This window comes from Actinomadura sp. NPDC023710 (genome assembly GCF_040639875.1).
GTDB classification, from domain to species: domain Bacteria; phylum Actinomycetota; class Actinomycetes; order Streptosporangiales; family Streptosporangiaceae; genus Spirillospora; species Spirillospora citrea.
In genome coordinates, this window is the sequence record NZ_JBFAGB010000003.1 from 222,324 (window position 1) to 279,994 (window position 57,671).

A 57,671-nucleotide genomic window follows, 5' to 3' on the forward strand; every position below is an offset into this window, starting at 1 on the left:
ACGCACGGAGCCTGGAGGTCGCGCCGGGCCTGTGGGCCGGCGTCGGGCTGGTACGCGAGGGCGCCGGGACGGCCCTCGTCGGATCGTACGACGAGGTGGCGGAACGGATCCGGGAGTATGCCGACCTGGGGATCGAGGAGTTCATCCTCTCCGGCTGGCCCCACCTCGAGGAGGCATACCGCGTCGGCGAGTACGTCATTCCCCGGCTGGCGCCCGGCCCGGCCGGGCTCGTGTCGGGGCAGGTCACCGGGTGAGCGACGCGCGGCGGTGCGGTTCGGCCTCGGCCGCCGCCGCGCCGAGCCGCGGGGTCAGCGGGGCTTGACCTCGCGCAGGCGGCCCGTCTCGACCTCGTACACGAATCCGCGCACCGCGCCGGTGTGCGGGATGAACGGGTCGGCCTTGATCCTGCCGATGGACTGCCGGACGTCCTGGTCCAGGTCCGTGAAAGCCTCGGCCGACCAGTCCGGCTTCAGGCCGACCTCGTCCTGGACGGCGGCCTTGAAGCCGTCGTCGGTGAAGGTGAGCATGCCGCAGTCGGTGTGGTGGACCAGGACGATCTCGCGGGTGCCGAGCAGCCGCTGGCTGATGGCCAGGCTGCGGCGCACGTCCGCGGTGACCACTCCGCCGGCGTTCCGGATGACGTGCGCGTCCCCCTCCGACAGGCCGAGCAGCCCGTAGGGGTTGAGGCGGGCGTCCATGCACGCGACCACCGCCGCCCCCTTGGCGGGCGGCAGGGGCAGGTCGCCCTTGCCGAAGCCCGCCGCGTAGCGCTCGGCGTTGGCGAGGAATCCGTCCGTCGTGCTCATGAGTCCTCCTTCATCCTGCGCGAAGTCCGATGTCCGGCCGCTCCGGCGGTCGCCCCCGGATGGACAGGAGGATATACCAAGTAAACAAGTAGGAATAGTTGCTAATAGGCGAGGGGCGTGTTGCCTTCGACTGCACTGGCGCTGAGCCGCTCGGCGCGCGCTCCATTGGACGGCGCTCCGCGACGCGGGTCGCGCTGCCTGCCGGACGCCGTCCCCTCCTGGACGCGGGGACCGCCCGATCCGGCCGGGACCCGGGCGCCAGGTGACAGGTCAGGGAACGTCCTCGCGCCGCCGAGGCGAGGCGGGTCACAACCGCGCGCACGACAGGCGCCCAACAACCGCCTGCTCGGAGTCGTCCGTGGCGATCAACGGGAGGGACGCCCGCCCAGAGGAAGGTCGTGGCGCTCTCCCCGCCATGACGGATCACGGCGACACAACCCGCCGGCATCGCCCGAAGGAGCGCGTACTCAAGACGCGCCGCGGCGGAATCACCAGCGGACCGGCAGGCTCTTGGGTCCTTTGACGAGTGCGTTCTTGCGCCATTCCACCTGGGATGCGGGGATCGCAAGCTCCAGAGCGGGAACTCGGCGAGCAGGACGCTCAGCGCTGTGGTGACTTCGAGGCCCGCGAGTCGGGCGCCCAGGCAGAAGTGCGCAGTGCTGGCGGGGGGGGACGCTTCGGGTCGAAGGCGGCCGGTTCGGGGAAGACCTCGGGGTCCCGGTTGGCCCGCGCCAGGAGCGGAAGGACCGTCTCTCCCTTGCGAACCGTCCCCGAGGGAAGGTCCACGTCCTCGGTCGCCACACGCGGCAGGCCGTAGGCGGCGGGCGTGTCATGCCGCAGGAGTTCCTCCACCAGCCCCTCAGCCATCGGCGCGGCGCCCTTGGCCAGTTCGGAGTAGACGCCGTCCGTCAGGAGCGTGAAGCCCCCGGTGGCTGTCAGGTTGGCGGTCGACTCGTGACTGGCCGCGATGAGGTTGGTGGTCAGGCTGACCAGTTCCGGTTCGCCGAGCGACGGGAAGACGGTGCTGCGTGCCTATTCGTCCGGGATGAGGTCGAGGGCGACCTCCAGTGCGGCGTCCTGCAGTTCGTTCTCGTCGATGTCCGTGTCGCGCATGGCGAAGTGGGTCATGTGCAGTGTGAGGATGGACAGGCGGGCGCGGATCTGGTCCGGGAGGCTCGTCTCCTTGTCGACCAGGAATTCGGCGAACGACTGCATGCGCGCGCGCATGTCGGCGCCGCCCTTCAGGTCCCGGACCGCCGGTTCGTTCTGCTGCATGAAGCGGAGCATCTCCTTGCCGGGACCCTGGATGATCTCGGCATAGCGGCGCACGAACTCCCGTCGCGACGCCGGGGTGGGCTGCTGCCCGCGCGCCCATTCCAGGAGCTCCTCGGCCTCGGCGTGGAAGTCCGCGAAGAGGCTGGCGACGATGTCCTCTTTGGTCTTGAAGTGGTAGTACAGCGCCGCCTTGGTCACGTCGAGCCGTTCGGCGATCTCGCGGAGCGAGGTCTTCTCGTAGCCCTGCTCGGCGAACAGCTCCAGGGCGACCCTGCGGATCTGCTCGCGGGTGTCGCTTCGTCGGCGGGTCATCACGTCCTCCCCAAACAATCTTACTTGACGACCGGCTAGTTTCCAGCTTACCGTACGACAAGTAAGCAAACTAGCCGGGCGGCAGGTAAGTACGATGGAGGGACGACCGGGATGAGTACGACACAGACGGAGAGCGGGGCGGGGGCCGCTCCCCAGAGCAAGCGCCAGATCTACATCGTGATGAGCGGGCTGATGATCGGGATGCTGCTCGCCATGCTGGACAACATGGTGGTCGGCACCGCGATGCCCACGATCGTCGGCGAGTTGGGCGGGTTGGCGCACCTGTCCTGGGTGGTCACCGCCTACACGCTCGCCACCGCCGCGGCGACGCCGATCTGGGGCAAGCTCGGTGACATCTACGGCCGCAAGGGCATGTTCATGGCCGCCATCGTGCTGTTCCTGGCCGGGTCGGCACTGGCCGGCATGGCGCACAGCATGATGCAGCTGATCGCCTTCCGCGGCCTCCAGGGACTGGGCGCCGGTGGCCTGATGGTCGGGGCGATGGCCATCATCGGCGACCTGGTGCCGCCCCGCGAGCGCGGGCGCTACCAGGGGCTGATGGCCGCGGTCATGCCGCTGGCGTTCATCGGGGGCCCGCTGCTGGGCGGCCTGGTCACCGACCACCTCAGCTGGCGGTGGGCCTTCTACGTCAACCTTCCGCTGGGCGCCCTCGCCCTGGTGGTCACCGCGCTGACCATGCACCTTCCCAAGCGTCCCCGCGGCACCTCCCGCATCGACTATGCCGGCGCGGCCCTGCTGACCGGCGGCATCGTCTGCCTGTCGCTGATGACCAGCTGGGGCGGTCTGGAGTACGCCTGGACCTCCGCCACGATCATCGGCCTGGGCGCCGGCGCGGCCGTCCTGCTGACGCTGTTCGTGCTGTGGGAGCTGCGTGTCGAGTCCCCGATCCTGCCGATGAGCCTGTTCCGCAGCCGTAACTTCACTCTGGCCTCGGTGCTGGGCTTCCTGGTCGGCTTCGCGATGTTCGGTGCGGTGACCTTCCTGCCGCAGTTCCAGCAGCTGGTACAGGGAGCCTCGGCCACCAACAGCGGCCTGCTCCTGCTGCCGTTGATGATGGGCATGCTCGTCACCACCATGGCGGTCGGACAGCTGGTGACCCGCACCGGGCGCTACCGCGTCTACCCCATCGTGGGCGGCGTGTTCATGACCGCGGGCATGCTGCTGCTGGCCCAGCTCACCGTGGGCTCCACCCGGCTGACCACCGGGCTGTTCATGCTCGTGCTGGGCGCCGGTATGGGGTTCCTGATGCAGAACACGATGCTCATCGCGCAGAACAGCGTGGAGATGAAGGACATGGGCGCGGCCAGCGGCGCGGCCACCCTGTTCCGGACGATCGGCGGCTCGCTCGGCGTGTCGATCCTCGGCGCGATCTACAGCAGCCACCTGACCGGTGCGCTGACCGACCGGCTCGGCGAGCAGGCAGGCGAGTCGATCTCCGGCAGCGGCGGCCAGCTCACTCCGGCGCTGCTCAAGCGGATGCCGGTCAACGTGCGCGACGCCGTGGAGCACGCGGTCACCTCAGGTGTCCACAACGTCTTCCTCTGGGCGTCCGCGTTCACGCTGCTGGCCATCGTCGCCGCCTGGTTCATCCGCGAAACCCCGCTGCGCGGCGGCGCCGCCGACCAGTCCGCCCCCGAGGACCGCGCACTCACCGAACCCGTCACGGTCTGACCCGTCGCAGCACCACCAGGGGCCGTCCTCCCCAAGAGGACGGCCCCCGTCTCGTTCAGGCCGGGCGCCAACTTCGCAACACCAAAGCCCAGCCCAGCGAGGGTTCGCCGTCCCGCTACTCGCCCTAGTCAGGATGGCCGCGATCGTCTCCGCCTTCTCGTCCACAAGAAGGTGAGCATGCCTTCTCTGCCAGCACCGAAGAAGGCGTGCCGGACGGCTGTCTCATCACCTGCGCGGCGAATCCAAAGGGCGATCCGTGCGAGTCATCGCCTCGACGCCTCCGGCAACCGGACGGCGCGGCCCGGTGCGCCGTCTCGTCGGTAGTCTGGCTCGGTGCGGGCGTTGAGGATGACGGCGGCGTCTTCGGCGGATCAGGGACCAGGTCGAAAAGCAGATCATGCCCGGCCCGCAACAATAGAGTCGTGGCCCATGGCGCAGGTCGTCCAGCCGGATGGGTGGGACCTCTAGCCCCCATAGTCAGCAGCAGGAACTAATCAGAAACGACCACTGGCGCCAGCGGATCCGATGCAAGGTCTCGCGACGGCGCACCAGGCGGTCAGCACTGACCGCTCCGCGGGCACAGCACTAACCCCGGCTTGGGCTCGGCATTCCCAGCCCGCCAACCGACAAAGGGTTATTTAACCAAATCACCTCGCCCTATTTCTCAATCTCAAGACGAAATCCGCGAGAATCCTCGGTCAAGGCTCCACAGTATGTATCGAAATTGAGATGCCTTCCATCTGGGACGCCGTTTTGCGCGAGAGTGAGAAGATGCCGAGCCAGAGAAATCAGACCTGCCGAATTTCCGGATATCACTACAGTCGGTTCAGGCGAGGACTCGACCTCAGCCCGCAGATAGGCACCCTCTTCCCACCAGGTTGAGACACCTGCCTCAGACCTATACTCGGCAATTCGAATCGATTCCACCCTGACGTGGGGGTCACCACTGTCAACGCCTACGGAAGATGCCACCCGGGCTCCTCTGGAAGGTAGATATGGAGATTACTCACCGGCCTGCGCAAGATCCGCATCCGTCATACGAACCTGGCGAAGGCCATCTCGACTGAGAAATCTACCACCGCCCATATCCTGATAACCCTTTCCTAAAAAACTCCAGGATCCCGCGATGCGGTCGGTTCCCCAGGCTGAACGGCGATGGTGTCGAATCCACTTGTGTGCCGCACACGGCAGCTCTCCGCCGACCCAAGAGCAAGGCCTGAAGTTATGCGCGGAAGGATCTTGTGTGCCGGGGTGTGCACACAGGCGAGCCGAGGCGCAGAGCCGTCGGAGATCTTCGGATTCCAAATCCTACAGTCGCGGATCGGAATCCTTCCGGGCGCGGCCCCGCCCTGTGGTTTGTGCCAGCAGACTACCTGAGCAGCATCCCATGGGCATGCCGCAGTACCGCATGCAATCACTAGCCCCTGACAACGACAAGGCTTACACGCGCCTTTTCGCCGCAGCAGATTTACGAATCACATACGACTCCGCTATCCGCGAGTAGCTCCAGCCGCAATCAGCCTAACGGCTTCGCGAACTCTCTCCTCGTCGGGCATCTCGCTGTAGCACCTCGCCAGGCCATCCCTCACGATCGCATTGAGTTGATCCATGGGGAGCTTACCCAAAGCACCATTAACGTGTGCCGCCAACACAAGGACCTCCCTTATCACGTCATCATACTCTCCAGGATTTCCTGGATATACGATCTCCAACGGGTCAGCACGCTCCAAGGCTTTCGTAAGCAGGGAGTATGCATCGGGAAAGCGGCGGCGAAGCACTTCACGGACGAGTGAAAATTCTGACGATGTTTGAAGCATCCAGAACGGTTCTTTAAAACTCAAGCCTTCACTTCCTATTCAGCACCGCCTTGAGAACGGCATTGCCGTTTTTCTTGATCCGATACACAACGTAACCATCGTCGCCAAACAGAACGAGCACACGATCAGGTTTGGTATCTGCGGTAGTCCCCTCAGGGACGCCATCTCTTTGAATTGATTTACCAAGGCCCTGCAGGGCACTTCTCGCCGATGCGGTATCGTCAAATTCGTCCAGACGCCGCACAGCTCGTTCTGCTGCGTGGGTCATATTGCTGTTAGCAACCTTCGATGGCACATCGCCGACACCAGGCACACACGGCAGGTCGTCGTTGTGCACCAGGACCGGCGTGTCACCGGCTTCTACATAGTACGTGTGGAAGTTGGCGATAGTGAGGTTGTGGACGCGTTGATTGTGGGTGGTCCAGTGTTTGGTGGCGGTGACCCTGGACGTAGGTGCCGGCGCTGGTGCGGAGCCACATGCCCGGTTTGAGGTCGGCGGCTTTCACCCACTTGTTGAGGCTGCCGGCCACCCAGAAGCGGTGCGCGTCGGTGGAGATGACGACGCCGCTCTTGGGGCGCAGGGGGCTGGCGGGCTTCTTGACTCCGCGTCTGCCGGCCAGAAGGGACGGAGTCCGGTGGTGTCGATGGTGATCTGGACGAGGTTCTTGGTGCCCTTGCTCGTGATCGTGGCTAGGACTGGCTCGGCCTCGGTCTTTCCTGTTTGTGGGTCGGTTGCCAGGACCTCGTTCCCGACCTTGACGTCTTCGATGTTCCGGTAGCTACCGTCAGCGAGCAGAACCTGAGTTCCAGGCACGAAGCTGCTGGGCATTTTTTGGCCGCTTGTTCTAGGCCTGTCGGTGCGTAGTCTCCGCAGGAGCCGCCTCCGCAGGGTTGTTGTTGGCGTAGCTGTAGCCGTTCAACTGCTGGGGGTCGGCCGGATCAAGGAGGGGGTCGACGGAGATGAACCGGCCTGTTGCCGGTTCGTATACGCGGGCGCCCAGGTGGGTGAGGCCGGTGGTGTCGTTAGTGCCGCCGAAAAGCCCTTGTCCATGACGGTGGGCCAGATGCCGGTGGATCCGCCGCGGTCTTCTCCGAAGGGCGTGTAGCGGCGCTGGCTGAGGTTGGTCGGGTTGGCAGCGGGGACGGAGAGTTGGGCGGTGTTCTGATGGTCGGCCGCCAGGAGGGTGATGCCGGTGGCGGTGCGCATGGCGACGATCTGGCCGCATGGGAGTAGTAGCGCGTGGCGGTGACGCTTCCGTTGCTGAGGCGGAATTCCATGCCCGGCAGGTACAGGACGGTGCCGGACTTGTCGCGGCGGACGAGCCTCTTGCCGTCGGCGGCGTAGACGAAGGTGGTGTCGCCCTGGGCGGTGTCGGTGACCTTGGTGTCCTTTGTAGGTGGGGTCTACGCCGGTGTCTCCTGCGTAGCGGTAGTCATGGTCTCCTTGCCAGACACCGCCGGCGGTTCCGGTCCCCCAGCTCTCTTCCTTGGTCCGATTCCCGTCCGGGTTGTAGCTGTACTTCTTGCGGTACGGAGCCGGTCCTGCGACTTCGGCGGTGGAGGGGGTCGTGGCACAGGCAGTGGTGTTCTGCGTCCAGGCATCGGTGAGGCAGGCGTAGCCGTCGATCGTCGACGGCCTTGCCTCCGGCTGACAGCACGTAGCCGCGGAGCTGGCCGATGTTGGTGTAGCTGGTGCCGGTGACGTATTGGGAGTTCCCGGTCAGCGTGAGCGGGCGCTTCAGGTTCTCGTCGTTGCCGGCGGGGATCCTGCGCACCGACGCCCACGCTCACCGGCCGTTGCCCGGCCCGCGTCATCGCTGTGCTTGGGGCCTTCTCCCACACGTGGTCCCAAGGCCAAGTAGGTCTCTGTGATCGCGGTTCGGGTGGTGAGAAGTTCGGCTGGTCGGACGTGCGGTCGTGGGTCAAGGGGTGCGGGGTTGGACTCTCCCTCGGTGGGAGGGTTCACGATGATGGCGTGCGAGACGAACCACTCCTCGGACCGGCGGAGGCACAGCAGGAAGTGCTGATGACCCGGCTGGTCATCCCTTCGAAGAGAGCATTGGCATGACCACGGTAAGAGATATCGATGCCCGCGGTGCGCAGCACTGCGAGACGACGGCGCTGGGGGTGCTTCTGCGGCACCAAGGACTCGATCTGTCCGAGCCCATGCTCTTCGGCCTCGGCTCCGGCCTCTCCTTCATCTACTGGGACGGCAAGAACATGGGCTTTCCCTTCCTCGGAGGACGGGTCAAGCCGTTCGACCTCACCAGGAACCTGGCCGCCGGACTCGGGCTGGAACTCCTGGTCCAGGAGACCACCTCGCCCCGCAGGGGTTGGGAGAACGTGGTGGCCTCCATCGACGACGGCCACCCTGTCGGGCTGCAGCTCGACAGCTTCTACCTGGACTACTTCGGGTCGAAGGTGCACTTCGGCGGTCATGTCGTCGCCATGTACGGCTACGACGACCACGACGCCTACCTGGTGGACACCGACCAGCAGGGCGGCGCGGTGTCCACCAGTCTGACGAGCCTCGCCCAGGCCAGGGCCGCGCGCGGCCCGATGACCGCCAAGCACCGGTCCTTCACCCTCACCGCTGCGAGGGGCCTGCCCTCCCCGCAGAGCCAGATCATTCCCGCCATCACCGCCTGCGCCGACGCCTTCCTCAACCCGCCCATCGCCAACCTCGGTCACCGCGGCATCGAGAAGGCCGGCACGTTGGTGCGCACCTGGTTCCAGCGGACCGACGACCCGCAGCGGGACCTGCCGCAGGCGGCCCTGTTGATGGAGAGGGCGGGCACCGGCGGCGCCCTGTTCCGTAACATCTACCGCGACTTCCTCGCCGAATGCGCCCAACTGGTCGACAGCGGCCACCTGCGCACCGGCCACGAGCTGTACGGCGAGGCGGCCTGCCTGTGGACGGAAGTCGCAGCGCTGGTCACGAAAGCCGGTGAGTCGGGCGATGCGCAGTGCCTCGTCCAGGCAGGCACCGTCCTCCACGATCTTTCACGCATAGAGCGCGAGGCCATGCAGGTGCTGAGCCGCCTGGGGAACTGACGCGACCCCGTCCTGGCAGGTTGCAGAACCCTGGCCACGGCCGGACGCGGAACTCGGTCGGTCGGCCCGGGATGACCCGCGTATGCCGGGACGGCACCGGCTCAGGCCGGGGCGGGCAGACGGATCGAGGCGAGTTTGGCCGGGTCGACGACGATGTGGATACCGGTGATCCGGCCTCCGGTGACGGTGAAGGCGATGACGGAGAGAGGGGCTCCGTCGGGGCGCCAGGACATGTGGCCGGGGATGCCGTTGACCAGCACGGGCCGGTGGCGGGCCGCCTCGCCGGAGAACATCCGGGCGCGGGCGGCGACCGTGGTGGCGCCGAGGGTGACGACCACGCCGTCGGGGGTGTCGACGGTCAGCTTCACGTCCGGGTCCAGGACGCGCAGGAGCGCTTCGAAGTCGCCGCTGAGGGCGGCGGCGCGGAAGGCCTGGACGACCTCTCGGTGCTCGCGGCCGGGATCCGCCGGCCGGCCCGTGGCTTGGACCTTCCGGCGGGCGCGGCTGGCGATCATCTTGCCGGCGTCGGCGGACTTGCCCAGGATCTGACCGATTTCGTGGAAAGGGACCGCGAACATGTCGTGCAGGACGAACGCCAGGCGCTCGTTCGGGGTGAGCGAGTCGAGCACGACCAGCAGGGCGAGGCCGACCGAGTCGGCCAGGGCCGCCTGCTCGTCCGGCGCGGGGGCGTCGGCGGGCGTCACCACCAGGTCCGCGGACTCTTGCCCGTAGGCGGTCTCGGGGTGGGCGCGGCGAGATCTCAGGAGGTCCAGGCTGATCCGGCCGACCACGGTGGTCAGCCAGCCCGCCAGGTTGGCGATGGTCGCCTCGTCCTGGCGGACGAGGCGCATCCAGGCTTCCTGGACCACGTCCTCGGCGTCGGCGTGCGAGCCCAGCACGCGGTACGCGACGGCGACCAGCCGGTCCCGCTGGGCTTCGAACGCCTCGGTCACCAGGCCGGAGGGGCGGGCGGTCACGGCTTCCGCTGCTGCCGGAGCGAGATCCGGTTGCCGTCCGGGTCCACCGCCTCGATGCGGACCCCGAACGGGTAGTCCTCGGGTTCGGGCTCATCGAAGGTGACGCCGCGCCGGCGCATGGTCTCGAAGTCCTTTCGCAGATCGTCGGTTTCGAGGATCAGCGGACCGGGCGCGGTATGCCGGCCCCCGCCCCCCCGCCGTCCCGCGCCGGCGGCGTGCGACCACAGGATGATCTGTACCGGGCCGTCGGGCACGCCGACGGTGAGGAACCGTCCGTCGGGCCCCGGGAAGTCGATCCGCTTCTCCAGGCCGAGTCCCTCGGTGTAGAACCCCAGCGCTCGGTCCTGATCGGTGACGTAGACCGTCACGTACATGATGTTGGTCAGCATCCCGTTCTCGATTCACTCGTCGGTGCGGCGACCGTTTTCCGTCGTCACACCCATGACGAGTGCCGGCGGGAGAAGGTAACAGGACGCCGGCACTTCAACCGCAGCGGCTTCCGCAGGCAGCGCTTCGGCGCGCCCCCCCGGGTGAGCCGGGCCTGCGGCGCAGTCGAATGAACACGGTTGTCTGTTCGTCAGCGGGACGGCTAGGGTCGGCCCGTGAGTGATCTGGGCCAGGTCCTCGCCCACCGGTACCGGTTGACGGATCTCCTGGGGCAGGGCGGCATGGGAGCCGTCTGGCACGCGCGCGACGTTCAGCTGGACCGGGACGTGGCCGTCAAGGAGCTCCGGCTTCCCGAGCAGCTGGGCGCCGCCCAGCGCGCGAGGTTGGTCGCGCGGCTGGACCGGGAGGCACGCGCCGGCGCGAGGCTGAAGCATCCCGGCATCGTCACCGTCCATGACCTGGTCACCGGAGATGACGGGCGCCCCTGGATCGTCATGGAGCTGGTCCACGGCGGGTCGCTGGACGACCTGCTCAAGTCCCAAGGGCCCCTCGCACCGCGGCAGGCGGCGGGAATCGGCCTGCAGATGCTGGACGCCCTCCGTACGGCGCACCGAGCGGGCATCACCCACCGGGACGTCAAGCCCGCCAACGTGCTCCTGGAAGGCGACCGGGTCGTCCTGACGGACTTCGGCATCGCCGCCCTTGAGGACGAGACGACCCTCACCCGTTCTGGCGAGATCATGGGGACCCCCGCCTTCATGTCCCCCGAGCAGGTGCGGGGCCTCCCGACGAGCGCCGCCACCGACCTGTGGTCGCTGGGCGCGACCCTCTACACAGCCACGGAGGGCCGTCCCCCGTTCGGCGGCACGAGCACCGGAGCGGTCTTCGTCGCCGTGGCGACCGAAGACCCCGCGCCCGCCGTCCGCGCCGGTCCCCTGGAACCAGTGATCAGCGGCCTTCTCCGCAAGGACCCGGCCCAGCGGCTTACCGCCGATCAGGTGCGCGCGACACTGGCCCGTCTCAGTTCCGGTCCACCGGCAGATGCCGCAGCGCCCGGCCGCGCACCCGCGCAGGGGTCCGCCCACGAGCCGCCGCCGATCTCGCCCGCGGCGCAGCGCGGGAAACTCCTGTGGGTGGCGCTGGTCGCCGCGGCGGTGACCGTCGTGGCCGCTGTGGCGGTGTCCGCATTCGTGATCCTCACCGGCGGCGACTCCACCTACGAGAACAATGTGAGCATCGCCGAGAAGCTGGGAGCGCCCAGCGGCTACACCCGTACATCGGCGAGGAAGGTGGGCGGCAGCCGGGCGGAGGTGACGTTCACCGGCGCCCGCAGGTGCACGTCAGGGTGCTCCGGTCCTGCCACCACCGCGGATCGCGCGGAGTTCGCCGCCATCACGGAATGGCTCACGACCAGGCCCGGCATCGCGGCAGTGCACCCCCCGGCGCTGTCCCCGGACGGCAAGAGCTGCATCATCGGCGTTCAACCCGTCCGCGTACCAGGCGTCGTCAAGGCTCAGGTGGTACTCCGCGACGACAGGACCCTCCTGCAGATCGAGGTCACCTGAGCCCGGCGGGCCATCGATCTGGCTCGGGCAGCCTACGGCCCGCGACGTTTGGCGGCAGTTCCCCCTCAGCGACGTCGAAGTCTTTCGTACGTCCGATTGCTGCTATCCCGTGGTGACGCGTGCGCCGGTGTAGCCCTGGATGTAGGTGATTTCGACGTACCAGCTGCGATTCTCCTGGCCGATGTCCTGGAGGCATCGATCGTCGGTTGGGGACACCGGCGCGCTTGTGCTGGTTATTCCCTGAGCCTCGCCATCGGCCGTGTAGCGGGGACCGCCGGAGTCGCCGGGTCGAGTGCAGGTGGTGTCACGGGTCAGGTTGTAGACGGTCCGGTGCTGGTCGGTCTGGTAGACGGATTCGCCGCGGTTGCGGATGACGCCACAGGTGATGCCGGTCCGAAAGCCCGATTTGCAGATCGAGCTGCCGATGGGCCGCTGCTGGGTTCCATGGACGATCAGGACGCCGTCGAAAGGGGTGTGGAGGGAGATCCATGGACCCTGGCTCCAGTAGTCGGTCCTGATCGAACCGATGACGCCCCAGTCGTGATCGCGATTGACCAGCCACCAGCGGCCGAGAATCGTCGATGTCTTGGTCGGTTCCTCGTAGCGGGCGTTGCCGAAGCCGTAGGCCTCTGCGGCGCTCGCGCAGTGTCCCGCGCTGATGATGACCGGGTCGGAGACTCCGGGCAGGTCGGAGTAGGTCAGCCGAGCGTTGAATCCGAGGGAGCACGGGGTGTTTCCGGACTGGATGCCCTCGCCACCGTCCGCCCACTCGGTGGCGACGGCCGGTGCGGTGGTGGTCTCGAACCGTACAGCGCCGCCGTGGGCGAGCGCTCTTTTCGCGAGCTTGCCGCGCTCGCGCCCGGCGAGGGCGGTGACCACGACGCGGCCGGTGACCGGGTCGACGCCCCACGATCTCACTCCGGCGACCGCCGACGGCTCGGACTCGGCCAGTTCGTCGAGTTCGGTCTTGATGGCGTTGAGTTCGGTAAGGCCATGGCCGTTCGGCAGGATCCTGGGAAGGGCTCCGCCTCTGCGCACCGACGCTGCCATTGTCGCGTCGGTGAGGTTGACGACGAGCTTGCCACTGCCGGGGTCGAACCACGAACCGGCGTAGGTCCTGCCCAGGGTGGGCACGACCGCGGCCTCGGTCCTGGCCGCCTCGTTCTCGGCCGCCAGGCGGCGGCGGGCGGCGGCTTCGTCGATGTGCAGGTCACGTGCCATGGCCTTGAGGACGGCGTCCGATGCCTCCGGGCGTGGCGGGCGGGGCGAAGCGGCCATCGCGGCATCGGACAGGCAGGCCGACGTGACGATCGTGAGGGTCATGAGGGCGCAGGCGCGTCTGGATCTTCTTCGTGCCATCGGTGGTTTCCGTTTCCGATCGGGTGACCGCGCTCAACAAGGCCCGTGCTCTCGGCCTCCTTTCCCCCGTGCCCCCGCCGATCGACGACCCGATCAATTCCGGGTGACCTGTTCAAAGCGGGATGTGCGTCGAGCCGGTCTGGCTGATCTTCTGGACGGTGTAGGACTCCGCTCGCTCGGGGCGGGTCGAGTCGGTGAACTGGAACACCGCGCGTCGGCGCACTACCTCCGTGCGCAGGTCGGCTGGATTCACGAGCTCGACGCGCTGCGCCTCCGGGCCCCAGGCGAAACGCACACACTCGACGTACGTGTGGTCGCCGGCCGTCTGCCTGCGCAGCAGCGCGTACGCCGCCTCGGTCGTGGGGATCACCGGAGCCTCGACGACGGTGATGTCGAGCTGCGCCACGACCGGCTTCACCGGGCCCGAGTCGACGTGCAGGACGAGTCGCAGCCGCTCGCCTGGGTTGAGCGGCCCGTTCAGCTTCTGGATCGCGGCCAACGAGAGCTCGTACAGCTTTCCCGGGTCGAGCCTTTGCGGACCGCCGGGTGCGTTCGGGTCCACCAGGTCGCGTGGGGTCTGGTCCAGGTCGATCTTCTGGAGCGTCAGCGTGGCCTTCGGGCTGCCCGGGGGCGGTTCGTCCCAGTCGAAGCGCAGGGCCAGCGTGCCGTCCGGGTTGCACTCCCGCCGCTCCGCGGAAAGCGTGACGGCGCGCTGCGGGCTCGTGCTGCCGCCCGGTTGCTGCGGGAACTGCACCGGCACGGTGGCGTGGGCGGAAGGCGAGGCCAGCCGCCGGTTGTATTCCGGGTCCTCGAAATGGACGTAGCGCGGGACGAGGGGCAGGTGGGGCGCGCTCGGGTCGGCCACACGGAGCGGGAAACGCAGCACATGGCTGTAGCCGTCGTGATACGGCTCCGCGCCGGGCCGGTGAGGGGCGAACTGCGCTCTGACGCGCGCGTGGATCGTCGCGCCGGGCGGCATGCCGGCGATCAGCTCGCGGGCCCGGTCGGCGCGGGTCTTCGCGTCGCCGGGGAGCCCGAACCGGCAGATCGCGAGCTTCGCCGTGTCGACGGTGTCGACCTCCGGCCCCGGCAGGGGCACGCCGACCGCACCGAGCTGGGCCCGCAGGGTCGGTGTCAGCACCAGCGTCGGGGTGGTGATGTCCGCAAGCGTCGTGACCCGCCCGGCGCCCACGAGTTCCAGGGCCAGGACCCAGTCGCGGATGCCGGTCTCCGGCGTCTCCGGTTTCTGACCGCCGAGCAGGGTGATGCTGCCGTCGATCCGGTAGACGAAGGTCAGGACACCGTCCCAGCCCACGTCCAGCCTGGAGCGCTCGACCGCGGCCAACTGCAGCCGCAGGCGCTGGGCGGTCTGTCGGTAGGTCGGGTTCTCCCGGGGGTCGTCGAAGCCGGCGCGGAAGGCCTCGTCGGTCGGGGACGGCGTGACCAGGGCCGGCTTCTCGGGGTCGAAGTGGCTCGCCCAGGTGCGCAGCGCGACTCCTTGCCGGCCGTCGACGTTGGCCGGCAGCGGTACTGGACGCGGGGCACGGTGCTGTACCGGCAGCCCGCCGGAGAGCATGGCCAGACCGCGCGGGCGCGGGTGCTCGCCCGCCAGGGTGACGCCGCTCTGGCGCAGGAGATGGTTGCGCAGCGTCACGAACACGCCGGCACGTGTGCCGCTCACCAGGTAGCGCAACTCGCCGGGCAGGACCGGCTGCCAGCGTTCCAGGGCCGGCCCCTCGGGGGCGGCCCTGTCCGGCTCGGGGAGGGCGGGCTGATCGAACATCGACTCGGTCAGCGCGGGGAGTGGCGGGTCGGGCGGTGCCGGGAGCAGGCTGCGTACGGCCGGCGCGCGGAAGCGTCGTGGCAGGCCGCCGGTCGGCCGGTCGGTGTGCAGCGCCGAGCGGAACTGCACCGTGCTTTGGACCGTCTGCCACCAGAGCGTCTGGCCCGCCGTGCCGGGCGTGGCCACGCCGATGACGCCCTGCTGCCCCTTGGTGTAGTGCACACTGACGCGCAGCGCGCTGAGGCCCCAGGGCCACGCCGGCAGGTCCCCCCGCACCGGGCGCTGGGTGAGGTAGACCGGCTGCACCCCGACCGTCTGCGGCGGCGCGAGTTCGAAGTCGCGGGGGCTCGCGGGGATCGCCGCGATGGCGCACTGGCCCTCGCGGTAGCGCAGATCGGCGAGCTCCGGGCGGATGCTGAACAGCCGCTTCGCCAGTGGTTCCGCGCTCGTCACCCGGACCAGGGCGAAGGCGTAGCCGGTGGTCAGGGCGGCCTCCCCCAGGCCGTCCGGACGGGTGTTGTCGCTGATGATCCGGTAGCGCAGCACCGCGATCGGCGACTCCGGCGCCAGAAGACGCTGGGACTGGACGGCCCAGCCCTGGGCCTGGGCGCGCAGGTGGCTCTCATCGGCCAGCTCGGGGTGGTCGGGCTGCACACTCCACATGCGGCTCGCCACGGGCCGCAGCCGTGCGGTGCCGGGCGCGAGGCAGAGCAGCTCGGCGAGCAGCAACCGGGGTTGCAGGGGCGACGGACCGCTCGTCGGCACCGTCGGCGCCGGCCGCCACTGGAGCCCCAGGTACGGGCTGATCACGATGTTCAGCGGGCGCGGGTTGTCGGCCCCGTCGAACGCGAGCGGTGCGGGGACGAGGGTGGCCGCGGGATGGCGGCGGGGGCCCTGGCCGTCGGCGGGAGGCTGGCCGAGCAGCCCGCTGCTCGCGATGAGCGCGGCGGCCAGGGTCCAGCCGTAGGGCGGTTTGCTGGTCGGCGCCAGAGTGCTCACGGCCTGGGTCAGCAGGAGCCCGTCCTCGCGCCAGACGGGGTCGGCGTACGGCGAGGGTTCGGCCGGCGCCGTCCGGTCGTCCGGCTGGGGCGGGTAGAAGGGGCGGCGCGGGTCGAAGGCCTGGCGCAGGGCGACCGGACGGCTGAGCCGGGCCGGCGTCTCGGGGAGGGCGGCAAGGACGCTCTGCAGCAGTGCGTCCTGCGGCTCGGGGGACGGATTCTGAGCGCGGAACCAGCTCTCCTCCAGCGCCAACGGGTCGAGCCGAGCGAAGCTGCGGCCGACCACGGTGTCCAGGCTGGCGAAGGTGACGGCCAGGGGGGCGCTGTCGGCCCAGCCGCTGAGGGCGAGAGCCAGGCCGGGCAGTGCGGTGGTGGGGGCCGCGGCGCGCAGGCGGGCGATGAGCAGCAGCGGGTCGGTCTGCAGCGGGCTGGGCTGCTGCCCGGCGGGCGGCTGGGCCAGGTCGCGGGTCGTGTCCTGCAGCCGGCCCAGGAAGGGCATGGTCAGCAGCAGCCAGCGCGGGTCGGTCGGGTCGCTGGGCGCGTAGTCCGCCGGGCTGCTGAGCAGGGCGCCCTGGCTGCCGGTCGGGAGGAACTGCAGCGTGGTGGCCACGCTTTCCCCGGCGGGTGTGAGCCTGACCAGGTGGTGGGCGCTCGCCTCGACGAGCAGCGTGTCCGGAGGCAGCGCGTCGAGCGCCGCCCCCGAGTCGGCCAGCAGCGCCGACAGGCCGGCGCCCAGGTAGCCGCCGCTCACGCCGCCGAGCGGGCTGACGCCCTCGACGGGGTCGGTGGTCTTGAGCGCGGCCATGGCGCGCAGGAACTGCGCGGCGCGCTGCGGCGCGAGCAGGCGCACCTCCTGCACGGCCGTCCAGCGGGCCTCGCGGCCGAGGGTCCCGCCGCTCCCGCCGGCCGCAGGCGTCACCTCGACGAGCTGGTGCTCGACCAGGGCCAGGGTCTGCCAGCTCTGGCCCTGGGGGAAGGTGAACAGCAGCGGGCCCGCGGCTCCGGTCAGGATGGATCCGGGCAGCTCGTGCTGGTTCAGCAGCACCCTGATCGTGTGCCGCAGATGGGTCAGGGGCGTGGCCCCGGCGGTGCGGGCCGCAGGCAGGGTGATGCGCGCGGTGGCCGCGTCGTAGTTGAGCTGCTGCGGCCAGGAGACCAGGTTGGTCGCGGTCAGCATCCCGTTGAGCAGGAAGCTCTCCTGCCAGTCCGAACCCTGCAGGCGCGAGGTGTAGCCCACCACGAGATCGCCGGCCGAGGAGCCGTACAGCTCCGCGGCCTCGGCGCTTCGGCTGGGACCGCGGTCGTGCAGCGAGCGGCCCCAGTGGGCTACGAGCAGAGCCTCCACGAAGGCGCCGGTCAGGGTCAGCTTCGGCACGTCGTCCGGACGGGCGGTGGCGCGGAACGTCACCGTGGCGAAGCCGGGGGCGGCGCGTTCGCCCAGGCCGGGCGTCTGGGCATCGGCCAGGCGCATGCCCGGCAGGAACTGGAGGCCCCCGGGCTGCGGGGCACCGTAGCCGTTCCAGCCGAACTGCAGCGTCGTGTCGCCGGCCAGCGCCGCGGGCGAGCCGTCGGGCAGTGTGACGGCGAGGGTGAGGTCGCCGAAGAGGTTCGCGGTGTCGAGCGTGAAACGATCCGTCCCCTTCGCCATCAGGTCGAAGGTCAGCCCGGCCGCGACCGCCTCCCCTCTGGACGCGGTGGGCGCCGTCGCCGGCCCCGCGCCGAAGCGCGCGGACACCTCCTCGGCGGTGAGGGCGCGGCCGTAGACGGCGACCATGCGATAGGTGCCCAGCCAGGCCCGGCCGCCCGTGATCTCATCGCCGAGAGCCAGCTCGAACTGGTCGTTCCAGGCGGCCAGGCTCCCGCCCACGTTGTGCTCGGCCTTGAGCTGCCCGTTGACGTAGATCCGGGTTCGGCCGTCGGCGGAGCGGGTGTAGGCCAGGTGGGTCAGGGCGGCGCCGAGCGAACCGGCCGGGGTGGCCAGGTCGGGGGCGCCCTCATCGTTGGTGGCGTCGGTGTGCAGCCACACGTCCACGAAGGACGAATCGAGCAGGCCCTTGCGCTGCTGGAGGGTCACGTTCCGGTGCCCCGCGTCGGAGGAGACGGTGAGGATGTCGAACTGCCCGCCCGTCAGCAGGCCGGTGACGGGCTTCACCCATGCCTCGATACTGATCTCGTTGCTCGCCTTCACCGCGCCGTTCAGTTTCGCGGCGGGAGCGCCCGAGCGGATGAGCGTCGCCTTGGTGAGGGTCAGGCCGTTGGGGCTCCAGCTCATGCCCTGGGTCGCGGCCGCGCTCAGGTGCAGCGGCTCACCGATGCCCGAGGAGTCGTGGACCGTGGCGCCGCCGCCCTCGTCGAATCGGTAGAGAGCCTGCAGACCTGTCGGCGGCCTGCCGATCCGTACGGCGACGGCGAGGTTCAGGGTGTGCTCACCACCGGTCATGTCGAGGCCGAGGGCGACCCGCTGCGGCACGATCGGGGCGGTCCCGGTCGCGCCGGGCAGGGTGAAGGGCGGCGTCGCGGGGTCGGGGAAGCTGATCGGCGGCAGGCCGACCGCCCACTCCACCTGGAACAGGTGGAAGTACAGCCGCACCTGCTCGATGGTCAGGCCGGCGCCCCCGGACGCCAGCGCGACGCGGCCGACCCGCAGGCGCGGCGCGTCGCCGGCCTCACCGGCGGCGACGGCCAGGGGCCACTCCAGGGCGTCGCCGTCGAGGCCGATGGCGCTGAGGTTCAGCGCGGTGCCGCCGCCGGAGAAGGTCAGCCGCACGCAGTTGCTCAGATCGGTCTGCTCGTCGTCGGAACCGGCCACCGGGAGCTGCAACCGCCCGATCACGTCGACCGCGGCCACGCCGTCGCCGGCGAAGACCACGCGGTCGAGCACCATCGGGAAGAAGCGCAGGCCGAACAGGTCGAGGCCGGGCGGGGGCGCGTCAGGATCATCGTCGAGCGGGCGCAGGCGCCACTCGTACCCGGTCCGGTGCTCGTAGTCGCTGCTGCGCGCCTCGGGGTCGTTGCCGTCGAGATCGAGCTCGACGGCCTTGGGTGAGCGGGCGGAGGCCTTGCTGAAGGTGGAGCCCTGGGCCGGCAGGTCGCGGAACCAGAGCCGCCAGGTCGCCGCGGCGTGGCCGAGGGTGAGCGGCAGGCGGGTGGTGGTCAGCTGCACCTCGCCCGCCGTGGGATGGCTCAGCGGGGTCCTGATCAGGTTGGACGTGGGCAGGCTCGCACCGCGCACCAGGCCGCGCTGGTCGGCGAAGCCGGCGTCACCGACGGCGCGGGCGGCCATGCTCCCGGCCGTCAACCGGTAGTGGGCCGAGTCCGTGGGCGCGTCCGCGGGCAGGCGGCGCAAGCCCCCGGACCCGTCGGTGAAATCGCCGTCTATCCCCGACAGGGCCGCCTCGCGCGTCAGCGTCAAGGGAGCGCTCGGGGCGGGGTCGGCGTTGTCCAGGCGGAGCTCGCCGGGATAGCCGTCAAGGGCGAGCGTGGCGCGGACCCGCCAGGCGTGGATCGAGGCCAGGTGGCGGAGCACGGTCTGGCCGTCCTGCCGCGCGAAGGCGGCCACGCTGTCGGCGGCGGCGAGGCCGGCGCGCTCGGCGAGGCGCCGCCAGTGGGCGGCGTAGTCCGCGCGGGTGAGCGGACGCGGCGGCTCGGGCCGCGCCGTGTCGGGCAGCGGCGCGCTCTCGCGAGGGTCTTTGGGGATCTTGGGAAGCTGGGCCAGAGCCTGGATCTCGTCCGTATAGGGCAGGTCGTAGCGGTACTGGATGGGCAGGCCGAGCCCGGGGTCGCTCCGCGGCGGCTCGCCGTCGGGCCGCGGGTCGAGCACCAGGCCGGGCAGTGAGAGCGCCACCAGGGGCAGGTCGTACAGCTTCTCCTCATCCGCGCCGAGCCATTCGCGGGCGGGCGAGAGGCCGCCGCCGTGGCGCGGCCAGCCCGAGGCGCCCTCCGCCGTGAAGCGCCAGCCGTCCGGCAGGTCCATGCCGTCCTGGCGGGTCACCGGCAGCTCGAACGGGACGAGCTGCCGGCCCGCGATCGGCACGTTGGGCGGGCTGACGCTCTGCGTGAGCGCGAGGGCCTGAACCATCGGCAGAGTCGGGTGGCGGCGCCAGACGAGGGGCAGTGCGGCGCCGACGGCGTCGGGCGGCAGGACGCCACCGTCCACCAGGGCCCGCAGGAGCTCCGGGTCGATGCCGTACTGGAAGGCCCAGGCGCCGAGGCCGGCCGAGGGGGCGGGCTTGCTCCGCCACGCGAAGCTGATCGCCTCGAAGGCGAGCCGCACGAGGGGCGGGAACAGCTCGCGTCCGGTGACGGTGTGCAGGGGGACGGTCGCCAGGCCGCCGATCCAGTCGTCGAAGCCGGGCAGGGCGTCGGCCGCGGTGGGCGCCTCGGTGCTCAGCCAGAACAGCCCGTTGAGCGCCACCTCGGGCGCGTCCAGCGCCAGCTCGGCCGACTGGAGCTGGTATCCCCCGCCGGCCGGGCCGAGCACCCAGGTGGCGGTCATGCGCTGGGCCGCCGCGAGGGTGAGGCTCCAGGGCTGCTCGCCGGGGACCTGGCCGAGCCCTGCCGGATCGTCGTTGCCGTAGCTGACGGCGCCGCGCAGCAGGTTGCCGGGCGCCGGGGCGGGCTCCTCCCGGGCCACGCCCGCGTCGAGGTAGATCTGCTCGGACAGGTTGGGCAGCGGGAGCTGGGCCCAGCCGTCGTCCAGCGGCGTGAACCCCCACAGCACGGCCGGGGTGACGGGCCGGGCCTCACCTGGTTCCGGCCGGCTCCAGGACGGCTCGGGCGCCCGCAACGTGGCGCGGAGCCGGCGCGCGGCCTCGTTCGGGTCGAAGGCGAGCGTGGTGGCGGCGAGGGTGACCCGCTCGCTCCAGCCGGCGCCGTCGCGGCCGGCCTGGTAGCCGAGCGTGCCGGCGGAGCTCGCGGGCGGGCCGCCGGCCGCCAGCTCCACCCGCAGTTTCGTGCCGTCGGCGGCCACGCGCGCTCTGGCCGGCGTGATCTGGGCGAGCGTGTCCGGCCGGGCGGTGGGGTCGTAGGGCCCCCGGTCGCTCAGAAGCACGCTGAACTCGTCGCCCGCGAAGCTGATCGGGCGCGTGCCGGGCTGCTCCTGCCAGGGCGCGATCTCCCAGAAGAGGCGCGGGACGGCGAGCGGGTTGGAGAGCTCCAGGGTGGCCCACTCCGGCGCGGGCAGCGGCTCGGCCAGCCCGTTCAGCGGGTTGTTCGGGTTGAGGTAGCGGTTGAGGCGCCGCCAGGAGTCGGTGATCGCCGTCCGCTCGCTCACCGTCAGCCGCTCGGCCTCGACCGTCATCCGGAAGCCGCGCACCTTGGCCCCCGCCGTCGGCTCGGGGTCAGGGACGACCCGGGCGAGCTGGAACACGGCGGTGACCGGCGCGGTGTCCCAGAGCAGGCGGATCTGGCCGAAGACCGAGAGGCCGCCGGCGTGGACGGCGAGGGCTCCGAGCAGGCGGGCCGCCCCGGTGCGCTGGGTGATCGCCGCCGGCCCGATTCCCAGCGCGGCGTACAGCTTCTGAGCGGCGCCGGCCTGGGCCGTCATCGGGTCGAGGACGATCTCGCCGCCAAGGCAGGTGAAGGTCGGCAGCTTGCCGGCGACGTTCTTGGGCCAGCCGTCGGCCGGGGCCTGCAGGAGCAGCAGGCCGACGGTGCCGGCGCTGATCGCGGCCCGGATCGCCTGCGGCGAGAGCTTGCCGTCGGGCTTGTTGCCGCTGCGCTTCCACACGTACTGCGGCGTGCTGCCGTTGGTCGGGCTGATCGTGACGCTGGTGACGTAGACCAGTGCCAGCAGGGAGCCCGGGAGCAGCACGTTGTTCTCGCCGACGGCCTGGCGCGGCGTCGTGTCCGCGAACAGGGTGCGGAACGCGAAGTTGGTGGCCGGATCGGCCAGCCGGATCACCTCGGCCTCGGCCGTCCAGAAGGGGCCCGCGATTTTCAGCTTCGGCAGCTCGGGGAGTTTCGCCATCTGCTGCTCCTGGTCCGCTCGTGGCCTTGGAGGCCGCCGTCAAAGGCCGTTCCGCCTACACGTCCGCGGGCTCGATCTGCCGCGGCTCGCTCGGCGTGGCGCTGCCACGACGGGCGCGGATCACCAGGGACCGCCCGCGCATTCCGCTGCCCTGGCTCGCGTGGTGCAGTCGTCTGAGGGCGAGCTGGTCGGGCCGCCCGGGGTAGGACGGCAGGAGCGCGGCGGGATCGTCCGCGCGCATCATGCCGTGATAGCGCATCAGCACGGCGCCGAGGAGCAGCTTCTCGGCGAGAGCGCCGCCGAGCCCGGCCTGGGTGGGGCGTACCGCGACGACGAAGGGGACCGTGACCAAAGATGCCGGCTCACTGCCGGTGCCGGTGCCGGTGTCGCGCACCGCGACGATCAGCTTCTCCACGGCCTCGGCGAACACGGGGAAGCGGGCCCAGCGCCGCAGGGCGGCGATGTCCGCACTGCTCATCGCGCCGTTCCACCCGATGGCGCTGTACTGCGTGCCCGGTGCGTTGCGCGCGAGCTCCACCTTGCCCTGGAGCTCGTCGGGGATCTGTTCCGGCCCGACGGGGATCTCCACGCGGGTGACGGCGGCCGGACCGGCGCCCGCGGCCTGGGTGATGATCTGCGCGATGGCCCCGGTGAAGGCGCTGTCGCCGGGGAGCCGCTGCAGATCTCCGGCGGCGGCGTCCGAGGGGCCCTCCCAGACCAGGGTCAAGGTCTGCGCGGGCAGGAAGTCGATCAGCGCTTCGAGCCGGCTGGGCAGGTTCCCGGCGGGGGCGCTCACCGGCTCGGTGACGTACCAGCTCTCGAACAGCTGCCGGATCTTCGCCGCGTCCGACGCGTTCACCAGCCCGACCAGGGCGTCGCGGTCTCCCCTCGTCATCACCCCGGCGAGCAGCAGGCGCCCGCGCTCGTCGATGGCCACCCGGTTGCGGGTGTCGGGCGGCAGATTCGCCGTGGAGTAGCCGCCGCTCAGCTGCTCCTCGCTCACCTGGACCAGATCGACCGCCAGGGGGAAGTCGCCGAGAGCGCCCTCCGGGGGCGTCAGCGTGGTCCGCGCCACCAAGAAGCGCTTGCCGAGCTGGCGGTGGGCGAACTTCTCGGCGACCGGGTCGTAGAAGCACTCGGCCTGCACCTCGATGTTGCCGCTGAACAGCTCGACGATCTGGTAGACCACCTCGGGGTCGGGCAGGGCGCTGAGCTTGCGCGCCGTCGCCTCGCCGGTCGCCGGGTCCGGCGCCTCGCCGGGCCAGCGCACCTGGGCCTCGTCGGGCAGGCTGTCCCAGAACCTGCGCAGCGGGATGGTGAGGGTGCGCACGCGGGTGTCGGACTGGAGCCGGGCGTCGCCGGGGACCCCGGCGGGGAAGGGCGGCAGCCGGTGCCACACGATGTCCGCGCCGCTCACGGTGGCGTCCGGCACGGGCGAGCGGTAGGTCAGGTCGCGCTGGGTCACGCTGTTGACCGGCGAGACGGTGCCGTCCGTCTGGGCGATCACCAGCAGGCGATGTTCGTAGTAGAACGGCAGGGCCCGCCACTGCAGGGCGAGGACGCCCTGCGAGAAGTCGCCGACGCGCTCGGGCAGATCGAGGCCGCGCAGCTCGTCCTGATCGGCCGCGCCGTCGAGGACGAGATGGTCCGGCCGGCTCGGCAGGTGGTCCGGGATGGCCGGGTACTCGCCCTCGACGAGGCGCACGGGCAGCTCGTGCTGGTGGTCCTCGGCGAAGCCGCGCACCCACTGGTACCAGCTCGGGTAGCCGAAGCGGCGCAGCAGGCTGAAGGCGAGCCTGCGGAAGGCGAGCCGGCGGGCGAGGGTCTGGTTGCGCTCGGCCAGGGCCTGCTCGTGGTGCCGGGCGACGATCACCTCCCAGATCGCGCCGGGCGCCGGCGGCCGGGCCGGGGTGGCCGCCTCGTCGAGCCGGCGCGAGCTGAGGATGAGCGGAGCGTCGACGGCCTGCGTGCGCTCGATCACCACGTCGAGCCCGCCCGCGGCCGGGTCCACCTTCACGGCCGGGGTGTCGACCTCGGCGGCGGCACGGCCGGGGAAGAGCGTGGGCGAGCGGCGCAGGCTCTGCCAGAGCAGGTCGTAACGGCCGTAGGGCTGGAAGTAGTAGCGCAGCGTGTGCGCCCAGCGGTCCTCGAGCAGCTGGGTGTGGGTCAGGCGGCCGCCCGCGTCGGGCGTGGCCGGCGCGGGTGATCCCGCGCGCGGGTAGGCCGTGGCCGCCCAGGGACCGGCGCCCGTCTTGGCCAGCCCGTCCGCCGTCTCCTCTATCGCGCCGCCGGCGTCGAAGAAGCGCGCCGTCCAGGCCAGGACGTCGGGCAGCGCCTTGACGATCTCGGCCTCGCCGGTGGGGACGTTGACCTTGCCGGTGTCCGGCACCTTGGGGTCGTTGCTGTTCAGCGTCTCCAGGTAGTACTTGAGCCGCAGCCACTGGACGTGCTCGGGCAGGCCGTCGTCCGCGGTGGCGAACACCTTGGCCAGCGCACCGGTGGCCACGGTGAAGTGGTTCGTGCGCTCGTCGGTGGGGCCGAACTCCTCGCTCCGCACCGTCCCGGCCAGGCTCTCCGCTGCCGGGAGGTCGGCCGGGGCGAGGGAGGGGCGCAGAAGCCTCATCTGGTCGGCGCCGAGCATGGTGCGGGCGCTGAGCAGCTTGCGGCCCGGATCGTAGTTCAGCAGAGGCGCGATCGCCGGGTCGAAAGGCTGGGGATCCACGCTCAGCCGGGCCGACGGGCGCACCTCGATCGTCGCGGGCAGTGCCGCGCCGCGCAGGAGCAGGGCCGCCTCGCCGTTGAGCGGCAGCCTGACCGTGCGGGTGATCGGAGCCGGCTGCGGCTCCAGCTCCAGCTGGCCGGTCCCGCCGTCCGGCCGGTCGACCAGGCTGCAGGGCGCGGTGAGCGTGAAACGCACGTCGACATCGGTGTTCGAGCGCCCGCTGATGGTGACGGCGCGGTAGCGCAGCCGCTGCCGCACGGTGGGCCGCAGGCTGAGCTGGACCAGGGCCAGCAGATCGTCGCCGTCGGCCGGCCGCTCGCTGAGCTGGACGCTGCGCCCCGGCTGGAACAGCAGCTCGACATGGAGGTGACGGCGGAGGGCGGCGAAGGCCGCGGCGTCGGGGTCGGGGTCGGGGTCGGTCTCGCCGCTCCCCATCTGCGCAAAGAGCGCCTGGAGCAACTCCAGCAGCTTCGGGCCGCGCAGGGCGCCCGTGACGGGGTCGTGGAGGCTGAAGGTCACCGCCAGGCCGAGGCGTTGGAGCGCACCCCAGCCATAGCGGTCGGCACCCGGCGGGCAGCTGGCCAGGAAGTCGGCCAGGTCGTGGGGCAGCGTCGGCGGGCTGACCTGCAGGGCGGCGGCGTAGCCGTCCGACAGGCGGCCCTGGGGGCCGGTGCCGCTGCCGGGGCGCATCCCGCGCAGCCGCTCCACGAGGCGTTCGAGCAGCGGGTGCAGCGCCGTCTCGCGCTTCCCGCCGGGCCGGGTGACGCCCTCCCACTCCGGCCACTCCAGATAGGAGTCCTGCCAGGAGTACCAGGGTCCGCGCTCGTCCTGGACGCCCTGGGCGGAGGGATCGGGCCGGCGGCGACGCTGGACGGCGCCGGGATACCAGGCCTCCCACTGGCTGGTGTTCAGCGTGTCGCCGGGCATGAGCGGCAGGTCGTCGGCCGGGAGCATCTGGACCTCTTGCAGGAGCCGCAGTTCCTCGGCGAGCCGGGCGGCGCCGGCGAAGGCATCGGTGGTGGCCTCGTCGATGTTCAGCTCGTACAACCGGTAGCCGGCGTTCAGTTCGAGGGGGTAGGCGGCGTCGCCGCTCGGACCCTGGTTCCAGCGGAACCGGATCGCCCGGATCCCCAGGGGGTGCGGCCGGAACCCCACGATCGCGCCGATATCGCCGGTGAAGACGAACGGTGCCGGGCCGGCCGTCGCCGCGTCGGATCGATCAACGCTCGGGAGCGGCATCGGTGTGTGGGCCAGGCCGGGCTCTGCGCGCTCGTCCTCGGGCCGCACCACGTCGAAGGCGGTCGGGCGCGGCAGCCACTCCAGCTCGGCCGGGCGGCGTTCCTCACGCGGGTTGCCCGAGTGCTCGATGCGGTCGGTCGGCGCGGGGGACGTGGGCGGCGCGGCCACCGCTTCGGCGGCGAGCAGGAGCTGCACCGGCGCCAGGGCCGAGGGCACGTCGCGGTCAGAGATCGTCTGGAAGAAGACCCGCCACGCCTCGGGGCGCCACGCGCCGTCGGGCAGCACGCCCCGCTCGCGCAGGACGGCGACCGGGACCACCGCCGCGCGCGCGCCGGGCGGCCCGAAGACGTGATCGAGGTCGATCTTGATGTCGGTGGGCAGGGGGCGGGCGTTCGACGTCGGCAGGCCGGCGGTGCGCCCGCGCTGGGTCGTGCTGTCCAGCCCGTAGGAGCCGATCGGCACGGTGCTCTCGCGACGGAAGATCAGCCGGTGGGTGCGGATCGGAACCGCGGGACCGTTCTGACGGGCCGGCTCGCTCCACTCGACGTAGACCTGGCGCGGCGACATCACCTGCGGGGTCGCCACGCTTCCCGCCGGGTCGAGGTCGGACGGCGCGATGCTGTAGCTCACCGTGAGGTCGCCGTCCACCGGCACCGCGGGAGGGGTGTTCGGGTAGCGGGTCGCGATCAGGGTCAGCGGGCGCCCGGAGCCGCCGGCGAAGTCGACAGGTGTGATCGTGTAGACGTAGCCGCGCCCCTCGCGCGGCAGAGCGGCGCGGTCGCTCGCCGTGTCGGAGAAGTGGTCGACCACCTGGAAGCGCGGCTGCAGCAGCGAGAGGGTGTCGGTCGGCGTGGCCTGGTCCGCCCCTTCGGCACCGGCCACGTCGGTCGTGTGGCGGTGCAGCACCTTGACCGGCTTCACCGTGGTGATGCGCTCGGCCTCGTCACCGTCGAGGGCGCGCCGGCGCACGAGATAGTGGGCCAGGTGATGGTCGGGGTCGTTCTGGGCCCGGCTCGTCCCCGGCGCGGCCTGGCGTCGCCAGCTCAGCTCCCAGGCGAGAGCGATCGTGCTCGCGTCGCTGTACTGGCGCACCTGCTCGAACTCGGGCGGGAACAGGTCGAACTGGGCCTGCGCGACGTTGAAGGTGCGCACGCCCTCGCTCGCCGGGCCGGGCGCGGTCGCCGCGGGCCGCTCGCGCTGGCTGATCGACGGCTGGGCGGCCATGCCGGTCCCCACCTGGTCGAGCCAGGAGGGCCGGCGGCCGTCGGCGGTTCGCACCGCGAACACCAGCCCCATCTGGAAGGCCAGCGAGCCGGCGACCAGCTTGGCGCGCTCGCTCTGGCTGCTCTCGGCGTGGAACGCGCGCAGATCGGAGATGATGTCGTGGATGATCACGCCGCGCAGCTGGTGGGCCTGCTGGTCGGCCTGGACCGGGCTGACGGCGCCGGGATCACCGTCGTCCTGGGCGACGCCGTCGGCGGCGTAGATCGTCGAATGCGGATCGAAGGCCGACTCCAGCAGTTGGCCGTACAGCTCCTGGGGGTCGCGCTTGAGGAAGGGCGAGCCGCTGAACTGCTCGTACGCTCCGCGCACGGCCGCCTCGAAGGAGCTGTCGGAGGGGTTCTGCACCCGCGGGTCGCTGACCGGGGGGCGGTAGCCGGGCAGCGCGCCGGGATCGCCGGCCGGGCGGGCGACCGCGCCGTCTCCCGCGCCGGCGTAGGTCTGCTTGAAGGCGTTGGCGAGGTGCTGCGCGAGGCTGAGCCCGTCCTCCAGGGGCGTGGGGGCGCCTGGCTCCCCCGTGGCCTGGTTGACGACGCGGCGCTCGGCGGAGCCGCCGGTGTAGAGCCGCGCGGCCCAGTTCACCCCCCAGGTGATCGGCTCGCCGGCGGCGACCGCGCCGCTCACGTCGACGAACCGCGGATCGGGCAGGGGCTCGAAGTGCCGCAGCGTCAAGCTCTCGCCGGCCGCCGGCTTCGGCACGCGCAGGGCGAAGTCCTTCCCGACCACGGTGCCCTCGGCGGGAGGCGGCGGCAGGAAGCCCGGCTCGGGCTCCGCCACCGGGAAGCCGTCCTCGTCGAGTTCGAGCCCGCCCTGCGCGTCCCGGTGCAGCCGTTCGCCCTGCGGCAGCAGCACGAAGTAGATCTGGTGCTCGTCGTCCCAGCTCGGCGAGTCGCGCAGCACGAAGATGACGTAGCCGGGCACATGGAACACGTCGCCTTCGGCCGGGGCCGACGCCGCTGCGCCGAGCACGGCCGCGAGGGCGCGCGGCGGCAGGGCGGGACGACGCGCGGACGGCGTGCGGGTGAGGGCCGCCGCGGCGTCCAGCGCACCCTCGGTGCCCGGCACCGGCTCGACCTCGGTGGCCTCCAGCCCCAGCGACAGGAACTCCTTGGTCCGGTCGAGGGCGGCCTGGACGTTCTCCTCCTCGAAGGCCACCTTGACGGTGGCCTGGAGGCTGTGGCCGCAGCAGGAGACGCCGACGGTGCCGACGCCGCGCACACCGGGCACGCTCAGCCCCTTGACGCCGATCTCCAGGCCGGCGCTGAACGTGATCTCCAGGCTGAAGCTGAACGAGAGCCGGATGGTGGTGAAGACCAGCGGGATCTTGATCCAGAACTCGATGGCGAAGGCGATCTGCACCTCCAGCCCGATCGCGCCGTAGACCGCCGAGTTGGTCGTGGGGTCGCGGAAGTCGATCACGCCGATGTAGCGCGCTCCGAAGGCCACCCGTGCGGTGGCGCTGATCCGCATGCCGACCAGCCCGAGGTCCACACCGGCGCTCAGTTCGAGACTGCCGCGGGCCAGGAAGCTCGTCCCGAGCACCATCTCCGTGGTCGAGACGCGGAAGATGAATCCGCCTTCGACCTCCACCGCCAGCGGGCCGAGCTTGGTGTGCCAACGCAGCATGTTGGGCCAACCCAGCTCGTAGTGGAACAGGCCCGGCTCGATCAGCAGGGTGGCCGAGAAGCGGCTGTTGGCGATCGCGTCGCGTACGAAGTCGGGCAGCGGCGGGTGGTTGCCCGGCTTGCCGCCCTCGGGCTTGGAGATGTGGGCCAGGAAGCGCTTCTGGCGCGGCGAGAGCAGCACGAAGCCGCTCAGGATGGGGTTCTCGCGGACGCCGTCCTTGTTGTCGACGTAGTCGGCGTAGTTGGTGTTGAACCAGCCGCGCACCGCCATGAAGAAGGTCAGGTCGCTGCGGAAGGCGATGATCGCGTCGACGAGGAAGACGCAGGCGAGGTCGGCCTCGGCGAAGGCCTCGTAGCGCAGGGGCGAGGCCGAGGCCGAGGTCTGCGAGATCATCGCTCGCAGCACGATCGTCCAGCGTGGATCCTGACCGGCCTCCTCCAGGTCCACCGCCCAGCGGTCGCGCTTGGACAGATCTCCCTGCGTGCGCGAGAGGCCCTCCAGGGTCTTGAGCAGCTTCTTGACGTCGTTCTCGGCGTCGGCGGCCTTGATGGAGGCGATGGTGAAGCGGTAGCCGAAGCCCATGCCGATCTCGCGCAGATAGATCTGGATGACCGGGATCATGAAGCTGACCTGGCGGATCTCCAGGTAGAGGAACCAGGCCCGCAGCCATGGCGAGCCGGCGCCGCGGCGCACGCGCAGGAAGCCGAAGCTGGCCGCGATGGCCGGCAGGCCCTGGATCTGGACCAGGCCCTCGCCGATCAGCCCGGTCTGGTCGGGCTCGTCGACGAAGTCGACCGCGCCGTTGAGCCGGAAGGCGGCGCCGAGTGCCAGGTTCACCGCCAGGCGCGTGAAGTGGATGCGCGGCAGGAACTCGCCCGGCAGCGGCAGGCCGATGAACAGCTCGTGGTAGTCGGGCCGCGAGTCCGGCGTGTCGCCAGGGCCCTGGGCGAACTTCAGCTGGCCGGTCACCTGCATGGCTCCGTCGCCGCCGAAGAACTCGCACTGCGGCACGAAGCCGATCGCGCGCAGCTCCATCTCGAAGCAGCCGAGGAAGCTGAACGACTTGGGCTTGGGCAGCTCGATCAGGAACTTCACGTGCTTGCCGATCACCCGGGCGTCACCGGTGAGCGGGCACTGGACCAGGTCGATGCGGGTCTTGCCGAGCAGGGCCAGCGGCCCGTCGGGGTCATCGCCCGGGGCCGCCACGAACTGGGCGGATCCGGTGATGGTGAAGTAGAGGTGGAAGGCGCCGTCGTCGACGAACCGCAGGCCCAGGGCGTCCACCGAGAACTGGAAGCGCGTGCCCTTGCAGTCGAGCAGCTTGACGCCGCGCAGGTTCGCGGCGCCCTGCACCAGGGTCAGGTTGCCGCCCTCGCGCTGGGCGAACTGCAGGGCGATGTCGGCCGTGGCGTCGCCCACGAGGTCGGGCGGCAGCGGGCCCGAGCCGGCGATGGTGAAGTCGGCGATGCGGTTCTCGCGGATCACGAAGCCGCTGTCGGTGAAGCGGAAGCGCGTGCGCAGGCCGTTGAGCCGGGCCGGCCGGTCGGTGACGGTGGCGGCGAGGTTGACGCCCTTCGGCGTGAGGGCGAAGTCCCGCACGCTGAAGGTGATGGGCTCCTCGCTGGCCCGTGTGAAGTCGAGCTCCAGCACGGACCCTTCGGGCTGCTGGATCTGGTAGTGGTAGTCCTTCGTGGCGATGGTGAAGTAGTGGAAGGTCTTGTCGCCCAGATCCCTGCCCTTGAACCGCCAGCGCATCCCGAACAGATCGGGGAACTCGCGCTCGGGCTCCGGGGAGCGCAGCTCGATCCCCTGGTCGTGGTCGACCTTGAGGGCGAAGGTGCTGAGGTTGAAGGTCAGGCGGCACAGCAGGTCGAAGCTGAGGCTGAGGACGCGCAGCCGCACCCCGATGTCGAAGCCGACCTCGCCCTGGGGCAGGGTGATCGGCAGCCCGTCGAGCGGTGTGCGGAGATAGAGCTGCAGGAACTGGGCGTCCTCGCCCTGGCCCTGCTTGAGGAAGGGCAGGGTGAACGCTCCGCCTGCCGCGTCGATGTTGACGCTCAGCCGTGCGGTCCAGTCCCCCTGGAGGTCAGCCGGGTCGAACGCCACGGGCGTGCAGAGGGCGGCCGGGTCGTTGAGGTCGAGCGGGGCGATCGGCGTGGTGAGCTGGCGGAAGAAGCCGGGCAGCTTCGCAGCGCCGAGCGCGACGTCCAGCAGCACCAGGCTGCGCGGCCCGTCCGCCGGTTTGAGCGTGACGCTGAAGAGAGGCTTGTCGGGCGGCGGGGGCGGCTCGTCGTTGTGCAGCTCGCGGTCGCCGTCGCGGCCCCAGGCGAAGGTGCTGCCCGCCGTCACCGGCTCGCCCCCGGCCAGAGTGACGACGAGGGCGGCGCGGCCGAGCCCCGCGCCCTGGCGCAGCAGTAGCAGCGAGAAGCGGCTGGACGCCGGCAGGCCCACGTCGAGGCCGGGGAGCGCGAAAGCGGCGCCGGGGGCGGCCGCCTGCCAGTCGAGGCGCAGCTCTTCGAGGCCGTCGCCGATGATCAGGCGCAGGGTGACCTGCTGCTCGCCCGCCGGGCTTCGGTCGCCGAGGTTGGGGATGAGCTGCCCGAGCAGCCTGTTGAGGCCGCCCTCCTTCCACTGCAGGACCAGGCACGCCTTGCCGCCCGCGCGGTGGAAGCCGACCGTGGCGCCGTCGATCACCAGCCCGGTATCGCCGATCATCACGGGATGGGGCAGCTCAGCGGTGAACGGCGCGTCGAACTTGATGCCGTCCTTGCCGGCGCTCCCGCTGAGCTTCGGCATCGCGAGCTGGACGAACGGACGTCCGGGATCGGGCTCATAGCGGGCGTCGCCGCCGTTCGTCACCTTGCGCATCGGGCGCAGCAGCTCCGTGCCGAAGCGCAGCGCGACGGGCACGTCGACCACGCGCAGGACGGTCTGCGGCAGCACGTCGATCTCCAGGCCCAGCTCGGCGGGCGCACCATCGCCGCGGGCGGGGAACAGCACGAGGCTCACCGCGTCGAGACCGGGCAGACCCAGAACGAGTTCCTGCTCGAAGAGCAGGCGGGTGGTCAGATTGACCTCGCCGGCCTTGGCGGTGGTCTGCGGCGGCTCGATCCAGACATGGTCGAGCGTGGCCGGGTCGGGGGGCTTGGGCAGGAAGGCCGGCCACTTGCTGCCCAGGAAGTCATTGAGGGTCACGAACATGCTGCTGCTGCTCATGGCAGGCAACCCCCCCACGCCTCGCGCGAGTCGACGTCGGCGTAACGGTCGTATTTGTCCTGATCCTTGCTACTGAGCACCGTCTGTGTCGTGGGGAGCGGGATGGGGGTGAGGGCGGTCGGCAGGGCGACCCCGCTGCCCGGCGTGCCCCAGGTGCTGTCCCAGACGTTGAGCGCCTTGTCGATGTCGGCGATCTTCTGCTGGTCGGCCGGGCCGAGCAGGCCGAAGTGGTCGCTCCAGAGCCGCGTCCGGTACTGCTGCACCAGCACGTCATCCTCGTCGAGCAGGCCCACCGCGTGCTCGACGTCGCTGTAGAGGCTGCGCCGGAAGGCGTTGGCCGAACCGATGATCGCCCAGTGGTCGTCGACAATCGTGCTCTTGGTGTGCACGATCAGGTCGCGGCTGAAGGCGCGCACCCTGCCCCGCTGCTGGCCGTTCAGGTCGTGGAGCAGGCCCTTGAACAGCGCGACGTTGGCGTACGGAGGGAAGTGCGGGTCGTTCGGGTCGGTGATCCCGGTCACCAGGATCACCTTGAGATCGTTGCGGGCCTTGAGCGCCTGGTTCAGCCAGATCATCACTTCGACGGACCAGAATCCCTGGTCCTCGATGTAGACGTAGTTCTCGGCGGTGAGGATGGCGTTGAACCAGGCGGAGCGCACCTCGAAAAGGCCGTCGGGAGCGAAGGAGATCTTCTCGTTCTCGGGCAGGATGTTGAAGGTCGTGTAGTTGAAACGCGGCACGGTGCGCAGCGACTGGACGTGGTGTTTGCCAACCGGCGTGGTCGGCAGGGTGCGCGCCGGGGCGGTGGGCGTGCTCGGTAAGTGGCTGGCGATCTTCTCTTCGGCATAGCGAAAGGATCTGACCTTTCGCGCCTTGACCTCGTTCCACATGCTCCGGTACAGGTCGTACATCGCCTGCACCGCCGGGCCCTCGACCTTCGCCTGCACGTCGTGCCACTGTGCGGGGGGATGCGGTTGGGCGCCGTGGCGATCGCCTACCAAATCGAGCCCACCGGTGTAACCGATGGCGCCACTGCCGTTGCCGACGAGCACCATCTTGGTGTGCACCGCGCCGGCGGAGTGGGAGATGATGTTCAGGCAGGCCTTGCCGGCGAGGGCGGGCGCCTTGCGTAATTCACGGATCGCGGCCATCGTGCCCACGTTGACATCGCGAATACTCCCCGCCCCATTCTGGATCGACGCGGTCAGTACGAAGTAGTCGGCCATTACGGAGGACGACACCCAGCCCAGGACGCGGACGTCGACTCCGGCCGCCGCCTTGGCCTTGAGCAGGTCGACCAGGTGGTTCGGGTCTCCGGGGCCGTCGAGGGAGAACGGGTTCTCCAGCCCGATCGAAGGCCCTGTCGAGGCGCCCGACGAGCCGGGCGAGGGGTTGACCTTGCCACCCATGAGATGGAGCCACCAGCCCGCGATGTAGAGGAACTGGTTGCCGTTCTCGCTCGGCGTCCCCTGGCCCAGGGCGGCGATCTGCGCGGCGAGGTCGGCGAAGTAGGCGCCGCCGTCGATCAGCGGGGTGACCCGGCAGCCGGCGAAGGTGGCCGGCAGCGGTTCCGAAGGGGGATTCGTATCGTCGGGCTGAACGAAATACTTCTTTTTCAGAGCATCGATATCAGCCACCAGACGGGCCCCCGAAGCTATATGCGACCACAACAACAGAATTCAGCATTCTGGTTGCAGAAGATGGCAGACTAATATCGATCAGGAACGACGATCAGCCCCGGTCGATGAGGTGGAACCAGCGATGACCTGATTTTCCCACCGGGAGGCCCATCTCCACAACTGTTCGGCCCGATCCGGTCAACCGGGCTTCCCTCCGCCAGATTGTCATACTGTGTGCTATTTGTCCCCGGACCGGGACGTGGATGTCGACGTTTTATTCGACACGGCACCGATGATCTCGTCGCGAGATTAGGGAACCGTGAATACCCTCGCCCCGGGCAACGCGGTGGGAGCGGTCATCGGATCAGAGCCTCACCAGCATCTTGCCGACGTTGCCGCCGCGCATCATGTCCAGGAATGCGGCGGGCGCCTGCTCGATCCCCTCGGCAACGGTCAGCTCGGTTCGCAGGGATCCGTCGGAAAGCCAGCCCGCGGCCTTGCCGATCCACTCGGGAAACAGGTGGAAGTAGGAGTTGACCAGCATGCCGCGCAAGGTCGCGTTCTTGGCGGCCAGCTCGAACAGGTTGCCGGGGCCGGAGACGGGTCCGGTGGCGTTGGAGGCGCTGATGGCGCCCACCATCGCGATCCGGCCGCCGTCGCGCAGCGCGCCGATGGCGGCCACCAGGTGGTCGCCGCCGACGAGGTCGACGTAGAGGTCGATGCCGTCGGGAGCCGCCTCGGCGAGGCGGTCGGCGACGGAACCGGCGCGGTGGTCGATGGCGGCGTCGAATCCGAAGTCCGTCAGCAGCCTGCCGGCCTTGGCCGGCCCTCCCGCCGACCCGATCACCCGGGAGGCTCCGAGCATGCGGGCGAGCTGGCCGGCGATGCTGCCCACCGCCCCGGCCGCGGCCGAGACGAAGACCACGTCGCCCTGGCGCACCGGCGCCACCTCGGTCAGGGCCGCGTAGGCCGTCAGCCCCGTGGTGCCCAGCACGCCCAGATAGGCTTCCGCCGGGGCGAGCCCGGTGTCCACCACGGTGGCCTCGGCGGCATCCAGGGCCGCGTACTCGCGCCAGCCCAGGAAATGCACGACGGTGGACCCCACGGGGACGTCCGGGGAGCGCGAGTCGATGACCTCGCCCACCGCCGAACCGTCCATGGGAGCGCCGAGACGGAACGGCGGCAGGTAGGACTCACCGTCGTTCATCCGCTCCCGCATGTACGGGTCCACCGACATCCAGGTGTTGCGGACCAGAATCTGCCCATCGGCGAGTTCGGGGACCTCGGTCGTGGCCAGCTCGAAGTCCTGCGGCCGCGGCTCACCGACGGGGTGGGCGGCCAGACGGATCTCACGGTTTGCGTACACGGTGCTCTCCCAGTTCGTGATGGCGTCGTTCGTGATGGCGCCGAGCAGCCGCTCCACCGCCGGGTCTGAGGGGGCCGGTGGTGGAGGCCTCGTTGCCGGACCCGACTCTGCCGAGGGCCGCGCACGGTCGGCTGGGGGTTCGCTGGGGGTAGCGTGACCTGGTGCGATTCGGTGTACTTGGCCCGCTTTCGGTATGGGACGCCGACGGGCGCCCCGTGCGGGTCCCCGAGCTGAAGGTCCGCGCGCTCCTGGCCGACCTGCTGGTCCATGAGGGTCGGCCGGTCTCCGCGGACCGGCTGGTCGACGATCTGTGGGGCGAGGAGCCCCCTGGCAACCCGGCCAACACCCTGCAGACCAAGGTCTCCCAGCTGCGCCGCGCCCTGGGGCGGGACGGTCGCGACCTGGTGGTCTTCCAGCAGGGCGGTTATGCGCTGCACACAGACGAGATCGACGCGCTCCGGTTCGCCGGGCTGCTGGACCGGGCGCGCGCGTCCGCGGAGCCCCGGACGAAGGCGGGCCTGCTGTCGGATGCGCTCGCGCTGTGGCGCGGCCCCGCCTACGGCGGCTTCCGCGACGAGGGGTTCGCCTACGCGGCCGCCACTCGCCTGGACGAGCAGCGGCTGACCGCCCTGGAAGAGCGGGCGGAGGCGCGGCTCGCGCTCGGCGACCACAGCCAACTGGCCGACGAGCTGGGCGAACTGGTGGCCGGGCATCCGCTGCGCGAACGCCTGCGCGCCGCGCACATGCACGCCCTCTACCGGTCGGGACGGCAGAGCGAGGCCCTGGCCGGGTACACGGAACTACGCGAGCGGCTGGCGGACGAGCTGGGGCTGGATCCGGGGCCCGAGCTTGCCGGCCTCTACCAGGCGATCCTGCGGCAGGAGCCGGCGCTGGCGTCCGTACCGGCCCCGGCCACCTCGGCCGCGCGCCCCCGCACCAACCTTCCCGTGCCGCTCACGGACCTGGTCGGACGGCAGGACGCGGTGGACGAGGTACGCGCCCTGCTCGGCGCCTCCCGGTTGGTCACCCTGACCGGCCCCGGCGGGGTCGGCAAGACCCTCCTGGCCTTGGCCGCCGCCACCGGGCTCGATTTTCCCGACGGCGCCTGGCTGGTCGAACTCGGGGGCACCACCGGCTCGGTGGCCGAGGTCGTGGCCGCCGAGCTGGGCATCCGCGACGAGCCGGATGCGCGTCCGGGTGCACCGCCCGCCGAGGCGCCGCGGCGGCTCGCCGACGCGTTGCGCGGGCGGGAAATGCTGCTGGTTCTGGACAACTGCGAGCATCTGGTCGAACCGGTCGCCGTACTGGTGGATCTGCTGCTGCGGACCGCGGCGGGGCTCCGCGTACTGGTCACCAGCCAGGAGTCGCTGGCCATCCCCGGCGAGGTCCTGTACCCGGTCGCCCCGTTGGACCCGTCCGCCGCCGTCCGGCTGTTCACCGCCCGCTCCGGGCCGGGCCTGACCCCGGATTCCGGGAGCATGCCCTGGATCGAGGCGATCTGCAGGCGGCTGGACGGCCTGCCGCTGGCACTGGAGCTCGCCGCCGCCCGGGTGCGGGTGCTGGGAGTGCGCGGCGTGGCCGAGCGGCTCGACGACCGCTTCCGCCTGCTCGCCACCGCACGCCGGGGCCTGCCCGATCGCCAGCAGACCTTGCGAGCGATGATCGACTGGAGTTGGGAGCAGCTCACCGAGCCCCAGCGCACCGCCCTGTGCGCGCTGGCGGTCCACCCGGGCGGCTGCACGCTGGAGGCGGCCGAGGCGGTCGGCGTCGATCTCGACGTGGTGGACCAGTTGGTGAACAGGTCCGTGCTGGTCGCCGATCCGCCGAGATACCGCCTGCTGGAGAGCATCGCGGCCTACTGCCTTGAGCGGCTTGAGGCGGACGATCGGGCGTTCCGGCTACGGGACGAGTTCTACATCGGGCTGGCGGAGCGGGCTCGGCCGCACCTGTACGGCCATGCCCAGCGCGAGTGGCTGCGGCGCCTCGACGACGAGGCGGTCAACCTGCGCTCCGTCACCGGATCCAGACGCCTGGCCGAGGCTCTGGCCTGGTACTGGTACCTGCGCGGCAGACACGGGGAGGGACACCGCTACCTGGCCGCCGTGAGCGAGGGGTCCGCCCTGGAGGCCGGATTCGCCATGCTGGTCGGTGCCCGCCGCGCGGAGGTGAAGGAGTTCCCCGACGCCAGGTCACGCTGGTTCGTCGCGCACGCCTACCTGCATCTCGGGGACGTCGCCGCGGCCGAGCCGCTGCTCGCCAGGGCGCTGGCCGACTTCCGCGCGCTCGACGACCGCTGGGGCGAAGCGGCCGCGCTGGCCGGCCGCGCCAAGCAGGCGATGTTCCAGGGTGACCTGGCCACCGCCGAGCGCAGCGGCACGGAGAGCCTGGCGATCTTCACCGACCTCGGTGACCGGTGGGGGCGGTTGCAGGCGTCCGACATGCTCGGCTACCTGGCCGAGGTCACCGGCGACCACGAACGCGCCGGGCGGCTGCACGGAGAGGGCCTGCGCATCGCGGAGGATCTGCGGCTGTGGACCGACGTCTCCTACCGGCTGTCCAGCCTCGGCAGGATCGCGCTCCTCACCGGTGATCTCGCCCGCTCACGCGAGTTCCACGAGCGGGGCATGCGGCTGGCGGCCGAGCAGTCGAACCCCTTCGCCGAGGATTTCGCCCGCGTCGGGCTCGGACTCGTGGCGCGCCGCGCCGGCGGCCTCGACACCGCCGAGCGGCTCTTCCAGGAGTCGCTGGACTGGAACCGGCGGCTGGAGGCCGACTACGGCGTGCCGTTCTACGGGATGACGCTCATCCTGGCCGAACTCGGGTTCATCGCCGAGCAGCGCGGCGACGCCGCCCCGGCCAGGGCCCTGCACGCCGAGGGGCTGGCGGCCGCGCGGGAGGTCGGTGATCCGCGATCGGTCGCCCTGGCCTATGAGGGGCTGGCCGGCGTCGCGGTGCTCGAGGGCGCGGCCGAGGAGGCGCTGCGTCTGCTGCGGGAGGCGGCCGCGCTGCGGGAGTCGGTCGGCGCGCCGCTGCCGCCCGCCGAGAGCGGCGACGTCGACCGGATCCGGGCGGCGCTGGGCGCGGGCGGCATCGTGCGCTGACCATCGGCCGATCGGCGGTGTCGATTGTCGGACGGGTGCGCGACGCTGTCCCCCGGCCCAAGAAGAACGAGGTACGGGAGAACGGAATGGACCAGGACACATGGTGGGAGCTGATCGAGAAGGCGCGGGCCGTGGCCGGCGACCGCGCCGACGACCGCGATCGTCCCGATGATCCGCTGGTCCGGATCCTGACCGACCGGCTGGGCGAGCTGGACGGCCCCCAGATCCTCGACTTCGACGTCCGGCTGACGCGCGTGACCGACTCGGCCTACCGGCGTCCGCTCTGGAACGCCGCCTACCTCATCGAGGGCGGCTGCGGCGACGACGGCTTCATGGACTTCCGCGCCGGGCTCGTCCTGCTGGGACGCGAGGTGTTCACCCGCGCCGTCGCCGACCCCGATGCCCTCGCCGCCGTGCCGACGGTGACCCGGATGAGCCGAGGGGAAGGCGGCTGGATCGGTTGCGAGGCCCTGCACTACGCACCCAGGACCGCCTACCACCGCGTCATGGGCGAAACGACGTCGTTCGACACGGCGATGGAGGACGCAGTGCGCTCGATGCGGCGGCCTGAAGCACCCCTGGGGGCGGGCTGGGACGTCGAGGACGACGACGAGTCCCGGCGGCGGCTCCCCCGCCTGGCCGCGCTCTTCCTCTGAGCCGCCCGAAGCACGGCCTGTGACGGGCCGGCCGTTCGATGGTGTCGGTCAGTGGTGCCAGGGGAGGCGGACCGGCTCGGAGGGCGCGCGGCCCGCGAGGAGGTCGGTCAGGAGTTCGGCGAGCATGAGCGGATAGACCGGCTCTTCCACTCTCGCCAGTTCCTCCAGCGGCCACCAGCGGTGGGCGCTGACATGCTCGCGTTCGACCGGGGTGAACCCCGCGGTGTCGATATCGCGGGCGGGCGTGCGGAGCAGGAAGAAGTCGTCCCGGAACAGTCCCCGGGCCCAGCCGAAATCCGCGTGGCCGGAGGTCAGGGCGACCCGCGGGCCGAGGTCGCCCGGGGAGACGATCATGCCTGTCTCCTCACGCAGCTCGCGGGCCGCGGCCGCGCGCAGGCTCTCGCCCTGCTCGACGCCTCCGCCCGGAGTGATCCAGCAGTGGCCCGCCTCGGGCTTGCCGGAGACCTTCGGCCAGCGGAACAGCAGGACGCTGTCGGTGTCGTCCACCAGCAGCACACGGGCGGTGCGCCGCCGGTAGACCTCGTCGGCCGGCGCGCTGGTCACGAGCCCAGTACGGAGTCCAGCTTGGCCAGCTGGGCGTCGTAGATGCGCTGCAGGCCCTTGGGGGCGAAGGTCCGCTCGAAGAAGCCCCCGATGCCGCCCGCTCCGTCCCAGGTGGTGGTGACGTGCACGCGCGCGCCTTCGGTGGCCGGGGTGACCGTCCACGTGGTGACCATCGAGGAGTTGGCGTCCCGTTCCACCAGGCGGTCGCCGGCAGGGGTGCTCACGGTGAAGAGGCAGTCGCGCACCCGCTTGCTGGTGGCCGCCAACTTCCAGTGCACCACGGTGCCCTCGCCCTGACCGCCTTCCCGCACGTCGTACTCGCTGAAGTGCTCCGTCAGCATGCGGGAGCGCACTCCCGTGTAGTCGCCGAGCGCTCCGAGCACCTGGTCCGGGCCGGCCTTCAGCGTTCTCTCCGCGGTCACCACGACTTGTCCCATGCCGATCATCCTTTCACCGCACCGGGCCGATGTCGCCCAACCCCACGCCGCGCACCGCGGCCCCGCATCCCTGGGGCCGGGAGGCTTGACGACCGCCCTTCCTACGACCGAAGCACGGCTTGAACCGGCCACCAGCGGGTGGGGACAAGACCCGTTCGACGTGGTTCTCTACGACTATCCCGGCAATCGGGCGAGGGTCGTTGCGCGTTGTGGAGAGCCAAGTGAACACGATCAGATCTCGGACGCCCGGACCCCCGGTGGAAGCCGCCCAGCGGAGGGCGAGGATCGCCGGTGTCTGGTTCGTCCTCACCTTCGTCTTCTCGATCCCGGCGGTGCTGCTCTACGACCCGGTCCTCAATGACGCGGACTACATCGTGGGAGCGGGCGCGGACGCGCAGGTGCGGATCGGAGCCCTCCTCGAGATTCTGACCGCCATCGCGAACACCGCCACCGCGGTCGTGCTGTTCCCGATCCTGAAGCGGCAGAGCGAGAGCATCGCCCTCGGCTACGTCGGCACGCGGATCCTCGAATCGACCGTCATCGTGGTGGGAGTCGTCAGCGTGCTCGCCGTCGTGGCGTTGCGGCAGGACCTGGCGGACGGGGGCAGCGCCGATGCCGTTCCGATCGGCCGGGCGCTGGTGGCACTGAAGGATCAGACGTTCCTGCTCGGCCCCGCCTTCTGCGCGGGCTTCGGCAACGGGCTGCTGCTGGGCTACCTGATGTACCGGTCGGGTCTGGTGCCACGCCCCATGGCGCTCATCGGGCTCATCGGAGGCCCCCTCGCGTGCGCCACCGCGACCGCCGTCCTGTTCGGCGCCTACGAGCAGCAATCCCCGGTGAATTTTCTGTTCACGGCACCAGAAATCGTCTGGGAAGTGTCATTGGGCATCTGGCTCATCACCAAGGGCTTCCGCCCCGCCCCCCACATCACAGAAACGGCCCGCAAAGCCACCCAGGAGCCCGACGCAGCGTGACGATTAGCTTCATTTGCGGGGAAATCCGTCGCCCGATGAGCGGCGAGCTCGTTCCCGACGCCCCCGGGGGTTCAGTCCTGTTCGAGGATGGCGCCGAGGCGGTCCACGGTGGCGCGGGACTGCAGGTGCAGGTCGGCGATGTCCAGTCCCTCGTCGCCCAGCACGACGAGCAGCCCCGTGCGCCGGACGGCGTAGACCACGATGTGACCGCTCTGGCATCGGGTCACCACCTCGCGCAGCTCGCCCATGCCGACCTCGTTTCCCGCGCTTCGGCCGAGGCCCAGTGAGGCCGCGGCCAGCGCCGCCAGGACGTCGGGCCGGACCTCGTCGGTGTCGGAGGCCACCAGTATCCCGTCCACCGACGCCACGGCCGCGTCCGTGACGCCCACGACCTGGCCGCGGAGTTTCTGCAGTTCCGCCAGCACCGCTTCGCGCATACCCGTTCCCCCTTGATCGCCCCGTGACGGAGACGCGGTCAGACGCTGAGTTCGGCTTCGATGCGCCGCAGGTGGTGCCGGGCGAGCGCCAGGTTGGCGCGTTCCCGGTTGAGCGCGAGGTAGAGGAAGAGGCGGCCGTGGCCGCGTCCGAGGATGCGGATCAGGTGGTATTGCCGGTTCAGCGTGATGAGGACGTCCTCGATGGTGTCGTCGATGGCCAACGACTCCAGAGTGCGAACCTTGGCGCGCACGACCTCGGTGTTGCCGGCGGCCGCGACGTCCAGGTCGAGCTCGGGGCCGCCTCCCAGCGCTCCAAGGGACATGCCGCTGTCATAGTCGACGAGGGCCACGCCGATCGCGCCCTCGACGGCCATGGCCTCCTTGAGCGCCGTTTCGATGTTCATACCACTCCCGACGAATTGCTTATTTTGGCCGCTAATATATCTCGCGAACGGGCTTCCACAACCGGGAAACCTCGGATTCCGCCGATCCGGCACCGTGGCCACACTCAATGGGGCATGCGGTACCACCAAAGAAGGCGAGAAGGGACAGATGGCATCAGAAGCGCAGCCCTCGGGAGAACGCGGGCGTGACCACGCGGGCGTGCTGACCTCGGCGCTGACCCGGCGCGGCCGGCAGCGGTTCACCGGAACGCTGCGGATGGACGGGTCCCCGGGAGGCTCGGTGAGCATGCGCGACGGCCTGGTGGTGGCCGCCTCCACCCCTGCCGCGCCGGGACCCGAGCCGTTGCTGCTGCGGTCGGGGCGGATCAGCGAAGCCGACTGGAGCGCCGCCTTCACCGCCGGCGCCCCCGACGGCCGGCTGGAGCGTGAACTGGTCGTGCGCGGGCTCCTCGGTGACGCCGGTGTGCAGGTCATCACCCGCGCCGCGGTCGCCGACGCACTGTTCGCCATGGCACTGTGCGGGGTCCGCACCTGCACGGCCGACCCCGATGATCCCGCCCCGCTGCTCGCGTCCGACCCGGGCCTGGACACCGAACGGGCCATCCGCGAGATCCGCCGCCGGCTCGATCTCGCCCACTCCTGGACCGCGCTGGGCCTGTCCATACGGTCGAGGCCGCAGAGCAGGCGCCCCACGGGTTCCGTGCCCGTCAACGCCCAGCGGCAGGAACTGCTCGCCAAGGTCAACGGCCGCCGGACACCCCGCGACATCGCCTTCGCACTCGGACGCGGTCTGTTCCCGGTCATGAGCGACATGGCCACTCTCATCGTCGACGGGCTCGCCACCGTCGAGCCGCCCCTCGTCGGGGGGTCCGAGGCCGTCCTCGACCCGGCGCCGGGAGGCGGGCCCGCCGCCCGTCCGCAAGAACTCCCGAGCGAGAGCGTCCGGTCGCAGGCGGCGCCGCCTCCCCCGCACCAGAACGCCCCCTCCCAGGAGTCGGCCGGATTGCCACGGCGCAGATACCGGAACACCGACTTTGGACGATGGTTCCAAGAGGAGCCGCCGACCTGACGTCGAGCCTTTTCGCTCACGCGGCCTCGCGAAACCGAAAGGGCGGGGTCGACCCGTCCGGCGCGGCCGGACTTGGCCAGCCTGTCGGACGGCGGCTAGTCTTGCTCCGGCAATAACTTGATCTTGGGTGGAGGTCGTACGTGGCCGAGGATGGCCTGTCCCCGGAAATCGATCTCTCTCGTCCGAGCGTCGCCCGCATGTACGACTACTACCTGCACGGGAAAGACAACTACCAGGTCGACCGGGACGCGGCGGACCGGGTCGCGCGGGCCATGCCGGAGATCGGCGAGCTCGCCCTGGAGAACCGCTCGTTCCTGCGCCGTTCCGTGCGGTACATGGCGCGCCAGGGAATCCGGCAGTTCCTCGACATCGGCTCCGGGCTGCCGACCGTCGGGAACACGCACGAGATCGCCCATGAGATCGTCCCGGACGCCCGCGTCGTGTACGTCGACAGCGATCCGGTGGTCCTGGTGCACGGGCGCGCGCTGCTCGCGACCAACGAGTTCACCACCGTCGCCCAGGCCGACATGCGCCGGCCCGCCGAGGTCCTCGATCACGCGCGGAGGACCGGGCTGATCGACTTCGCCGCTCCGGTCGGCGTGCTGATGATCGCCATGACCCACTTCCTCACCCTGGAGGAGCGGGAGGGCGTCATGGCGCCCTTGCGCGAGGCCCTGGCGCCGGGCAGCCACCTCGCCGCGACGCATGTGACGACGGAAGGGCATGCCGCGGCGGCCGTCGAGCAGATCGAGGGAGCCTACGCGGCCACCCCCACGCCCATCTATTTCCGCGATAGAACAGAAATCGAGCTCTTTTTCGACGGCTTCGAACTCGTCGATCCGGGCCTGGTCACCATCGATGCGTGGAACCCGGAAGGCGACGAGGCGGACCGGCCGGCCGCCGATGTCGGCAAATGGCTTTACGGCGGCATCGGCCGCATCGGCTGACCCCGGGCGGGCGAGCCGGCCAGACCAACTCGCTGCCGGCATACCGGCGGTCCCACCTTGCACTGTCCACGGCTTCTCCTTCTCCGTGACGCCTTGCGAGGCTTACCCGGTGGGTGGAGAACTGTGCCGCGGGGGCGTGGGGCCAAAGACCGCCATACCCCTTCCTCAGGCACAAGTGCGGCGCAGAGGGTGGTGCCCGTCCCCCACTGTCTGGAGGCTGGTTTCATGACCAGTGCCGCCTGCTCCGATGATCACCTGACGTCGTCGGCCCCTGGGGTGGGCCGGTGAGGCTGCCGCTGCGACGCGGGCGCGCCGCGGCGCCGGTCCAGGTACCTCTGGGACCGGCTTTGAGCGAGCACAAGTGGTATCGCAAGGCCGCCGAGCTGTCCGACACCGGGACGCTCACCATGGCGCGGCGGCTGCCGACGCTGATCGGGCAGGTGATGCGGCTCGCGTGGCGGGCGAGCCGGCGGGACCTGGCCGCGACGATCGCGTTCAACGTGGCCGCCGGGGTGTTCACCGCGTTCGGGCTGCTGGCGACCACCGGAGTGCTGACCGCCCTGTTCTCGGCGGGCCCGACCCCGGATCGGGTGCGGTCCGCGGCGCCGGAGCTGGTGCTGGTGGGGGCGGCGGTCACGGTCCGGGCGGTGTTCTCGGCGGCGGCGCAGTGGGCGCAGGCCCGGTTGCGTCCGCAGGTCCAGCAGATCGTCGAGCAGCAGTTGTACGAGCTGACGACCGCCATCGAGCTGGCGGCGTTCGACGACGCCGAGTTCCAGGACGACCTGCACAGGGCCCGGCTGCGGGGCATGGACTCGGCCCCGTCCATGGTCGACAACGCGGTGGACCTGTTCACCGCGGCCGTCGGCGTCACGGCGGCGGCCGGCGCGCTCGGCGTGCTGCACCCGGTGCTGCTGCCGCTGCTGCTGCTGACCGCGCTGCCCGAGGGATGGGCGGCGGTCCGCGCGGCCCGGCTGGGGTACCTGACCCAGCTGGATCTGGTGGAGGTGCGGCGGCGGAGCTGGATCATGTCCGATCTGATGACCGAGCGGCGCCACGCCGCCGAGGTCCGCTCCTTCACCGTCCGGGCCTTCCTGCTGCGCCAGTACGCCGCACTGGCCGCCCACATCCGTCGCGTGCTCCTCGACCTGGCACGCAGGCAGACGATGTCCCAGGTCTGGGGCGATGCCCTCAAGGGGGTCGCGACGGCGTTGATGTACACGGCGCTCGGACTGCTCCTGTGGCGGGGCGTGATGCCGCTCGCGGTGGCCGGAACGGCGGTCCTGGCGATCCGCGCCGGACAGACCTCCCTGGTCAACCTCGTCTACGCCCTGAACCGCTGTTACGAGGACGGCCTGTACTTCAGCGACTACATGGCCTACTGCCGGACCGCCGAGAAGCGCGTGCAACGAGCCCGCGTCGGCGTCCGCGAACTGGACGACGTGGAGAGGCAGCTCGGGGAGTTGCGCGGGTTCGGGGAGATCTGCGCCGAGGAGGTCACCTTCACCTACCCCGACAGCGACGCGGCTTCGCTGTGCGCGGTGTCGGTGCGGCTCGGCCGCGGGGAGATCGTGGCGCTGGTCGGGGAGAACGGATCGGGGAAGACGACCCTCGCCAAGATCCTCGCCGGCCTCTACGCCCCGCAGAGCGGCGTCGTCCGCTGGGACGACACCCGCGTGAACGACCTGGACCCCGAGGCCCTGCGGCGGGCCATCGCCGTCGTCGCCCAAGACCACACCCACTGGCCGATGACCGCCGCCGACAACATCACCATGGGCGACGACCTGGCCGCCACGGGCGTGCGGGCGAGCGTCGACGAGGCCGCGACCTCGGCCGGCGCCGACCAGGTGATCGCCAACCTGCCCCTCGGCCTCGACACTCTGCTGGACAAGCGCTTCGCCAACGGATGCGAACTGTCGGGCGGGCAGTGGCAGCGGCTGGCGGCCGCGCGCGGCTTCTACCGGGACGCGCCCCTGCTGATCTGCGACGAGCCCACCGCCGCACTCGACGCCCGCGCCGAACACCACCTGTTCGACCAGATCCGCCGGCACGCCGCGCAGCACGGGCGCACCGTCCTGCTGATCACCCACCGGCTGGCGAGCGTCCGGCACGCCGACCGCATCTACGTCCTCGACGGCGGCCGCGTCACCGAACACGGCGACCACCACGAACTCATGGCTGTGAACGGCCTGTACGCCGAACTGTACGAACTGCAGGCATCGGCCTACCGCCAAGGCGAGACGGCGACGACGCCCTCACCATCAGCCCGGGAAGCGGCCACCTGAAACCGAGCGCCCCATCCTGAGGACGCCGTCCAGGGCCCCCTGCCTCCGCCGCCGGGGCGGCCCGGCGCCGTTTCCCGGCCTCATCCGGGGAAGGCGATCGTGCTCATGAGGGCGTTGGCCTCCTGGCGGGAGTCCAGGCGGGTGTGTTGCACGACGATGGGGACGTCGCTGGTGACCACGAGGCAGTAGTCGGTGCCGAGGGGGATCCGCTCCGGAGTGCTCAGGTCGTTGATCCGCTGATGGAAGGCCCGCCGGGCGGGAACGGGGAGGACGAACGGGCCCGCAGGTTCCCGGTCGGTGAAGTACACCTGCACCTCGACTCGCGCCTCGGTCTCTCCCGCGTTGAGCATGCAGATGCTGTCGTGGCTCGTCATCTCAGGCGCGGGACCGGAACTGCGAGGCGGGATATAGCCGTCGGCGACGACCCATGTGCGAGAGCCGATCCCGGCCGGGTGTCGTTGCATGAGCGCTCCTTCGGTTGGCGGTGGCGGCCCCTGCCGCGTGGCCGCGGATGTCCGCAGCGCGGCAGGTCAGAAGTCGTTGGCGCCGCGGGCGGTGAGGCCGCCGTCGACGTGGAGGTGGCTGCCGGTGACGTAGCCGGCCTTCGGGCCGAGCAGCCAATCGATGGCCTCGGCGATCTCCTCGGGACGGGCGAGCCGGCCCATCGGGATCTGGGTCCGGGCGCGCGCGGCGATGTCGTCGTCCGCGCCGGTGGTGACGTCGAGCAGAGGGGTCGCCGTGGCACCGGGGACGACGCCGTTGACGCGGATGCCGTACGCCGCGTACTCGACGGCGAGTGCTCTGACCAGGGCGGAGATTCCGCCCTTCGAGCTCGCGTAGGCACTGTTGGCCCCTCCGGCGAACGCGACGAACGCCGAGGGGGAGGAGACGCAGACGATCGCGCCGGGCAGGCTCTCGGCCAGGAGCAGCCGGATGCCGTCGCGGCAGGTGAGGAACGTCCCGCTGAGGTTCACGCCGAGCACTCCCGACCAGTCCGCGAACGTCGTCTCGTGCGCCTCCCGCGCGATCTCCACGCCGGCGTTCGCGACGATATTGACCGGAACTCCCAGGCTCGCCCGGCACTGGGCGTAAGCGTCGGCCACCTCCCTTTCGGAAGAGATGTCGGCCGCGATGGCCAGCGCTCGCGGGGCTCCCCGCTCCTCCGCCTCCGCGGCGACCGCCCGGACACCGGCCTCGTCCCTGTCCAGAAGGGCGAGGGGATGTCCGGCCGATGCCCTCAACAGCGCGGCGGCCCGGCCGATGCCGGAGGCGGCTCCTGTGATCAAAGTGACTTCGCCGGACATGTGCCTTCCCTGGTCTCGGTCGATCTCCGGAAGCCGGAGGGCATGGTGGTGCGACGATCACGGGCGCAGCAGACCGGCCGCGTCCGTGTAGCGGGCCAGGGCCTCCGGGTCGAGGTGGATTCCAAGGCCGGGCGTGTCGGGAATGGCGAGCACCCCGTCCTCGTCCAGCCGCCAGGGCTCGGCGGTGACGTCGTCGACATAGGGCGACCCGGTGACGTACTCGACGAGGTCCGTGCCCGGCAGCGCCGAGGCGAGCTGGAGGTCGGCGGCGAGGCCGACGGCGGTGTTCCAGCCGTGCGGGATCAGCCGCACCCCGTGGTCCTGCGCCGCCCAGCCGATGCGGCGCTGCTCGCTCAGGCCGCCGACCTTGGTCACGTCCGGCTGGACGATGTCGAGGGCGCCGGCCTCCAACCAGGGGTGAAAGCTCTGCCGTCTGGTCAGTACCTCCCCGCCCGAGATCGCCACGGTCGCCTCACGGCGCAGATGCGCGTAGTCCTCCAGGGCGTCGGGGCTGAGGGGCTCCTCGAACCAGGCGACATCGTGGCAGTCGAGCATCCGGGCCGTGCGCAACGCCCACTTGTAGCCGTTCCCCCAGGCGCTGTCACTGCCGCCCGCGTCGACCATGAGCAGGGCGTCGGCTCCCACGGCCTCGCGGGCCGCGGCCACGATCCGCTCGTCGAGCTCCGCGCTGACCCGGCCGAACGGACCCCAGCCGATCTTGAAGGCCCGCCAGCCGCGATCGACGAGCCGCGCCAGCCGGTCGGTCAGGATCTCCGGCGCGTCCATGAGCAGAGAGGCGTAGGGCCGGACGCGCTCCCGGTAGCGTCCGCCCAGCAGGCGGCCGACGGGCTGGCCGGTCACCTGGCCGAGCACGTCCCACAGCGCCATGTCGATCCCGCTGATCGCGTGCGTCACGGTGCCGCCGCGGCCCATCCAGAACGTGGCCCGGTGCAGACGTTCGGAGACCCGCTCCGGCTCGGTCGCCTCCTCCCCGATCAGCATCGGCCGCAGGATCTCCAGGGCACCGCGGACCAGGGCCTCGCTGGTGAACACGCTTCCGACGCCGACCGGCCCTTCGTCGGTGTGCACCGCCACCAGAGTGTGGACGACGTCGTCGGGGCTGAGTTCCTCTTGCCAGCCGCCCTGGGGGGTGGCGCCCCGCAGACCGGCCGCACGGATGTCACGGATCTTCATGGGTGTCCCGATTCGTTAGGGAACCGCTCCTGGGCGGTCGTGGTGGAGCGGACGGGCCGCACGGCCGGCTGCGACCGCTCAGCCGTGGTCAACGATCTTCTGCAGCTCGGATGCCAGCGCCGCGGCGGCCTGCTCCGGCGGTTCGGCCCCGCGCAGCGAGGCGTTGAAATGCTTGGCCATCGCCAGCGACATGTCCGCGTAGTACGGCGAGATCGGCGGAGTCGTGGTGTGCGGCACGACCGTGCGGGCCCTGCCCAGGACGGGCATGGTCCCGAGGACCTCGGCGTCGCCGTACAGGCCGGTCAGCGTCGGCATCAGCGATCCCTCGGTCGCCCAGATCCGCTGCTGCGGCTCCGCGGCCAGGTACGTGATCAGGCTCCAGGCCAGGTCCTTGCGGCGGGACTCCCGGTTGAGGAAGAGGTTCCAGCCGCCGCCCACGTTGACGTGCGGCAGGCCCTGCTGCGCGACCGGCAGTTCGGTCACGCCCACCTGGGAGCGGCTCAGTTTCGACTGGGTCTTGTCGGAGACCACGCTGTACAGGTAGCCCCAGCTCCGGAGGAACACGGCCTTGCCCCCCACGAACGAGCCCGCGGACTCGTCCTCCTTGAACTCCGCGACGCTCGCGGGCGAGGCGCCGCTCGCGACGAGACCCCGTGCGATCTGCAGCCCGCGCACCGCCGCCGGCTCGCCGATCACGACCTTGCCGTTCCGCAGGACGTCGCCGCCCGAGGAGCGGATGAACTCGGTCCCGTTGACGGTGCCGCCCTCGTACCGCGCGCCCTGGAAGACGTACCCGTTGAGGATCTTCGTGTCCGCCTTGACCTTGAGGGCCATCTCCTGGAGTTCCTGCCAGGTCTCGGGCGGGCCGCCGTACCCGGCCTTCTCCAGGAGGTCCTCGCGGTAGTAGAGGAAGCCGGCGTCGTTGAACCACGGCACGCCGTAGAGCTTGCCGCGGTAGGTGTTGGCGGCGATGGTCGCGGGCAGGAAGGCCGCACGCGCCGCCGGAGCGAGCCGCGGGGTCAGGTCCGCGAGCCAGCCGTGCGCGGCCAGTTGCGCGGGCCAGGAGACGTCGCCCGCGATGACGTCGATGTCGTCGGAGCCCGCCTGGAACTGCGTGCGGATCTGGTCGAAGTAGGCGCCGGTGTCCGCCGGCATCGTCCGGTACTCGACGGTCACGCCGTGCGCCGCCTGGAACTGGGCCAGCGGTTTCCTGAGCAGCTCGCGCTGGTCGGTGGACGCGGCGAGCACGACCTTGCGCCCGTCGCCGGCGGCGTCGTCCCCTCCGCCGCAGGCGCTCAGCCCCAGGAGGGCGGCGCCGGCGGTGCCCGCCTGCAGGAATCGACGGCGGGACAGTGTGGTGCCGGACACGGACGTGCGTGACGTCGACATGGTGGTTCCTTTCGCGAGGGACATCGCGATGTGGGGTGGGTCGCGGGCGGGGCCGCACGGGCGTCAGCCCTTGAGCGCGCCGGCCATGAGGCCGGCGACCAGGCGGCGCTGGAAGACGAAGACGATGACCAGGATCGGAAGGGTCACCGTGATGGACGCCGCGGCCTGGGCGCCGAAGTCGATGGTGTGGGTGGTGGCGAAGCCCGGGATGGCGACGGTGACCGGCCAGTGGTCCTGCGAGAACAGGAAGGTGTTGGCGAACAGGAACTCGTTCCAGGCGAAGACGAACACCAGCAGTCCCGCGGTGACGACGCCCGGAGCGGAGAGCGGGAGGATGACGCCGGTCAGGACCCGGAATGTGGAGGCTCCGTCGACCCGGGCCGCCTCCTCCAGGTTCCGGGGCAGGGTGCGGAAGAACGCCGTCAGGATCCACACCGTCAGCGGCAGCGCGAACGCGCTGTCCACCGCGATGATCGCCGCGTAGGTGTCCAGCAGTCCGAGCTCGCGGAACTCCTTGAACAGCGGCGCGATGATGGCGACGGTGGGGAAGAAGGCGAGGGCGAGGAACCCGGTGAGCAGGGCGGCCTTGCCCCGGAAGCGCACCCGGGCCAGCGGGTAGGCGGCCAGCACGCCGAAGGTGAGCGAGACCAGCGTGGTCGCGCCGGCGATGAGCACGCTGTTGAGGAGCGCCCGGCGGAACTCGGGGGCGCCGAACACGGTGGAGTAGTTGGAGAGCGTCGGGTGGGGCGGGACGATGGGCGGCGGCGTCGCGAGCAGGTCGGCGCGCGTGCTGAGGCTCATCTTGAGCACCCACGCGACCGGCGCGACGACGGCCAGGACGAACACGGTCAGGAAGAGGTAGAAGAAGGCGTCGCGCGCCCGGGTGCCTTTCCGGTCGGGGCCGGACGAGGTCGTCGCTGCCATGGCGTCAGTCCTGTTCTCCCGGGTCGGACCGCAGGGTCCGCATGTAGATCAGCGCGATGACGATCGAGGACAGGAACACCAGGACCGCCGCCGCGGTCCCCTTCGCGAAGGCGAGTTCGCTGATCCGGACGGTCCTGTAGACGTACGTGGACAGTGATTCCAGTTGCCGGTCGCTCATCACCCAGAACAGGTCGTAGACGCTCCAGGCCTCCAGCGTCCGGAACAGCAGCGCGACCAGGATCGCCGGCTTGAGCATCGGCAGCGTGATGCGCCACAACCGCACCAGCGGCCCGGCGCCGTCGACGAGCGCGGCCTCGTTCAGCTCCTCCGGAATGGTCTGCAGTCCGGCCAGGAGGAGCAGCGTCACGAAGGGCGTGGTCTTCCAGACGTCCACCCCGATCGAGGCGATCATCAGGGAGTGCTGGTCGGACAGCAGGGACGAGTCGCCGAACCCGATCTGCCGGGCCAGGTACGGAACGATGCCGACCTGGTCCTGGAGCATGAGACGCCACATCAGGGCGGACACCACGACCGGGAACGCCCAGGGCACGAGCACCGCCGACCGGACGAGGCCGCGAGCGCGGAAGCGGCGGTGCAGCGCCAGCGCGGCGGCCAGCCCGATCCCGAACTCCAGCACGACGCTGACCGCCGTGAAGACGGCGGTGTTGGCGCTCGCCGTGATGAAGTCCGGGTCGTCAAGGAGCGCGCGGTAGTTGGCGAGCCCGTTGTACGGTCCGGTTTCCGCGACGCTCGCGTCGTGGAAGCTCAGGTAGAGCGTGTAGAGGACGGGGACGAGCGCGACGGCGCCGACCAGGAGAACGGCGGGCGACAGCATGGCCACCGCCAACCGGCCTTCGGCGTCGGCGGATCCGCGCGGCCGCGAGCGCCCGCCGGTCACCGGGACCGTCCGGCCCGCGAGCCGGGATGCCCTCGGGGTCATGCGCCGTCCCCCTCCCCGCCGTCGGCGTCGAGGACGACGCCCTCGGCGGCCGCGAGTTCGAGGGCATCGGCGGGACGGGCCCCGACCCGGCCGCGGTCGGCGGTGGAGAGCACGACGGTCGCCGGCCCCGGCAGCGGGACGCGCAGCGGGCGGTCCGTCAGGTTGAGCATGACGATCTTGTGGTCGGAGCCGGCCCGCCGCTCGTACGCCAGGCATCCCTCCGGCGCGCCGGGCAGACCGCGGTAGCCGCCCTCGCGCAGCGCGGCGCTGTCGCGGCGCAGCGCGATCAGCGACCGGTAGAGGCAGAGCAGGGAGCCGGGATCGGCGAGCTGGGCGGCGACGTTGAGGGTCGCGGCCTCGGCCGAGACCGGCAGCCACAGGTCCTGCGCGGGCGCGGTGGAGAACCCGGCGTTGGGCTCGTCGTTCCACGGCATCGGCGTGCGAATCGGGTCGCGGGACCGGCCGCCGGCAGTGAGACCGAAGGTGTCGCGCTGACGCTCGCGGGGGACGTCCTGGTCGCGCATGCCGAGTTCGTCGCCGTAGAAGATGATCGGTGTGCCGCGGAGGGTGAGCAGCAGCATGGCGGCGACGCGAACCTGGTCCCGGCCGAGGCGCGTGGCCAGGCGGGGACGGTCGTGGTTGCCGAGCGCCAGGATCGGCCACGCGTCGTCGGGCGTCGCGGCGTCCAGATCGTCCAGTTCGCGGGCGAGGTCGGCCGCCCGCCACGACGTCTCGATCAGACGGAACGCGAACGGCATGTGGATCTCGTCCTGGTCGGCGCCGAAGAAGCCCGCCCAGTCGGACCACCCCATGGCCTCGATCTCGCCGACGAGCACCCGGTCGGGGTACTCGTCCACCACGGCGCGGATGGCGCGCAGGACGCCGTGCACGTCCGGATGCAGGCGGTCGTGGACGTGCTTCTGTGAGCCGAAGTCGTCGTGCTGGACGTCGTAGACATTGCGCTCGGCGACGGGCTGGACCGGGTTGTCGCGGAGTTCGGGGTCCTTCATCAGCATGTGCGCCACGTCGATGCGGAACCCGTCCACGCCGCGGTCGAGCCAGAAGCGCAGGACATCGAGCATCGCCTCGACGACCTCGGCGTTGCGCCAGTTGAGGTCCGGCTGCTGCCTGAGGTGGGAGTGCAGGTAGTACTGGCCGGTCCGGGAGTCGAACTCCCAGGTGGATCCCCCGGCCTCGCTGATCCAGTTGTTGGGCGGCGACCCGTCCGGTCCGGGGTCTCGCCAGACGTACCAGTCCCGCTTGGGGTTGTCGCGCGAGGATCGCGACTCCACGAACCAGGGGTGCTGGTCGGAGGTGTGGTTCGGGACGTAGTCGGCCAGGATGCGCACGCCGCGGCGGTGCGCCTCGGCCACCAGCCGGTCGAAGTCGGCCATCGTGCCGAACACGGGCTCGATGTCGCAGAAGTCGCTGATATCGAAGCCCTGGTCGAGCAGCGGCGAGCGGAAGCACGGGCTCAGCCAGACGGCCGACACTCCGAGCGTGCCGGCGAGGTAGTCCAGCGCTTCGGTCAGACCCTTGAGGTCGCCGATCCCGTCACCGTCGCCGTCGCGGAAGCTCGCCATGTGGTTCTCGTAGAACACCGCCGTCCGCCACCACGGCGCCACCTCCGCGACGGCGGGTTCAGGCCGCCCCTGGGTCCGTACAGATGGTTCGTTCATGGGGGGTGAGGACCTCCGTAGGTGAGGCGGAAACCGCTGCCCGCGAGGGGCACTGCGCGAGTTTCCGCAGGTAGCGCCGTCGGGGAGGCGTGCGGTCCGAACAGTACACCAAGGTTGGTGATTGTCAACAATTACCAATCAACAGTCGATTGTGAGACACTGAGGCCCCGATGACGACCAGAGAGGACCCCCGTCCATGCCCGGACCCACGCTCCCCCGCGTCTCCCAGGACTCCCGCAGGCAGCGGGTCGCCGATGCGCTCCGGGAGGCGATCATCAACGGTGAGCTGCGTCCGGGCGACCGGCTGGTCGAGCTCGACCTGTCGGCCCAGCTGGGCACCAGCCGCGGCCCCATCCGCGAGGCGCTCCGCCAGCTCGAACAGGAGGGACTGGTCGTGAGCTACGCCTACCGGGGCACGCTGGTGGCGGACATCTCCCAGGAGGAGATAGAGCAGGTCCTGGTCCCCATCCGCATCGTCATCGAGCGGTTCGCGTTCAAGATCGCCATGCCGTTGCTGGACGAGTCGGACTTCTCGGCCCTCCGGAAACTCGTCGCCGAGATGCGGGAAGCCGCGGACGCAGGCGACGCCGACCGGATGGCCGACGCCGACCTCCGATTCCACGAGCTGGTCATCGAGCGCTCTGGACAGACCCACTGCATGCAGCTCTGGCGCACCATCCAGCCGCGCGTCCGCGCGTACTTCCGCCGTGACGCGTCCGGCCACGCCGACCGCCATGCCGTCGCGGAGCAGCACTCGGCCCTCATCGACGCGCTCACCACCGGGGACCCCGCACGCCTGGCGACGGCCGTGGACGAGCACATCCACATCCATCTGGACGAGGCGTCGACCAAGGCGGACACCGACACGTGACGGCGGTTCCGGTACGCACGAAGGGCTCGGCACAGGACAGGCCCCACCGCAGGGCCCCCTGACGGGATAGATGTACAGAGGAACTATCAACCGTCAGGTCATAGGCGAATTTAACGCCGTTCCAGTCAGCGGCCGGGCGCGGACGTCCCACGCCGTGCCCCGAAAGCCTCCCACACCCCCTTCTGAGCACTTTCCGGCTTCGACCGGCCGCCGGATTCGGTCAGGCGGTAAGGGGCGGATATCGAATGAGGCTTTCGGTGACCGATGATCATTTCCTATGATGTTCTTGGGTGAGGGGGTCCGTCGATCCGGACGCCGGTGCTCCGTTGGAAGGCGCAGCCGGCCCGTGGAACGGAGAACGCCTTTTGAGTGCGCGCGAATCGTGGAGACGGCTGTCGCGGATCGTTCCTCTCATCGTCGTCGGGGCGCTGCTGGCCACGATGGCCGGGCTCGGCGCGGGCGCCCTCGTCCATCCGGGTGATCTCGCGGGCTCGGCCCGGTACTCCTTACTCGCCGGGTTCCTGCTGGCGATCGGCCTGTACGGGAGCACGCACGAGATCGACCTCGGGGCGCTCAGGCGGGACGCCCGGGGCGTGCTGGTGGCCGTCACGCTGGGCGTGGTCATCAAGGCGGCCCTGATCGCCGGGGTGATGCTGCTGGTGTTCCGCGACGCTCGGTACCTGGTTCTCGGTATCGCCGTCGCGCAGATCGATCCCCTGTCGGTGGCCGCGATGCGGGCGAACAGCCGGATGTCGGCGCGGGCGAAGGCGCTCATGTTCGCCTGGGCCTCGTTCGACGACCCCGTGACGGTGCTCCTCTCCCTCTACTTCTCGATTCTCGCTTTCCGGTTCTCGGGGCGTGAGGGTGCGCCGCAGGCCGGCCCCTCGGGAGACGGGCTCGGCGCCTACCTGTCCGATCTGGGGTTGAACCTCACGCTGGTGGCCGCGGCCTATCTGCTCTTCGTCGCGTTGCGGAGACTGCGGGCCCCGGGCCCGAAGTTCGCTGGGACGCGGGTGGTGGGGACCGCCGCGGAGCGGGGCGCGGGCACGGGCGGCCGGTCGACCGATCTGCTGTCACTGGCGGTGCTGGTGGGCGTCTTCCTGGTCGCGGCCCAGTGGATGCTGATGCTCGCCGTGGCGCTGATCGGCCTCTTCTTCAGGGTCGGGACGTACGCGAAGGCGATCGACCGCGCCGTGGCGACCGCGTTCCTGGTCGCCTCCTTCGCGCTCGGCCTGCTGCTGGTGGACGGCGTCGACCTGCTCCCCGCACTGGTGCTGGGCGTCGCGGCGTTCGGCGCCCAGGCGCTCATCTCGCTGCTCGTGGTGCCCGTGCTGAAACACGGGCTGAGCCGCCGCGACCGCGTCCACCTGGCCCTCGGCCAGCAGAACGGGATCACCGCGATCATCCTGGCGCTGGCGCTGGAGCCCGACTTCCGCGGCACCGTCGGGATCGTCGCGCCGGCGATCCTGGTCGTGAACGTCCTGCACTACGCCTCCAACGGGGTGCTGAACCGGTTCGCCGACGATCCGCCCCACCCTCCGGCCGAAGAGCCGGGCCGGCCGGGAACGGGCGCGGTTCCGCTCGGGGCGCTGTCGGCTGCCGGGCCTGGGGACGGCCGCCCGGATCCCGCGCCGGCCTCCCAGGCCGACGCGTGCGCCTCCGTTCCCGGCGCCGACCCGGAAACGTGACCCCGCCTGATGGGGCGGGTGGGCACGTTCCCTGATGCGTTCCCGGCGGAACACGGAAAACGCGCCATGGGACATAGTCGTCATTGCGGGATGAGGCTAGCCTCGACCGTGCCCATGCGGGATGGCGGAAGCGGCCTCGACACATGCGGCCGAATTCGGTCAACCCCAAAGAACTGCCGTACCAGCCGAATAGAGTGATCGATGGACGATGCGAGTGAGGAACTCCCGACCACCATCATCGATGTGACCGACTTCGATCTCGATCAAATGGACGCACTGCCGAGCGAGGCGCTCCGCAGAGCCGTCAACCGCATCTATTGCGAGAACCTGAAGGAATCGGCCTTGTATCTCACCTTCAATGCGCGAATATGAAAGGATTGTGCGAACGGTCGCGAATGTTCCAGTTGTGAGCGGCGTCCGCGGCGCGGGCGACGGCCCGCCGCCGGACGCGAGGTCCCGAAGGAGCCGCGTTGGTCCCCCCCGTTCCGCCGCGCAGCGGCCCGCCGAACGTCATCGCCTTCACCTCGCCGGAGCGCGGCGCGGGCTGCACCACGACCCTCGCGAACCTCGCGTGGATGCTCGCGCTCGCCGGCCGCGCCGTGCTCCTGGTCGACGGCGACCTGGCGTCGCCCGCCCTGGAGGACCACGCGACGAGGTTCGCCGGCGACGGCTCCGGTGAGGCCGGTCTCCTCGACCTCGCCCGCGGGTTCGGCTCCGGCGGCCAGGGCGCTCCCCGCGGGCTCGACCTGCTGCCCGTCCTGCGGCACCGGGAGCCGCCCGGCCCGCCGATCGCCGGGCGGGTGGACTTCCTCCCGGCGCGGGGCTCCGGCGGCGCCCGCGGCCACTGGACCGAGCTGGGGACCTCCGACCTCCACGGTTTCGTCGCCGCGCTCCGCGACGGACTGCGTATCACCTCCTACGACCACGTGCTCGTCGACGCCGCCGGCCTCCCGGCGGAGGCCCTGGCGAGGCTCGCCGACACCGTGGTCATCGGGGTCAGGGCCGACTCCGGCGGCATCGCGGCCGGAGAGGCGCTCGCCCGGGAGCTGAAGGCCGTGGTGGTCCCCCGGCTCCTCCCGATGCTCATGCAGGTGGAGGACGCGTCGTCCCTCAGCGTGCGCAGCGGGGCGGGTGTGGCGTTCGCGTGGCTCTTCCCCGGCACGACGCCGCCCTCGGTGCGCGACGCCTACTGGCGGCGGATGGCGATTCCCAGGGTCGCCGACGCCGAGAGGCTCGCCGTGTTCGGCGGCGACCAGGCGGGCTCCGGGCTCCTCACCGCCTACCGGGACGTGCTCCGCACGATCCTCGACGAGCAGCGGTTCGACCCGCCGCGGGCCACGGCCGAGGCGGTGGAGGAGTACCGGGTCCGCATCGGCGCGGAGGACGAGCTGCGGACGCGCCACTACCGCGTGATCTACGAGCCCGCCCAGCGCGCCTGGGCCGACTGGCTCGGCGTCCAGTTCCGCTCGACGCACCTGCGTCCCGCCGGGCAGGGCCAGGTCCGCGACGACGACGTCGTGATCGTCGTCGGCCCCGAGGCGGCCGGGGCGGCCCCGTCCGTGACGCCGGTGTCCGGCGGTCACTGGTACCTCCGGCTGTCCCCCGAGGATCCGGCCCGGGGCGTCCCGCCGTCCGCGCGAATCGACCTGTTCGCCCTGGGCGAGCCGGCCGCCCGCGACGAGCTGTTCCAGCGGTTGATGCCCGCGCGGACGCCGCCCGCGCCCAGGGAGGCCCCGGGCGATCCCCGGT

The 57,671-nt window shown here is 70.9% G+C and carries 38 protein-coding genes (2 of these 38 cut by a window edge); 14 read left to right on the plus strand and 24 right to left on the minus strand.

Annotation, left to right across the window (positions count from 1 at the left end; translation table 11 throughout):
- A protein-coding gene (locus AB0H37_RS05170) for an LLM class flavin-dependent oxidoreductase (RefSeq protein ID WP_179836841.1) crosses the window boundary here: on the plus strand, window positions 1-254 show its final stretch. The gene continues 862 nt to the left of window position 1, outside the view; only the last 254 of its 1,116 coding nucleotides appear in the window; its start codon lies off the left edge, out of view; its stop codon occupies window positions 252-254.
- Window positions 255-308: 54 nt separating this feature from the next.
- Here AB0H37_RS05170 and AB0H37_RS05175 read toward each other — a convergent pair whose 3' ends face one another.
- The 3 genes from AB0H37_RS05175 to AB0H37_RS05185 all read right to left on the minus strand — a co-directional run bounded on the left by AB0H37_RS05175 (window position 309) and on the right by AB0H37_RS05185 (window position 2,393).
- A complete protein-coding gene (locus tag AB0H37_RS05175; protein ID WP_179836842.1) occupies window positions 309-806 on the minus strand; it encodes a carbonic anhydrase in 498 nt (165 codons plus the stop codon).
- Window positions 807-1,406: 600 nt separating this feature from the next.
- On the minus strand, window positions 1,407-1,673 hold the full coding sequence (locus AB0H37_RS05180) for a cytochrome P450 (protein WP_360611498.1): 267 nt from the start codon (window positions 1,671-1,673) through the stop codon (window positions 1,407-1,409).
- Window positions 1,674-1,838: 165 nt separating this feature from the next.
- Entirely contained in the window at window positions 1,839-2,393 is a 555-nt protein-coding gene (locus AB0H37_RS05185; RefSeq protein WP_329087011.1) for a helix-turn-helix domain-containing protein, read from the minus strand.
- A gap of 111 nt (window positions 2,394-2,504) precedes the next feature.
- On the opposite strand from AB0H37_RS05185, the gene AB0H37_RS05190 reads away from it, so the two are divergent.
- Window positions 2,505-4,085 (plus strand): MDR family MFS transporter, encoded by a 1,581-nt coding sequence (locus AB0H37_RS05190; RefSeq protein WP_360611501.1) that lies wholly within the window; start codon window positions 2,505-2,507, stop codon window positions 4,083-4,085.
- A 1,490-nt stretch (window positions 4,086-5,575) separates the two neighbouring features.
- On the opposite strand, the gene AB0H37_RS05195 is transcribed toward AB0H37_RS05190, so the two are convergent.
- The 3 genes from AB0H37_RS05195 to AB0H37_RS05205 form a co-directional block, all read right to left on the minus strand.
- A complete protein-coding gene (locus AB0H37_RS05195; RefSeq protein ID WP_329087008.1) occupies window positions 5,576-5,926 on the minus strand; it encodes a hypothetical protein in 351 nt (116 codons plus the stop codon).
- A 4-nt stretch (window positions 5,927-5,930) separates the two neighbouring features.
- Window positions 5,931-6,239 (minus strand): hypothetical protein, encoded by a 309-nt coding sequence (locus AB0H37_RS05200; protein WP_360611503.1) that lies wholly within the window; start codon window positions 6,237-6,239, stop codon window positions 5,931-5,933.
- A gap of 508 nt (window positions 6,240-6,747) precedes the next feature.
- Window positions 6,748-7,128: an RHS repeat-associated core domain-containing protein gene (locus AB0H37_RS05205; protein WP_360611505.1), complete on the minus strand. Its 381-nt coding sequence runs from the start codon at window positions 7,126-7,128 to the stop codon at window positions 6,748-6,750.
- 838 nt (window positions 7,129-7,966) lie between these two features.
- On the opposite strand from AB0H37_RS05205, the gene AB0H37_RS05210 reads away from it, so the two are divergent.
- Entirely contained in the window at window positions 7,967-8,956 is a 990-nt protein-coding gene (locus AB0H37_RS05210) for a BtrH N-terminal domain-containing protein (protein WP_360611507.1), read from the plus strand.
- 101 nt (window positions 8,957-9,057) lie between these two features.
- Here AB0H37_RS05210 and AB0H37_RS05215 read toward each other — a convergent pair whose 3' ends face one another.
- Together AB0H37_RS05215 and AB0H37_RS05220 are read right to left on the minus strand one after the other, a co-directional pair.
- The gene (locus AB0H37_RS05215; RefSeq protein WP_360611509.1) at window positions 9,058-9,933 is read right to left on the minus strand and encodes a sigma-70 family RNA polymerase sigma factor; all 876 of its coding nucleotides are present in this window, start codon (window positions 9,931-9,933) and stop codon (window positions 9,058-9,060) included.
- Entirely contained in the window at window positions 9,930-10,322 is a 393-nt protein-coding gene (locus AB0H37_RS05220; protein ID WP_360611511.1) for a VOC family protein, read from the minus strand. Before AB0H37_RS05220 ends, AB0H37_RS05215 begins: the two co-directional genes overlap by 4 nt.
- Window positions 10,323-10,535: 213 nt before the next feature.
- Here AB0H37_RS05220 and AB0H37_RS05225 point away from each other — a divergent pair, with 213 nt between their 5' ends.
- Window positions 10,536-11,885: a serine/threonine-protein kinase gene (locus tag AB0H37_RS05225; protein ID WP_360611513.1), complete on the plus strand. Its 1,350-nt coding sequence runs from the start codon at window positions 10,536-10,538 to the stop codon at window positions 11,883-11,885.
- A 102-nt stretch (window positions 11,886-11,987) separates the two neighbouring features.
- On the opposite strand, the gene AB0H37_RS05230 is transcribed toward AB0H37_RS05225, so the two are convergent.
- From AB0H37_RS05230 to AB0H37_RS05250, 5 genes are all read right to left on the minus strand, one after another.
- Window positions 11,988-13,208: a S1 family peptidase gene (locus AB0H37_RS05230; RefSeq protein ID WP_360611515.1), complete on the minus strand. Its 1,221-nt coding sequence runs from the start codon at window positions 13,206-13,208 to the stop codon at window positions 11,988-11,990.
- Window positions 13,209-13,356: 148 nt separating this feature from the next.
- Window positions 13,357-21,993 carry a LamG-like jellyroll fold domain-containing protein gene (locus tag AB0H37_RS05235; RefSeq protein ID WP_360611517.1) on the minus strand — a complete coding sequence of 2,879 codons (8,637 nt, stop codon included), beginning with the start codon at window positions 21,991-21,993 and terminating at the stop codon, window positions 13,357-13,359.
- Between the two features lie 55 nt (window positions 21,994-22,048).
- Window positions 22,049-32,077, minus strand: coding sequence for a hypothetical protein (locus AB0H37_RS05240; RefSeq protein ID WP_360611519.1), 10,029 nt, complete (start codon window positions 32,075-32,077; stop codon window positions 22,049-22,051).
- A complete protein-coding gene (locus tag AB0H37_RS05245; protein ID WP_360611521.1) occupies window positions 32,074-33,714 on the minus strand; it encodes a phospholipase D-like domain-containing protein in 1,641 nt (546 codons plus the stop codon). The genes AB0H37_RS05240 and AB0H37_RS05245 overlap by 4 nt, the downstream gene beginning before the upstream one ends.
- Window positions 33,715-34,060: 346 nt before the next feature.
- Window positions 34,061-35,062 carry an NADP-dependent oxidoreductase gene (locus AB0H37_RS05250; protein WP_360611523.1) on the minus strand — a complete coding sequence of 334 codons (1,002 nt, stop codon included), beginning with the start codon at window positions 35,060-35,062 and terminating at the stop codon, window positions 34,061-34,063.
- A gap of 161 nt (window positions 35,063-35,223) precedes the next feature.
- Here AB0H37_RS05250 and AB0H37_RS05255 point away from each other — a divergent pair, with 161 nt between their 5' ends.
- Together AB0H37_RS05255 and AB0H37_RS05260 are read left to right on the plus strand one after the other, a co-directional pair.
- Window positions 35,224-38,163 carry a BTAD domain-containing putative transcriptional regulator gene (locus AB0H37_RS05255; protein ID WP_360611525.1) on the plus strand — a complete coding sequence of 980 codons (2,940 nt, stop codon included), beginning with the start codon at window positions 35,224-35,226 and terminating at the stop codon, window positions 38,161-38,163.
- Window positions 38,164-38,198: 35 nt separating this feature from the next.
- Window positions 38,199-38,819 (plus strand): DUF4240 domain-containing protein, encoded by a 621-nt coding sequence (locus AB0H37_RS05260; protein WP_360611527.1) that lies wholly within the window; start codon window positions 38,199-38,201, stop codon window positions 38,817-38,819.
- A gap of 48 nt (window positions 38,820-38,867) precedes the next feature.
- On the opposite strand, the gene AB0H37_RS05265 is transcribed toward AB0H37_RS05260, so the two are convergent.
- Window positions 38,868-39,383 (minus strand): NUDIX domain-containing protein, encoded by a 516-nt coding sequence (locus tag AB0H37_RS05265; RefSeq protein WP_329086982.1) that lies wholly within the window; start codon window positions 39,381-39,383, stop codon window positions 38,868-38,870.
- On the minus strand, window positions 39,380-39,820 hold the full coding sequence (locus AB0H37_RS05270; RefSeq protein WP_329086980.1) for an SRPBCC family protein: 441 nt from the start codon (window positions 39,818-39,820) through the stop codon (window positions 39,380-39,382). The genes AB0H37_RS05265 and AB0H37_RS05270 overlap by 4 nt, the downstream gene beginning before the upstream one ends.
- Window positions 39,821-40,077: 257 nt before the next feature.
- Between AB0H37_RS05270 and AB0H37_RS05275 the strand changes: the two genes are divergently transcribed.
- Window positions 40,078-40,794 (plus strand): DUF4386 domain-containing protein, encoded by a 717-nt coding sequence (locus AB0H37_RS05275; RefSeq protein ID WP_360611530.1) that lies wholly within the window; start codon window positions 40,078-40,080, stop codon window positions 40,792-40,794.
- A 71-nt stretch (window positions 40,795-40,865) separates the two neighbouring features.
- Here AB0H37_RS05275 and AB0H37_RS05280 read toward each other — a convergent pair whose 3' ends face one another.
- Both AB0H37_RS05280 and AB0H37_RS05285 read right to left on the minus strand, forming a co-directional pair.
- Window positions 40,866-41,231 carry a roadblock/LC7 domain-containing protein gene (locus tag AB0H37_RS05280; protein ID WP_329086978.1) on the minus strand — a complete coding sequence of 122 codons (366 nt, stop codon included), beginning with the start codon at window positions 41,229-41,231 and terminating at the stop codon, window positions 40,866-40,868.
- A 38-nt stretch (window positions 41,232-41,269) separates the two neighbouring features.
- Entirely contained in the window at window positions 41,270-41,635 is a 366-nt protein-coding gene (locus AB0H37_RS05285) for a hypothetical protein (protein ID WP_329086976.1), read from the minus strand.
- Between the two features lie 148 nt (window positions 41,636-41,783).
- Between AB0H37_RS05285 and AB0H37_RS05290 the strand changes: the two genes are divergently transcribed.
- From AB0H37_RS05290 to AB0H37_RS05300, 3 genes are all read left to right on the plus strand, one after another.
- Window positions 41,784-42,704 (plus strand): hypothetical protein, encoded by a 921-nt coding sequence (locus AB0H37_RS05290; protein WP_360611532.1) that lies wholly within the window; start codon window positions 41,784-41,786, stop codon window positions 42,702-42,704.
- 140 nt (window positions 42,705-42,844) lie between these two features.
- Window positions 42,845-43,651 carry an SAM-dependent methyltransferase gene (locus AB0H37_RS05295; RefSeq protein ID WP_360611534.1) on the plus strand — a complete coding sequence of 269 codons (807 nt, stop codon included), beginning with the start codon at window positions 42,845-42,847 and terminating at the stop codon, window positions 43,649-43,651.
- Between the two features lie 347 nt (window positions 43,652-43,998).
- A complete protein-coding gene (locus AB0H37_RS05300) occupies window positions 43,999-45,933 on the plus strand; it encodes an ABC transporter ATP-binding protein (protein WP_360611536.1) in 1,935 nt (644 codons plus the stop codon).
- Between the two features lie 80 nt (window positions 45,934-46,013).
- On the opposite strand, the gene AB0H37_RS05305 is transcribed toward AB0H37_RS05300, so the two are convergent.
- From AB0H37_RS05305 to AB0H37_RS05335, 7 genes are all read right to left on the minus strand, one after another.
- Window positions 46,014-46,397, minus strand: a complete 384-nt coding sequence (locus AB0H37_RS05305) for a sensory rhodopsin transducer (protein ID WP_329086968.1) — start codon at window positions 46,395-46,397, stop codon at window positions 46,014-46,016.
- Between the two features lie 66 nt (window positions 46,398-46,463).
- Window positions 46,464-47,237 (minus strand): SDR family oxidoreductase, encoded by a 774-nt coding sequence (locus AB0H37_RS05310; RefSeq protein WP_360611538.1) that lies wholly within the window; start codon window positions 47,235-47,237, stop codon window positions 46,464-46,466.
- A 57-nt stretch (window positions 47,238-47,294) separates the two neighbouring features.
- Window positions 47,295-48,431 (minus strand): mandelate racemase/muconate lactonizing enzyme family protein, encoded by a 1,137-nt coding sequence (locus AB0H37_RS05315; protein ID WP_329086963.1) that lies wholly within the window; start codon window positions 48,429-48,431, stop codon window positions 47,295-47,297.
- 78 nt (window positions 48,432-48,509) lie between these two features.
- Window positions 48,510-49,820, minus strand: a complete 1,311-nt coding sequence (locus AB0H37_RS05320; protein WP_329086962.1) for an ABC transporter substrate-binding protein — start codon at window positions 49,818-49,820, stop codon at window positions 48,510-48,512.
- Window positions 49,821-49,883: 63 nt separating this feature from the next.
- Complete coding sequence (locus tag AB0H37_RS05325; protein ID WP_360611541.1) at window positions 49,884-50,744, minus strand: carbohydrate ABC transporter permease; 861 nt, start codon at window positions 50,742-50,744, stop codon at window positions 49,884-49,886.
- A 4-nt stretch (window positions 50,745-50,748) separates the two neighbouring features.
- The gene (locus AB0H37_RS05330) at window positions 50,749-51,684 is read right to left on the minus strand and encodes a sugar ABC transporter permease (RefSeq protein WP_329086958.1); all 936 of its coding nucleotides are present in this window, start codon (window positions 51,682-51,684) and stop codon (window positions 50,749-50,751) included.
- Window positions 51,681-53,363 carry an alpha-amylase family glycosyl hydrolase gene (locus AB0H37_RS05335; protein WP_360611543.1) on the minus strand — a complete coding sequence of 561 codons (1,683 nt, stop codon included), beginning with the start codon at window positions 53,361-53,363 and terminating at the stop codon, window positions 51,681-51,683. Before AB0H37_RS05335 ends, AB0H37_RS05330 begins: the two co-directional genes overlap by 4 nt.
- Before the next feature lie 196 nt (window positions 53,364-53,559).
- On the opposite strand from AB0H37_RS05335, the gene AB0H37_RS05340 reads away from it, so the two are divergent.
- From AB0H37_RS05340 to fxsT, 4 genes are all read left to right on the plus strand, one after another.
- The gene (locus AB0H37_RS05340) at window positions 53,560-54,234 is read left to right on the plus strand and encodes a GntR family transcriptional regulator (protein WP_360611545.1); all 675 of its coding nucleotides are present in this window, start codon (window positions 53,560-53,562) and stop codon (window positions 54,232-54,234) included.
- Between the two features lie 365 nt (window positions 54,235-54,599).
- Complete coding sequence (locus AB0H37_RS05345; RefSeq protein ID WP_329086952.1) at window positions 54,600-55,922, plus strand: hypothetical protein; 1,323 nt, start codon at window positions 54,600-54,602, stop codon at window positions 55,920-55,922.
- Window positions 55,923-56,123: 201 nt separating this feature from the next.
- The gene (locus AB0H37_RS05350) at window positions 56,124-56,294 is read left to right on the plus strand and encodes a hypothetical protein (protein WP_179836872.1); all 171 of its coding nucleotides are present in this window, start codon (window positions 56,124-56,126) and stop codon (window positions 56,292-56,294) included.
- Window positions 56,295-56,392: 98 nt separating this feature from the next.
- Window positions 56,393-57,671: the start of an FxSxx-COOH system tetratricopeptide repeat protein gene (fxsT, locus tag AB0H37_RS05355; protein ID WP_360611548.1), read on the plus strand. The gene runs 2,609 nt beyond the window's last position; the window shows 1,279 of its 3,888 coding nt (coding positions 1-1,279); it begins with the start codon at window positions 56,393-56,395; its stop codon lies off the right edge, out of view.

Bases quoted from the DNA above. Each gene is read 5' to 3' on its own strand.
- AB0H37_RS05205 (WP_360611505.1), bottom strand. From the start codon at position 7,128: ATGCGGCCAGATCGTCGCCATGCGCACCGCCACCGGCATCACCCTCCT.
- AB0H37_RS05305 (WP_329086968.1), bottom strand. From the start codon at position 46,397: ATGCAACGACACCCGGCCGGGATCGGCTCTCGCACATGGGTCGTCGCC.
- AB0H37_RS05230 (WP_360611515.1), bottom strand. From the start codon at position 13,208: ATGACCCTCACGATCGTCACGTCGGCCTGCCTGTCCGATGCCGCGATG.
- AB0H37_RS05240 (WP_360611519.1), bottom strand. From the start codon at position 32,077: ATGAGCAGCAGCAGCATGTTCGTGACCCTCAATGACTTCCTGGGCAGC.
- AB0H37_RS05325 (WP_360611541.1), bottom strand. From the start codon at position 50,744: ATGGCAGCGACGACCTCGTCCGGCCCCGACCGGAAAGGCACCCGGGCG.
- AB0H37_RS05180 (WP_360611498.1), bottom strand. From the start codon at position 1,673: ATGGCTGAGGGGCTGGTGGAGGAACTCCTGCGGCATGACACGCCCGCC.
- AB0H37_RS05290 (WP_360611532.1), top strand. From the start codon at position 41,784: ATGGCATCAGAAGCGCAGCCCTCGGGAGAACGCGGGCGTGACCACGCG.
- AB0H37_RS05270 (WP_329086980.1), bottom strand. From the start codon at position 39,820: ATGGGACAAGTCGTGGTGACCGCGGAGAGAACGCTGAAGGCCGGCCCG.
- AB0H37_RS05320 (WP_329086962.1), bottom strand. From the start codon at position 49,820: ATGTCGACGTCACGCACGTCCGTGTCCGGCACCACACTGTCCCGCCGT.
- AB0H37_RS05210 (WP_360611507.1), top strand. From the start codon at position 7,967: ATGACCACGGTAAGAGATATCGATGCCCGCGGTGCGCAGCACTGCGAG.
- AB0H37_RS05340 (WP_360611545.1), top strand. From the start codon at position 53,560: ATGCCCGGACCCACGCTCCCCCGCGTCTCCCAGGACTCCCGCAGGCAG.
- AB0H37_RS05235 (WP_360611517.1), bottom strand. From the start codon at position 21,993: ATGGCGAAACTCCCCGAGCTGCCGAAGCTGAAAATCGCGGGCCCCTTC.
- AB0H37_RS05185 (WP_329087011.1), bottom strand. From the start codon at position 2,393: ATGACCCGCCGACGAAGCGACACCCGCGAGCAGATCCGCAGGGTCGCC.
- AB0H37_RS05330 (WP_329086958.1), bottom strand. From the start codon at position 51,684: ATGACCCCGAGGGCATCCCGGCTCGCGGGCCGGACGGTCCCGGTGACC.
- AB0H37_RS05220 (WP_360611511.1), bottom strand. From the start codon at position 10,322: ATGCTGACCAACATCATGTACGTGACGGTCTACGTCACCGATCAGGAC.
- AB0H37_RS05335 (WP_360611543.1), bottom strand. From the start codon at position 53,363: ATGAACGAACCATCTGTACGGACCCAGGGGCGGCCTGAACCCGCCGTC.
- AB0H37_RS05280 (WP_329086978.1), bottom strand. From the start codon at position 41,231: ATGCGCGAAGCGGTGCTGGCGGAACTGCAGAAACTCCGCGGCCAGGTC.
- AB0H37_RS05175 (WP_179836842.1), bottom strand. From the start codon at position 806: ATGAGCACGACGGACGGATTCCTCGCCAACGCCGAGCGCTACGCGGCG.
- AB0H37_RS05285 (WP_329086976.1), bottom strand. From the start codon at position 41,635: ATGAACATCGAAACGGCGCTCAAGGAGGCCATGGCCGTCGAGGGCGCG.
- AB0H37_RS05315 (WP_329086963.1), bottom strand. From the start codon at position 48,431: ATGAAGATCCGTGACATCCGTGCGGCCGGTCTGCGGGGCGCCACCCCC.
- AB0H37_RS05350 (WP_179836872.1), top strand. From the start codon at position 56,124: ATGGACGATGCGAGTGAGGAACTCCCGACCACCATCATCGATGTGACC.
- AB0H37_RS05310 (WP_360611538.1), bottom strand. From the start codon at position 47,237: ATGTCCGGCGAAGTCACTTTGATCACAGGAGCCGCCTCCGGCATCGGC.
- AB0H37_RS05190 (WP_360611501.1), top strand. From the start codon at position 2,505: ATGAGTACGACACAGACGGAGAGCGGGGCGGGGGCCGCTCCCCAGAGC.